The 57,671-nt window shown below is 64.8% G+C and carries 29 protein-coding genes, 1 pseudogene and 1 riboswitch (1 of these 31 running past the window's edge); of the genes and pseudogenes, 18 read left to right on the top strand and 12 right to left on the bottom strand.

Features of this window, described 5'->3' with window-relative positions:
• Positions 1-32, top strand: partial view of a cobalt-precorrin-6A reductase gene (locus CH292_RS22425; RefSeq protein WP_094628192.1) — the end only. It extends 736 nt beyond the left edge of the window; 32 of the gene's 768 nt are visible here — the last part of the coding sequence; its start codon lies beyond the left edge, outside the window; the stop codon is at positions 30-32.
• On the opposite strand, the gene cobJ is transcribed toward CH292_RS22425, so the two are convergent.
• The 4 genes and pseudogenes from cobJ to CH292_RS22405 all read right to left on the bottom strand — a co-directional run bounded on the left by cobJ (position 23) and on the right by CH292_RS22405 (position 4,770).
• The gene (cobJ, locus tag CH292_RS22420) at positions 23-1,537 is read right to left on the bottom strand and encodes a precorrin-3B C(17)-methyltransferase (protein WP_094655787.1); all 1,515 of its coding nucleotides are present in this window, start codon (positions 1,535-1,537) and stop codon (positions 23-25) included. The genes CH292_RS22425 and cobJ overlap by 10 nt on opposite strands.
• Positions 1,534-2,160 carry a precorrin-8X methylmutase gene (locus tag CH292_RS22415; RefSeq protein WP_033189753.1) on the bottom strand — a complete coding sequence of 209 codons (627 nt, stop codon included), beginning with the start codon at positions 2,158-2,160 and terminating at the stop codon, positions 1,534-1,536. Before CH292_RS22415 ends, cobJ begins: the two co-directional genes overlap by 4 nt.
• Before the next feature lie 31 nt (positions 2,161-2,191).
• Complete coding sequence (gene cobG / locus CH292_RS22410; protein WP_256978454.1) at positions 2,192-3,364, bottom strand: precorrin-3B synthase; 1,173 nt, start codon at positions 3,362-3,364, stop codon at positions 2,192-2,194.
• A 9-nt stretch (positions 3,365-3,373) separates the two neighbouring features.
• Positions 3,374-4,770, bottom strand: a pseudogene (locus CH292_RS22405) (alanine--tRNA ligase-related protein).
• Between the two features lie 69 nt (positions 4,771-4,839).
• Positions 4,840-4,961: riboswitch (adenosylcobalamin-variant (AdoCbl-variant) riboswitch) on the top strand.
• 1 nt (position 4,962) lies between these two features.
• On the opposite strand from CH292_RS22405, the gene cobN reads away from it, so the two are divergent.
• From cobN to CH292_RS22385, 4 genes are all read left to right on the top strand, one after another.
• The gene (cobN, locus tag CH292_RS22400) at positions 4,963-8,604 is read left to right on the top strand and encodes a cobaltochelatase subunit CobN (RefSeq protein WP_094655786.1); all 3,642 of its coding nucleotides are present in this window, start codon (positions 4,963-4,965) and stop codon (positions 8,602-8,604) included.
• A gap of 16 nt (positions 8,605-8,620) precedes the next feature.
• A complete protein-coding gene (locus CH292_RS22395) occupies positions 8,621-8,998 on the top strand; it encodes a PPOX class F420-dependent oxidoreductase (protein ID WP_020110055.1) in 378 nt (125 codons plus the stop codon).
• 82 nt (positions 8,999-9,080) lie between these two features.
• Positions 9,081-10,706, top strand: a complete 1,626-nt coding sequence (locus CH292_RS22390; protein ID WP_094655875.1) for an amidohydrolase — start codon at positions 9,081-9,083, stop codon at positions 10,704-10,706.
• Positions 10,707-10,851: 145 nt separating this feature from the next.
• On the top strand, positions 10,852-11,277 hold the full coding sequence (locus CH292_RS22385) for a VOC family protein (RefSeq protein WP_019666244.1): 426 nt from the start codon (positions 10,852-10,854) through the stop codon (positions 11,275-11,277).
• A gap of 10 nt (positions 11,278-11,287) precedes the next feature.
• Here CH292_RS22385 and CH292_RS22380 read toward each other — a convergent pair whose 3' ends face one another.
• Genes CH292_RS22380 through CH292_RS22370 form a run of 3 tightly spaced genes read right to left on the bottom strand, consistent with a single transcriptional unit; the run spans position 11,288 to position 14,957 of the window.
• Positions 11,288-12,646 (bottom strand): metallopeptidase TldD-related protein, encoded by a 1,359-nt coding sequence (locus tag CH292_RS22380; RefSeq protein ID WP_094655785.1) that lies wholly within the window; start codon positions 12,644-12,646, stop codon positions 11,288-11,290.
• A complete protein-coding gene (locus CH292_RS22375) occupies positions 12,643-14,208 on the bottom strand; it encodes a TldD/PmbA family protein (RefSeq protein WP_179278043.1) in 1,566 nt (521 codons plus the stop codon). Before CH292_RS22375 ends, CH292_RS22380 begins: the two co-directional genes overlap by 4 nt.
• The gene (locus CH292_RS22370) at positions 14,190-14,957 is read right to left on the bottom strand and encodes a TSUP family transporter (RefSeq protein WP_020110051.1); all 768 of its coding nucleotides are present in this window, start codon (positions 14,955-14,957) and stop codon (positions 14,190-14,192) included. The genes CH292_RS22375 and CH292_RS22370 overlap by 19 nt, the downstream gene beginning before the upstream one ends.
• A gap of 17 nt (positions 14,958-14,974) precedes the next feature.
• Here CH292_RS22370 and CH292_RS22365 point away from each other — a divergent pair, with 17 nt between their 5' ends.
• The 7 genes from CH292_RS22365 to CH292_RS22335 all read left to right on the top strand — a co-directional run bounded on the left by CH292_RS22365 (position 14,975) and on the right by CH292_RS22335 (position 48,784).
• Positions 14,975-16,135 (top strand): sensor histidine kinase, encoded by a 1,161-nt coding sequence (locus CH292_RS22365; protein ID WP_094628199.1) that lies wholly within the window; start codon positions 14,975-14,977, stop codon positions 16,133-16,135.
• 15 nt (positions 16,136-16,150) lie between these two features.
• Positions 16,151-16,810 (top strand): response regulator transcription factor, encoded by a 660-nt coding sequence (locus CH292_RS22360; RefSeq protein ID WP_027498505.1) that lies wholly within the window; start codon positions 16,151-16,153, stop codon positions 16,808-16,810.
• Positions 16,811-16,909: 99 nt separating this feature from the next.
• Positions 16,910-17,395, top strand: coding sequence for an FxsA family protein (locus tag CH292_RS22355; RefSeq protein WP_179278042.1), 486 nt, complete (start codon positions 16,910-16,912; stop codon positions 17,393-17,395).
• 17 nt (positions 17,396-17,412) lie between these two features.
• Entirely contained in the window at positions 17,413-19,008 is a 1,596-nt protein-coding gene (locus CH292_RS22350) for an amidohydrolase (protein WP_094655782.1), read from the top strand.
• Positions 18,998-20,599 carry an apolipoprotein N-acyltransferase gene (gene lnt / locus CH292_RS22345; protein WP_094655781.1) on the top strand — a complete coding sequence of 534 codons (1,602 nt, stop codon included), beginning with the start codon at positions 18,998-19,000 and terminating at the stop codon, positions 20,597-20,599. Before CH292_RS22350 ends, lnt begins: the two co-directional genes overlap by 11 nt.
• A gap of 569 nt (positions 20,600-21,168) precedes the next feature.
• Positions 21,169-48,090, top strand: a complete 26,922-nt coding sequence (locus tag CH292_RS22340) for a non-ribosomal peptide synthase/polyketide synthase (protein WP_094655780.1) — start codon at positions 21,169-21,171, stop codon at positions 48,088-48,090.
• 85 nt (positions 48,091-48,175) lie between these two features.
• Positions 48,176-48,784 carry a hypothetical protein gene (locus tag CH292_RS22335; protein WP_037142231.1) on the top strand — a complete coding sequence of 203 codons (609 nt, stop codon included), beginning with the start codon at positions 48,176-48,178 and terminating at the stop codon, positions 48,782-48,784.
• A gap of 60 nt (positions 48,785-48,844) precedes the next feature.
• Here CH292_RS22335 and pabB read toward each other — a convergent pair whose 3' ends face one another.
• The 3 genes from pabB to CH292_RS22320 form a co-directional block, all read right to left on the bottom strand.
• Positions 48,845-50,908: an aminodeoxychorismate synthase component I gene (gene pabB / locus CH292_RS22330; RefSeq protein ID WP_094655874.1), complete on the bottom strand. Its 2,064-nt coding sequence runs from the start codon at positions 50,906-50,908 to the stop codon at positions 48,845-48,847.
• Positions 50,909-50,915: 7 nt separating this feature from the next.
• Positions 50,916-51,251 carry a chorismate mutase gene (locus CH292_RS22325; protein WP_020113226.1) on the bottom strand — a complete coding sequence of 112 codons (336 nt, stop codon included), beginning with the start codon at positions 51,249-51,251 and terminating at the stop codon, positions 50,916-50,918.
• Positions 51,252-51,539: 288 nt separating this feature from the next.
• Positions 51,540-51,878, bottom strand: a complete 339-nt coding sequence (locus CH292_RS22320) for an RNA polymerase-binding protein RbpA (protein WP_026348228.1) — start codon at positions 51,876-51,878, stop codon at positions 51,540-51,542.
• Between the two features lie 184 nt (positions 51,879-52,062).
• Between CH292_RS22320 and CH292_RS22310 the strand changes: the two genes are divergently transcribed.
• The 3 genes from CH292_RS22310 to CH292_RS22300 all read left to right on the top strand — a co-directional run bounded on the left by CH292_RS22310 (position 52,063) and on the right by CH292_RS22300 (position 53,329).
• Positions 52,063-52,395: a hypothetical protein gene (locus CH292_RS22310; protein ID WP_027499079.1), complete on the top strand. Its 333-nt coding sequence runs from the start codon at positions 52,063-52,065 to the stop codon at positions 52,393-52,395.
• A gap of 98 nt (positions 52,396-52,493) precedes the next feature.
• The gene (locus tag CH292_RS22305; RefSeq protein WP_094628247.1) at positions 52,494-52,988 is read left to right on the top strand and encodes a carboxymuconolactone decarboxylase family protein; all 495 of its coding nucleotides are present in this window, start codon (positions 52,494-52,496) and stop codon (positions 52,986-52,988) included.
• Positions 52,988-53,329 carry a GNAT family N-acetyltransferase gene (locus CH292_RS22300; protein WP_020113223.1) on the top strand — a complete coding sequence of 114 codons (342 nt, stop codon included), beginning with the start codon at positions 52,988-52,990 and terminating at the stop codon, positions 53,327-53,329. Before CH292_RS22305 ends, CH292_RS22300 begins: the two co-directional genes overlap by 1 nt.
• A 29-nt stretch (positions 53,330-53,358) precedes the next feature.
• On the opposite strand, the gene CH292_RS22295 is transcribed toward CH292_RS22300, so the two are convergent.
• Both CH292_RS22295 and CH292_RS22290 read right to left on the bottom strand, forming a co-directional pair.
• Positions 53,359-53,637, bottom strand: coding sequence for a Rho termination factor N-terminal domain-containing protein (locus tag CH292_RS22295; protein WP_094628206.1), 279 nt, complete (start codon positions 53,635-53,637; stop codon positions 53,359-53,361).
• Between the two features lie 87 nt (positions 53,638-53,724).
• The gene (locus CH292_RS22290; protein ID WP_094628207.1) at positions 53,725-55,215 is read right to left on the bottom strand and encodes an amidase; all 1,491 of its coding nucleotides are present in this window, start codon (positions 55,213-55,215) and stop codon (positions 53,725-53,727) included.
• A 171-nt stretch (positions 55,216-55,386) separates the two neighbouring features.
• Here CH292_RS22290 and CH292_RS22285 point away from each other — a divergent pair, with 171 nt between their 5' ends.
• From CH292_RS22285 to CH292_RS22275, 3 genes are all read left to right on the top strand, one after another.
• Positions 55,387-55,842 (top strand): tellurite resistance TerB family protein, encoded by a 456-nt coding sequence (locus CH292_RS22285; protein ID WP_026348225.1) that lies wholly within the window; start codon positions 55,387-55,389, stop codon positions 55,840-55,842.
• A 26-nt stretch (positions 55,843-55,868) separates the two neighbouring features.
• Positions 55,869-56,363, top strand: coding sequence for a DUF6328 family protein (locus CH292_RS22280; protein ID WP_020113220.1), 495 nt, complete (start codon positions 55,869-55,871; stop codon positions 56,361-56,363).
• 664 nt (positions 56,364-57,027) lie between these two features.
• On the top strand, positions 57,028-57,633 hold the full coding sequence (locus CH292_RS22275; RefSeq protein WP_256978452.1) for an alpha/beta hydrolase: 606 nt from the start codon (positions 57,028-57,030) through the stop codon (positions 57,631-57,633).
• Positions 57,634-57,671 lie beyond the last annotated feature (38 nt).

Genomic DNA, 57,671 nt, shown 5'->3' with positions numbered 1-57,671 from the left:
GGCTTCGAGGCCACCACGTACGTCAGGGGTAACGACGAGAGGTGAACACCTGCCGGCCCGCGCCGGTCTCGACGACGTGCGTCTGCGAGGAGCCGATGATGAGCAGGCATCTCATGTCGACCTCGCTCGGGTCGAGGTCGCCCAGTTCGACGACGCGAACCGACTCTTCGTCGCTGCCTACCGCACGTCCGATGACGACGGGAGTCTGCGGGCTGCGGTGTTCCAACAGCAGGTCTCGCATCTTCTCGACCTGCCACGTCCTGGACTTCGACGCCGGGTTGTAGACGGCGATGACCATGTCGGCGGCGGCGGCAGCAGTGATCCTGTTCGCGACCACGTCCCACGGTTTGAGGCGGTCGGACAGCGAGATGACCGCATAGTCGTGTCCGAGCGGCGCGCCCACCCGGCTCGCGACTGCATTCGCCGCTGTCATGCCGGGGACCACCCGTACCGGAACATCGGCCCACTGCGGTTCGGCCGCTACTTCGATCACCGCCGACGCCATGGCGAACACCCCGGGGTCACCGGACGAGACGACCACCACGCGCTTGCCTCGCTTGGCGAGATCGAGCGCGAACGCGGCACGCTCGGACTCCACTTTGTTGTCACTCGCGTGCCGAATCTGACCGGGTCCGAGCCTTACTCGGTTCAAGTACGTGACGTATCCGACGAGGTCGGTGGCGCGGGCGAGTTCTCGACGCACCTCCTCGGTCGTCCAGCAGTCTGCGCCCGGACCGAGTCCGACCACGGTTACCTCACCGACTGCACCGACCTCGACCTTCCGGTCCGCGGGTGTGGGGAACACGGCGTTGTTGGCCGGGCTCGGCACGACGACCATCGAGAAGTAGGGAACTGCCGACGGGTCGACGTCCGCGGCGTTCGAGACGCGTTGGCCCTCCGTGCTCGCGCGTTCGACGTATCTCGCTTCGTCCAACCTGCCCGCGTCCGTTAGCGCCTGCACGACAGTGGGGAAGGTGCGGCCGAGCTTCATGATCGCTGCGGCGTCGGTGGCCGCCAACCGCCGCGTCAATTCGTCCACGGGCAAGGTTCCGGGTAGAACCGTGAACACCTCGTCACGTTCGACGAGGGGAGTCTTGAGCGCTGCAGATGCCGCACTGACCGACGTCACGCCGGGTATCACCTCGACGTCGAAACGGCCGACGAGTCGTTTGTGCATGTGCATGTAGGAGCTGTAGAACAGCGGATCGCCTTCGGCGAGCAACGCGACGTCGCGACCGGCAGCGAGGTGGGCTGCCAATCGAGCCGCGGCCTCCTCGTAGAACTCGTCGATCGCACCCTGATATCCGCCCGGATGATCGGTGGTCTCCGTCGTGACCGGATACACCAGGTGCTCCTCGATCTGACCGTCACGCATGTAGGGTGCCGCGACGCCTCGTGAAATGCTTCGGCCGTGACGCGCGCTGTGGAACGCGATCACGTCGGCCGCCTCGATGACGCGGGCGGCCTTGACGGTGACGAGTTCCGAGTCGCCCGGGCCGATTCCGACACCCCACAGCTTGCCTGCAGCGACGCTCATTCTTCCTCGCTCGCAATGGCATTGACCGCTGCAGCGGTGATCGCACTTCCTCCACGGCGGCCACGGACGACGAGATACTCCACACCCAGTCCGGATGCGATGAGGTCCTCTTTCGATTCGGCTGCGCCGATGAAACCGACCGGGCCTCCGACGATGGCGGCGGGCGCGGGGGCACCGGCGGCGAGCATCTCCATCAGATGGAACAGTGCGGTCGGGGCGTTGCCGATCGCGACGACGGCGCCGTCGAGTCGGTCTCCCCACAACTCCAGTGCCGCTGCGGTCCTGGTGGTCCCCAGCTTGTCCGCGAGGTCGCGAACCCGCGGGTCGGACAGCGTGCAGAGGACCTCGTTGTCCGCGGGCAACCTCCGACGGGTGACACCCGCGGCGACCATGTTGGCATCGCACAGAATCGGGGCGCCGGACTTCAACGCTGCGCGCGCATCGTGGACGACGTTCGGCGTGGCGCCGATGACCTCGGTCAGATCGACCTCGCCGCTCGCGTGGATCATCCGCACGACGACCTGCGCGATGTCCGCGGAGAACGCCGACAGATCCGCCTCGGCCCTGATGGTTGCAAAGGACTGTCGGTAGATCTCCGCGCCGTCGCGGATGTAGTCGTGCATGGCGTTCACGATAGGTCAGGCCGGTGAGCGGTCAGGACACCCGGTATCCGGTCGGTCCGGCGACGACGTTCAGTACATCTCCCTTCGGCGCCCCGCACCGACGGTCGCATCCGGACCAGTGCTGTCGGCGTCCGCGTAGGACCGTGCCTGCGCCGATCGCGTCGGTGAGATCTGCGCGTACGTCGGCGTTCGACTTCTCGCACCCGGGGGAGCCGGTGCAGGCACTGGCGTCGATCCAGGGTGAGTTCTCGTCGAAGATCAGACCCATGGGTGCGAGAACACGCACCACGGTGTCGGCCATGTCCTCGTCCAGATCGCACACCACCACGCTGCGCCACGGGGTGAGCACCAACGGTCTGTCGATCGCCGCCAGGAACTCGGCGAGCCGGCCGTCCAACGTACCGAGGGCGAGCGCTCCGCCGAGAGCTACCCGGCCGTCGTTCTGCGGTAGCCAGCCGACGGGGGGAGTCGACGACGTCCCCACCTCGAGCCGGGTCTCCGTGGTCGGAGTCGAGCCGAGAGCCGCAAGCACTCGTTCGGGTCCGTCGTCGAGCTCGCTCAGCCGCCATTCGGAGGTTCGCAGGTCCACGAACGCCTGAGCGGACGCCAGCAGTACGTCGACGACATCGCCTTCGGCGATGCGAACACCCGTGTCCCGGCCCGCGAGAACCAGCGCGTACCGGGCCCTCTCGTCCGCTGGATCGCCGGAAAAATGATGTTCGGGGGATACGGCCGCTGCCGCGAAATCCGGGCGCGCCGTGAGAACGTCGCCTCGGCCGTCGTCCAGCGCGAACAGTGTGCGGCCCGGAAGTTCGGCCAGTGCCGGCCGCGCACACAGGGCGGCGTCGAGTCGGCCGATCGAGTCGCGTACGTCTGCGATTCCCCCGACTCGACCGGTCAGTGGCGATGCGAGGATGTTGCGCACTCGTTCATGCGTCGGTGACGGCAACAGACCTGCGTCGGACAGCCGACGTGCAAGCTCGTCTCCGTCGGACACAGCGCGAAATTGAACATTGCCTCTCGACGTCAACTCCATCGAACCGTTGCCCAGCTCGGTCGCAGCGCCGGAGAGAACGAGCATCTGCGCCGGAGTGACCACTCCGCCCGGTAGACGCACGCGAGCCAGCGAGCCGTCGGCAGCCTGGTGCATGGACAGGGCGCCCGGGCACTTGTCCGGGACGGCTCGGGAATCGGTCGAACTCACTTCTTCAGGCTACAAGTGCATCTTGTTGGCGGCGCGGGAGCGTTCGCGCTGCTCGCGCATCTTCGCGTCGAACTCCGTACGCCACCGGGCACTGACGGTGAGCCCACGGGTTCTGGCTTCCTCGACGCTGAGCTCCACCGGAAACCCGTAGGTGTCGTAGAGGACGAACAGTTCGTCCCCGGTGATGGGTCCGTCGGCCATTCTGGCCAGCTCTCGCAGCCCCCGACGCAAAGTCTGCCGAAAGACCTTCTCCTCCTTGACGAGGACGGCGACGACTTCGTCGTGCAGCCGGTCCACCTCGGGATACGCACTGCGGTACAACCCGGCGATCGTCGGGACCACGTCCTGCACGAAGTTCTGCTCCACGCCGAGGTCGAACGCGAATCGAACGGCGCGCCGAATCAACCGGCGCATCACGTACCCCTGCTCCTTGTTGCCGGGTCGCACTCCGTCCACCGCGAGAAACACCGCACCGCGCAGGTGATCGGCCACCACCCGCATGGCCGCGGTGTGCGAGGCGTACGTCGCACCGGTCAGAGCTTCCAACTGTTCGACTATCGGCCACAGCAGCGAGCTGCGGAACACGTCGGGACTGTCGATCGCCGCGGCCGCGATGCGTTCGAGTCCGCCTCCGTAATCGACGTTGCGCCGCGGCGCGTGTCGAATCCGTCTGCGGTGCGCACGTACTGCATGAACACCGAGTTGCCGAGTTCGATGTAGCGCCCGCAATCGCAGTTCTGGTGGCAGAACTCGCCGTACGCCGTGTCGTGAGGAACGTCGGGATAGAGGTAGAACACCTCGGAATCCGGACCGCCGGGTTCCCCGACCGGCATCGCATCGGCCGAGCCCGCGCGGCACCACCAGTTCTTCGCGCCGTAGAACGCGATCCTGGCCCCGTTGCTACCGACTCGGCCGCCGTGTTCCTCGGTACCGAGATCGACACGGTCCGCGTCGATGCCCGCTGCGGCGAACATCGACGCCCACACATCGGCGCTCTCGGTGTCCTTCGGTATCGAATGCCGCTCGTCGCCGGCAAAACACGACACGAAGATTCGGGTGGGATCGAGACCGACGACACCGGTGAGGAACTCCCAGAACCACGGAATCTGCTGATCCTTGAAGTAGTCGCCCAGACTCCAGTCGCCGAGCATCTCGAAGAACGTCGTGTGCCGGTTGTCGCCGACCTCCTCGATGTCCTGCACGCGAACGCACGGCTGACTGTCGGTCAGACGCGTCCCCTCGGGGTGTTGGGCACCCAGTAGATAGGGGAGTAGCTGCTGCATACCGCTGCCGTTGAACAGGGTCGTCGGATCGCCCACGGGCACCAGTGACGCTCGTTCGATCGGCCGATGGCCACGGTCGGCGAAGAACTGCAGGTACGCGCTGCGTATGTCCCGAGCATCCATCCGTCGATGCTACGAGCGAACGGGTGGACACGGCAGCGGATTCACTTGGGTAGCATTCCCCACCAGAAGGCTTCGGCCGAGAGGAAATCCGGTGCAAGTCCGGTGCGGTCGCGCCACTGTCACAGCCAGACCCTCTCCGAAGCTGCCACGTAGAACGACCAGGGGCGCGAAAACCCCAGGAGGGTGTTACCCGTGATCTTGCTGCTGTCCACCTCGGATACCGATCTGCTGTCCGCGCGCGCCAGCGGTGCCGACTATCGGTGGGGCAACCCCTCGCGGCTCCTCGCCGCCGACGTCCCGTCCCTGGCCGACGGCGCCGAACTGATCGTGCTCCGCATCCTCGGATCGAAGAGATCGTGGGAAGAAGGCGTGGACGCAGTCCTCGCGACCGGACTCCCCGTCGTCGTTCTCGGCGGAGAACAAGCACCCGACGCCGAACTCATGGAACTGTCCACCGTTCCCGGCAACGTCGCCGCGCAGGCCCACAACTACCTCGCCGAAGGCGGGCCTGACAACCTCGCCCAGCTCTTCGCATTCCTCTCCGACACCGTGCTGCTGACCGGACACGGATTCGCGGCGCCGATGCACACCCCCACCTGGGGCACCCTCGACCGGCAATCCACCCACGACACAAATTCAGGTCCTGTCTCTACTGGTCACTCCGCAGGCTCCGCTCCTGTCGTTGCGGTTCTGTACTACCGCGCCCAGCATCTCGCCGGGAACACGGCGTACATCGAAGCTCTGAGCGCTGCCGTCGAAGCCAAGGGTGCCCGCGCGCTTCCCATCTTCTGCGCGTCGTTGCGCACCGCCGAACCCGCGCTGCTCGACACTCTCAAGTGCGCCGACGCGATGATCGTGACCGTGTTGGCGGCCGGCGGCACCAAACCCGCAGGTGCGTCGGCAGGCGGAGACGACGAGGCGTGGGACGTCGCCGAACTCGCCGCCCTCGACGTTCCCATTCTGCAAGGACTGTGTCTGACGAGCAGTCGCGCGACGTGGGAGGAGAACGACGACGGCCTTTCGCCGCTCGACGTCGCCACCCAGGTGGCCGTTCCCGAGTTCGACGGCCGACTCATCACGGTTCCGTTCTCGTTCAAGGAGATCGACGACGACGGACTCACCACGTACGTTCCCGATCACGAACGAGCGGCGCGCGTCGCGGGTATCGCCGTACGTCACGCACGGCTTCGGCACATCCCGGCGGCGGACCGGCGGATCGCGCTGATGTTCTCGGCGTACCCGACCAAGCACGCCCGGATCGGCAATGCCGTCGGCCTCGACACTCCGGCCAGTGCGATCGCCTTGATGTCCGAGATGCGCACCGCAGGTTACGATCTGGGTCCACTGGACGGTCCCGACGCCATTCCGGGTCTCGCAGCGCGTGACGGTGACGCTCTGATCCACGCGCTGATCGCGCGCGGCGGTCAGGATCCGGACTGGCTCACCTCCGAGCAGCTCGAGGGCAACCCCATCCGTATCTCGGCCGCGCAGTACCGGAACTGGTTCGAGGAACTACCCGAGGATCTCACGTCGGCAGTCGAGGAACATTGGGGTCCCGCTCCGGGCGATATGTACGTGGACCGGTCGGTCGATCCCGAAGGCGAGATCGTCATCGCCGCAATGCAGTTCGGCAACGTCGTCATCATGGTTCAGCCGCCGCGTGGATTCGGCGAGAAGCCGGTCGCGATCTACCACGACCCGGATCTGCCTCCGAGCCACCACTATCTGGCGGCGTATCGCTGGATTCAGGCGTCCGCGCAGAACGGCGGTTTCGGAGCCGACGCGATGGTGCACCTCGGCAAGCACGGCAACCTCGAATGGCTGCCGGGCAAGACTCTCGGCATGTCCGCCTCGTGTGGAACCGACGCAGCTCTCGGTGACCTGCCGCTCATCTATCCGTTCCTCGTCAACGATCCGGGCGAGGGCACCCAGGCGAAGCGGCGCGCACACGCGACTCTCGTCGACCATCTGATTCCTCCGATGGCGCGCGCGGAGAGCTACGGCGACATCTCACGTCTCGAGCAACTGCTCGACGAGCACGCGAACATCTCGGCGCTCGATCCAGCGAAGCTGCCTGCTATCCGCCAGCAGATCTGGACGCTCATGACGGCTGCTCAGATGCACCACGATCTGGGGCTCGAGGAACGGCCCGACGAAGAAGTGTTCGACGACATGCTTCTGCACGTCGATGGTTGGCTGTGCGAGATCAAGGACGTACAGATCCGTGACGGTCTCCACGTGCTCGGTTCCGAACCCGTCGGCGACGCCGAGGTCGAGCTCGTTCTGGCGATGCTCCGGGCTCGTCAGATGTGGGGCGGCGAGCAGTCGGTTCCCGGCTTGCGCGAGGCTCTCGGGCTCAGTGAGGACGGCGACGAGGAGCGCGTCCGAGTCGACGAGGTCGAGTCGATCGCTCACGGTCTGGTTTCGGCGATGCAGCTCACGCAGTGGGATCCGTCCCGAGCCGAGGAAGTCGCCGGGGACCACGGCCCCACCGTTGCCGAGATTCTGAAGTTCGCCGCGGCCGAGGTGGTCCCGCGTCTGCGCGGTACCTCGCGCGAGATCGAGCAGGTTCTGCACGCCCTCGACGGTGGATTCATCCCTGCGGGCCCCAGCGGTTCGCCGTTGCGCGGCTTGATCAACGTGCTCCCCACCGGGCGCAACTTCTATTCGGTCGACCCCAAGGCCGTGCCGTCGAAGCTGGCCTGGGAAACCGGGCAGGCGATGGCGGAGTCGCTGCTGGCTCGGTACCGGAAGGATCACGGCGAGTGGCCGAAATCGGTCGGGTTGTCGGTGTGGGGCACGTCGGCGATGCGCACGTCGGGAGACGATGTGGCCGAGGTCTTCGCGCTCCTCGGTGTGTCGCCGGTGTGGGACGAAGCGTCGCGGCGTGTCACCACGCTTGCGGTCATCGACCTCGAAGAACTCGGTAGGCCGCGCATCGACGTGACCGTTCGCATCAGTGGGTTCTTCCGTGACGCCTTCCCACACGTTCTGGCGTTGCTCGACGACGCGGTTCGTCTGGTAGCTGCGTTGGACGAGCCGGCGGAGCAGAACTACGTGCGTGCGCACGCGCAGGCGGACCTCGCCGAGCACGGTGACGAACGTCGTTCCACTACGCGCATTTTCGGTTCGAAGCCGGGCACCTACGGTGCGGGTCTGCTTCAGCTGATCGACAGCAAGACGTGGCGGAGCGACGAGGATCTGGCCCAGGTCTACACGACCTGGGGTGGGTTCGCGTACGGACGCGGACTCGACGGCGTTCCTGCGTCGGACGACATGCGCACGGCGTACAAGCGAATTGCCGTGGCTGCCAAGAACACCGACACGCGTGAGCACGACATCGCCGATTCCGACGACTACTTCCAGTACCACGGCGGCATGGTCGCCACCGTCCGCGCTCTGACGGGGAAGTCGCCCGAGGCATACATCGGCGACAGCACGCGACCGGAGTCGGTGCGGACCCGCACGTTGTCGGAGGAGACCGCACGCGTGTTCCGTGCACGCGTCGTCAACCCGCGGTGGCTGGAGGCGATGCGTCGGCACGGATACAAGGGCGCATTCGAAATGGCGGCGACCGTCGATTATCTGTTCGGGTACGACGCCACCACCGACGTCGTCGCGGACTGGATGTACGAGAAGCTGGCCGAGACGTACGTGTTGGACGAGCAGAATCAGAAGTTCATGCAGCAGTCCAACCCGTGGGCGCTGCACGGCATCGCCGAAAGGCTGCTCGAGGCCGTCGAACGCAAGATGTGGGCGGAACCGGACCAGCACATCCTCGATGGGTTGCGCCAGGTCTACCTGGAAACGGAAGGCGACCTCGAGGGCGAATAGCCGTATCCTGGTCGGCATGGCCACGTTCCAGGAGATCGCCGACGGCAAGTACGTTTCGCTCACCACGTTCAAGAAGGACGGCACGCCCGTCGCGACGCCGCTGTGGGGGGCGCGCGACGGCGACCGGCTGCTGGTGTGGACGACGACGGACTCGTGGAAGGTCAAGCGGATCAAGCGAAACGCGAAGGTGACGGTTGCGCCGTGCACTGCGCGTGGCAAGGTCGAAGGCGCGGCGGTGGACGGCGTCGCCGAGATCCTCGATGCGGCAGGTACCGAGCAGGCACGTGCGGCGATCGCGTCGAAGTACGGCATCCTCGGATGGCTGACGGTGAAGGGCAGTTCACTGCGTCGTGGCAAATCGGGGACGGTCGGCATTTCCGTCGTCCCATCATGATCGGGTGAGATCCGGCGGTCACGGCGCGTAGTCGCTTCGAATGTGGCGGTGATTGCCCGCGCCGGGCGCCATACTGGCGCTCATGTCGGACTTCGGTGACGCAGACCTGGTACTTTTCGGCCGCATTCTGACGGTCGATCCATCCTTTCCCACCGCCGAAGCCGTCGGTGTGAGAGGCGGCCGAATCGTGGCCGTCGGCTCTCGGGCCGAAACAGAACCTCTCGTCGGTCCCGCCACCCGGGTGATCGACGTCGGCGACGGATGCGTGCTGCCGGGGCTCGTCGAGGCCCACGGTCATCCGCTCATGGAAGCGTTGGTGCTCTCGGATCGGATGGTCGACATCCGCCCGGTGACGATGACCGATCCGACGCAAATCCTGGACGCGATACGGAGCGAAGTCGCCCGACGCGGTGACGACGGAGCGTTCCTCAGCGGCTGGGATGCACTGTTGCAGAACGGACTTCCCGATCCGACACTGGACTGGCTGGACTCGATCGCGCCGGCAACACCCCTGGTCGTTCTGCACAATTCCGGGCATCTCGCGTTCTTCAATTCGGCAGCAGCACGGAGCCTGGGTCTGGATCGAGACACCCCCGACCCCAAAGGCGCGGCGTACGGCCGAGACGTCGACGGCGAGCTGGACGGGACCGCGCGGGAAACCGGAGCGGTGTTTCCGCTCGTCGCGGGTGCGATGACCGCAGGGGGTTATCCGGCCATGCTTGCCGCTGAATGTGCACGGCTGAACCGTGCCGGCCTGACGACGTGTTCCGAGATGGCGTACGACCCGAAATTCGGGCCGCTGGTGGCCGGGTTCGAGGAGTCCGGAGCGTTGACCGTCCGGCTCCGGACCTACGAGATGTCGAGTCCGGCGATGACGGCGAGCACCGATCCCGGGGCTGGGGACGACATGATCAGGCACACCGGAATCAAGATCTGGGTGGACGGCTCGCCGTGGATCGGCAACATAGATCTGTCGTTCCCGTACCTGGACACCGACGCGACCCGCAGCATCGGCGTCGAACCCGGGTCCTGCGGACACGCCAACTACACCCACGAACAACTGACCGAGATCGTCGACGCCTACTTCCCGCGCGGCTGGCCGATCGCGTGTCACGTGATGGGAGACAACGGGATCGACACGATTCTCGATGTCTACGACAGTGTGCTTCGCCGTCATCCTCGTTCCGATCACCGGCTTCGGCTCGAACACGTCGGCGCGATCCGGCAGGATCAGTTGAGGCGTGCTGTGGCTCTCGGTGTCACGTGCAGTCTGTTCGTCGATCAGATCCACTACTGGGGAGACGTCCTGGTGGACGGACTGTTCGGTCCCGAGCACGGTAGCCGTTGGATGCCTGCCGGGTCTGCCGTCGCAGCAGGCATGAGGATTTCGCTGCACAACGACCCGCCGGTCACACCCGAGGAACCGCTGCGCAACATCGCCGTGGCGGTGACCAGAACGACGCCCAGCGGATCGGTGTCCGCCCCGGAAGAGTGCCTGACGGTCGATCAGGCCATCCGCGCGCAGACCATCGATGCCGCCTGGCAGTTGTTCTCCGACGACGTCATCGGATCGATCGAGGTCGGCAAGTACGCGGACTTCGTCGTTCTGTCCGCCGACCCCCGTGACGTCCCACCGGAGACCATCGCGGACCTGGACGTTCTCGCGACCTATCTGGGCGGAGTTCAGGTGTACGACGGGTCCGCGTGACGCGGTGTCACCTGATCCCGTTCGGTCTGATTCCGATATGCGCAAGTGGGTACTTGTACAACGGCGGCCTGCGGACGACAGGCAGGGCGGTGTCGGATAGAGGACGAACAACGGGTGGCAGAGACCACCAGAGCGGAGAAGCACCGTGCCGATTGCAGCTACGGATTTCCATCATGTCCGGCTCACGGTCAGCGACATCGACGTGTCGCGAAAGTTCTACGACGACGTGTTCGGTTTCGATGTGGCGTTCGAGTACGACCCGAATGCCGATGAGGAGACCAAGAAATCCCTGTGGTTTCTGTTCGGTGGAGTCATCTATCAGTTCCCCGGCGGATTGTTCGGTCTCCGTCCGGTCGCACCGGACGACGACAACTTCGACGCGGACCGTGCGGGGCTCGATCACCTGAGTTTCGGCGTGGACAGTCGGCAGGCGCTGCAGGATGCGGTGGACACTCTCGACCGATTGGGTATCGCGCACGAGGGAATCAAGAGCGGAGGCCCCGGCCTCGCGATCCTCGAGTTCCGCGACCCCGACAACATCGCACTCGAGGTGTCGGGACCGGCCGAGTAGGTGTCGACGACTACTGGGCCGCGCTGACCGAAGACATGTGAAAGTCCGGAATGCGCAACGGCGGCATCGCTGTTCGCGTGAACCAGTCCTTCCATTCCCGAGGTAGTGTCGGCGAACTGATGCCCGCTTGGCTTGCTCGTCGGAGCAGGTCGAGCGGGCTTTCGTTGAAACGGAAGTTGTTCGTCGATCCGACTACCTCGCCGTCCTCGACCAGGTAGACGCCGTCTCGTGTCAAGCCGGTCAGCAGCAGCGTCGCGGGATCGACCTCGCGGATGTACCACATCGTGGTCAGAAGCAGACCACGTTCGGTCCCGGCGATCATGTCCTCGATGGACGTGTCGCCACCGGTGAGGATCAGGTTGTCCCCAGGCACGGTCACGGGAGTCGCGTACTCCTCGGCTGCGAAGCGGGGATAGGAGAGGGCATTGATCACGCCGTCGGCGATCCAGTCGACGCGTGAGGTCGGCAGCCCGTTGTCGAACAGTGACACCGAGTCGTTGGACGATCCCGTCGCCAGAAACGGCGAGTACTCGAGGCCGGGTGCCGCGGGATCGGAGAACAGTGTCAGGTCGAGAGTGCCGAGTTTCTCTCCGATGCGAGTTCCACCGGCGCGCGACAATGCGGTGCGTCCTTCCTGGGCGCCCCGACCCTCCATCGTCCACATGAGATAGATCATCAAATCGGCGACTGCCGACGGAGGCAGTATCGTCTCGTACCGTCCTGCCGGGAGGTCGACGCGTGTGTCGGCCCAGTCCAGGCGCGTGGAGAGATCGGCCAGCAGTGAGTCCACCGCGACGTCGTCGAACCGCGTGGTCCCGGTGCCGACCCACGCGCTGGCGTCACCGCGTTTGCCGTTGATCTCCACCGATCCTGTCGGTTGGGTGTATCGCTTGCGGATCCCGGTCGAACTTCCCAGCCACACCGTCTCCACCTGGTGGTGTGCGAATCCGTAGAGCTGGTCGGTGCCGTCGAACCCCGACGACAGGCCACCGGTGAGCGAACCGAACACGTCGATGTTCGTTCGCTGCGACGGTGCCTCCCAGCCGTCCGGCACGCTGGTGCCCGTCAGAAGCGGCATCGCATCCTCGGCGACACCGGCCGCGCGCGCTGCTCGTTCCGCTGCGGCGACGACGCCCGCGATGTCCGCGGGGTCCACCGACGTGGAGGACACGGTCGCGGCGCGTGCCCCTGCGTCGGTGCGGACGATCGACATCACCGTCCAGCGTCGAAGCGTCGAGATGCCGTTGGTGGTCATCGAGTTGCCGGCCCAGCGCAGCGAGGCCTCGCTGGAATCGGTGACGATCACGATCGTCTCGTCGACCGTCGCCGCGGACAGTGCACGTTCGATCACCTCGTGTCCGGCGATCACTGGCCTGCCTCCGATCGAGTGTTGAGCACGTTGACGCCGCGGAACAGTGCAGCCGGGCATCCGTGGCTGACCGCCGCGACCTGCCCGGGTTGTGCCTTGCCGCAGTTGAACGCACCACCGAGCCGCCTCGTGGACTTGCCGCCGACGAGGTCCATCGAACCCCAGAAATCGGTTGTCGTCGCCTGATACGCGACGTCGCGAACCTGGCCGTCGAGCCGGCCGTTCCTGATCCTGAAGAAGCGTTGGCCGGTGAACTGGAAGTTGTACCGCTGCATGTCGATGGACCAGGACTTGTCGCCGACGATGTAGATGCCGTCCTCGACTTCGGCCACGAGATCGTCGACGGTACGGTCGGTGTCGGGGTCCGGTCGAAGCGACACGTTGGCCATGCGCTGGATCGGTACGTGGTGGGGTGAGTCGGCGTACGAGCAGCCGTTGGAACGAGGCAGGCCGAGTCGAGGGGCGAACACGCGATCGAGCTGGTAGCCGACCAGTACGCCGTCCTTGACCAGGTCCCACTGCTGCGCGGCGACGCCGTCGTCGTCGTATCCGATGCTCGCGAGTCCGTGCTGTTCGGTGCGGTCCGCAGTCACGTGCATGTGGGCACTGCCGTATTTCAGCGTCCCCAACTTGTCCGGCGTGGCGAACGACGTGCCCGCGTAGGCCGCCTCGTACCCGATGGCACGATCGTATTCGGTTGCGTGGCCGATCGATTCGTGGATGGTGAGCCACAGGTTGGTCGGATCGACTACCAGATCCAGAGTGCCGGGGGTGACCGTCGGAGACTTCACTTTCTCCGACAGCCAGTATGGAATCCGCTCCAGTTCGTCGGACCAGTCCCAGGTGCTGCCGGGTCCCAGATATTCCCATCCGCGACTGGTGGGAGGTGCCAACGTGCGCATCGTCTCGAACGCGCCTGCCTCGTGGTCGACGGTGGTGGCCTCGAACTGTGGGTGCAGGCGAACCCGCTGCTGGGTGATCGAGCTGCCGGCGAGGTCGGCGTAGAACGTCTGTTCCTTGACCTGCAGGACGGACGCAGTGACGTGGTCGATGCCCTCGGCGGTGTGAAGGGAATCCGAGTACGCGGCGAGGAGCTCGACCTTCTCCGTCGTCGGAACCGAGAACGGATCGACGGTGTAGGGGGACACCCACGTCGCGTCGCGGTACACGGGTTCGTCGGCCAGTTCGACGGATTCGCGGTTGAGCGATCGCAGTGCCCGTGCGACTGCAACGGCGGACTGCGCTGCCTTCGACGCCGACGCTTCCGACAGTTCCGATTCGGACGCGAACCCCCATGTGCCGTCGACGACGACACGGACCGCGAGACCGATCTCCGAACTGTCCACCGCCGACTGGACGACGCTGTCGCGCATGTTCAGCGACTGGGTGACCAATCGGTGGACTCGGAAGTCCGCGTGGGATGCCCCGGCTCGCTTCGCCGCATCCAGTGCGGCGCCGGCCAGTGCTTTCAGAGGGAGATCGAGAAAATCCGCATCGACGGTGCGTGTGTGCGTGTGCGGAGGCAGGGTCACAGGGATGGAGATTAGCCGAACTGTTGCCATCCCAGGCGGACAACCATGCCGATCACGACCACCAACAGCACGATTCGGACGAACCCCGATCCCCTCGACAGTGCGGTCCTCGACCCGAGCAGCGCGCCGATCACATTGCACACGGCCATCGCAGCACCCAATTGCCACAGCACGTGGCCAGTGATCGCGAAGAAGGCCAAAGCGCCTACGTTGGAACCGAGGTTCAGCACTTTCGCCATCGCCGCACTGCGGACGAACTCGGTACCGAGCAGGGTGGCGAACGCGATGATGAAGAACGTGCCGGTGCCCGGTCCGAGGATTCCGTCGTAGAAGCCGAATGCACCCGCCGCCAGGAAGACCACCACGAGAAACTTGCGTCGACTCGGTGGATTGTGGGCTGCCACAGTGCCGATCGTCGGCCGCGCCGTCACCAGGATGGCGACTCCCACGAGGACGACCATGATGATCGGAATGAACAGGTCGCGGTCGATGAGAGAGACTGCGGCCGCACCGCATGCCGACGTGACGGCTGCGGCAAGGCCTGCAGGCGCCATCACTCGCCATTCGATCTTTATCTTGCGAGCGAAGGTGACGACGGCTGCGCACGTTCCGAACACCGCGGTCATCTTGTTCGTCGCCAAAGCGGCTTGTGCGGACAATCCAGGGGCCACGACGAGCAGTGCCGGAAGCAGGATGAGGCCGCCGCCTCCGACGACGGCATCGACCCACCCGGCGCTGAACGCGGCAACCATGAGCAATCCCCAGTCGGCAGCCGTCATACGGCAAACTCAATCACATGCGCAGATTCAGCCTGTGGCTCAGGGGCAAGCCCTTCGTCGCGGATTCTCTCCTGGCCTGCGCGTTGTTCCTGACCGACGCCATAGTGTTCATCGGCTCGGCCACGGATGTGCTGTGGCCGTTGTTCGTACTGGTCGCCGTGGCTGTGTCGGCTCCGGTCGCGTGGCGCAGGCGACACCCGCGAACAGTGTCCGGAGCGGTACTGATCGTGTCCATCCTGAGTGTTCTCACCGGACATGCGCTGGGGGACACTACCAGTCTGCATCCGTCGCTGCTCGCGCTTCCGATCATGCTGTACACGCTGGTGGCGTACGTCGGTCGGCGCGAGGGTGCGATCTACCTCGTGGCCGTGGCCGTCGACGGGATGGTGTCGTTGGTCTTCCTCGATCAGGATCTGTTCACGTCGATTCTGTTCACGGTGCTGATGTACGCGCTGGCCTGGCTGGCGGCGGAGTTCCTCGGCGCACGTCGTGCCTACGACGAGGCGGTCGAGGCACGGCTCGCCGTCGCGGAGTACGACCGTGATCGGCGGGCGGAGGATGCGGTGGCGATGGAGCGCACCCGCATCGCACGAGAGCTGCACGACGTGATCGCCCACGGAGTGAGCGTGATGGTCGTCCAGGCGGACGGTGCGTCCTACGCGATCCGGAAGGATCCCGAACGTGCCGAGCAGGCTGTGGCGAACATTTCCGCAACGGGACGCGCGGCTCTCGCCGAACTACGGCGCACGGTTGCGCTTCTGCGCACCAACCCGCACGCGGACGACATGCCGATGTACGGCACCGCCGGCCTCGCGAAGGTGGTGGACATGATGTCGAGGGCCGGATTGAACGTGGAGCTGGAGCAGACCGGCAATCTCGACGACATCAGTCCGGCGATCAGCCTGGGTGTCCACCGGCTGGTCCAGGAATCGCTGACGAACGTGCTTCGGCACGGTGGACACGCCCCGAAAGCGTCGGTGTCGGTGATCCGTCGCGACGAGGACGTGCTCGTCGAGATTCTCAACAGCGGTGTCGGTGCCCCGCCCATCGCCGTCGAAGGGACGGGAAACGGCTTGCTGGGTATGCGGGAGCGGGTCGCAGTTCTGCAGGGAACGTTGGACGCGGGCAGGATGTCGGACGGTCGGTGGCGAGTACGAGCAGAGCTACCGCTCGAGTGAAGATAAGTTGTGCAGGTGCCGATCTCCGTTCTCATCGTCGACGACCAGGAACTCATGCGTATGGGACTGACGATGGTGCTCGACGCGCAGGAGGACATCGACGTCGTCGGTGAGGCCGCCGACGGCAAAGCGGCGTTGGAGGCGGTGGCCGACCTGCAGCCCGACGTCGTTCTGATGGACGTACGGATGCCCGGCATCGACGGCGTGGAGGCGACCGAGCAGATCACGTCCTCGGCGTCGCACTCGCGGGTGCTGGTGATGACGACCTTCGATCTGGACGAGCATGTGCTTGGCGCGATCCGCGCCGGTGCGAGCGGGTTCCTCCTCAAGGACACTCCACCGGACGATCTGGTGTCCGCGATCCGCAGCATCGCCGGGGGAGATGCCGTCGTCTCGCCCAAGGTCACCAAGCGATTGCTGACGAGAATGGTCGCGGACGAGGCCACCCCGTTGCGTGATCCAGCGATGCTCGACGCTTTGACCGATCGCGAACGCGAAGTCCTCGAGCTGCTGGCGACGGGATTGTCGAACGCCGAGATCGCGCAACGGCTCGGTTTGTCCGAGGCGACGGTCAAAACCCACGTCGGTCGCATGTTCACGAAGCTCGGTCTACGTGACCGAGTGCAGGCTGTGGTGCTCGCCTACGAGACCGGACTCGTTCGTCCTGGGTCGTAGGGCGCCTCGGTTCCTGATAAAAAACGAAGACCTCTCGGGGGTCGGGAGTATTCCAGACCACTTCGTTCGTTGTCGCTACAGGCAACGAAAGGAACGACGGTGTTTGCTCTCTTTCTTCTTTACGTGATCGTCGAGGTAGCTGCCCTGGTCGCAGTGGGAAGCGCCATCGGTGTGCTGTGGACCGTGCTGCTGTTGCTGGCGGGGTCGGCTGTCGGCTTGATCCTGGTCCGCTCTCAGGGACGCCGGGTGATGGACGGCTTGCGCGCCGCCGGACGTGGTGAGCGTGCGCCCGGTGTCGCAGTCGCGGACGGTGTGCTGTTCGCCATAGGCGCGGTGGCGATGTTCGTGCCCGGCTTGGTGACGTCGCTCTTCGGCATCATGCTCCTGCTGCCGTTCACGAGGTGGGCGTTGCGTCCGTTGGTCCTGCTCGCCGCAGCGCGGTGGATGCCCACTGTCGCCGCGACCACGGCGCGGATGCGGCCGACGGTCATCGACGGCGAGGTCGTCCCGGATTCGACGGGCCCGCGGCTGTCCGGGGCGATCATCGAAGCTCAGCCTCAGGATTTCCAGAAGCCCACTCGCTGAGGGCAGACTGGTCTGTCGTGAGTACCCAACTGCTCCTCGGTGGACGGATCTACAGCCCGACGGCACCCGACGCAACGGCGATGGCCGTCACCGACGGTGTCGTGACATGGACCGGCGAGGATCGCACGGGCAGAGCCCTGCATCCGGGCGCCGAGGAAATCGATCTCGCAGGCGCATTCGTCGCGCCTGCGTTCGTCGATTCGCACGTGCACACGACGGCACTCGGGTTGTCCGTCGTCGGACTGGATCTGACGGGAGCTGCGACTCGGGCCGACTGCCTGGACCGAATCCGGCGGCACGTCGAGCAGACATCCGACGATGTGGTGTGGGGACAAGGTTGGGACGATTCGACGTGGGGCGATGGCGGGGCGCTGACCACTGCCGATCTGGACGCGATTGCGCCCGGCCGAAACGTGTACCTGTCACGGATCGACGCACATTCGGCCGCCTGCTCGACGCCCCTTCGGACTGCCAGCGGAATCACGAGCTCCCAGTTGGGGTTCGACCCGCAGGAGCCGGTCACGGCCGACGCCCATCACGCGGTCCGGTCCACTGCTCGGGCATTGATCGGCCCGCGGCTGCGCACGCGGGCCCGGCTCGCGGCACTGGATCTGTTTGCAGCCCAGGGTATTTGCGCGGTTCACGAGTGCGCGGGCCCGGACATCTCGGGCTCCACCGACTTCGCCGAGTTGTCGGCGACGCAGCACGGTGTCGAGGTCCGCGGCTATTGGGGCGAACTGGCCACCAGCGCTGAGCACGCCCGCGAGCTGCTCTCGTCGACGGGTGCGGCCGCGCTGGGCGGGGACCTGTTCGTCGATGGATCCATCGGCTCCCACACGGCGTGGCTGACCGAGCCGTACGCCGACCATGACGGCACCGGCATCGCCTTCCAGGACGTCGAGTCCATCGCCGCTCATCTGTCCGCGTGTACCGAAGCCGGCATCCAGGCGGGATTTCATGCAATCGGGGACGGTGCCGTCGGCGCTGTCACCGCGGCGCTGCTCCGGACCGCCGAGGTGTTCGGCGGTCCGGCGGTAGCTGCGCTCGGGCACCGGATAGAGCACCTGGAGATGGTGTCGGACGCGCAGGCGGACGTTCTTGCGTCTCTCGGGGTGATCGCCAGCATGCAACCGGCCTTCGACGGGTTGTGGGGTGGTGACGACGCCCTCTACGCATCCAGACTCGGCGTGGAGCGGGCGCGGGAGCTGAACCCGTTCGCCTCGCTCGCATCGAGAGGTGTGTCCCTTGCATTCGGATCGGACGCCCCGGTGACGACGGTCGATCCATGGGGCGTTCTGCGATACGCAGTCGGACACCGCACTCCAGGAAGCGCGGTGTCACCTCGGGCGGCGTTCTCGGCTGCCACCAGAGGTGCGTGGCGAGCGGGCGGTGTGCGCGACGGTCTGGCAGGTACGTTGCTTCCCGGTGCCCCCGCGAGCTACGCAGTCTGGGATGCCGACGAGCTGGTCGTGCGCGCACCCGCCGATTCGGTTGCACGGTGGTCTACCGATCCGAGGGCCGGAGTACCCCCGCTGCCCGCCCTCGATCCGCAGTCTCCGAGCCCTCGTTGCCTGCGCACGGTGCACCGCGGACGAGTGATCCATGAAGCGTGATCCGCGCGCGTTCCTGCGCGTCGGTGGTTCCACCGTCCTCGCTGCTGTCGCCGGTCTCTTGCTGTTCGCGAGCTTCCCGCCTCGGCACCTGTGGTTCCTCGCCCCGGTCGGTGTCGCGATCCTCGTCGGGGTCGTGTCGGGTATCGGGTCTTCGAACCGCCCGTCGAAGAAAGCAGGCTTCGGGTACGGATTCGTGGCGGGCCTCGGCTTCTTCGTCCCGCTGCTTCCCTGGATCGGCGTGTACGTCGGGCCGTTGCCCTGGTTGGCCCTGGCGGCCGCCGAGTCCGTGTTCATCGGTGTCTTCGGCGTCCTTGCAGCCGTCCTCGGGAGGTCTCGGTGGTGGCCACTGTCGATTGCCCTGGCATGGAGTCTCGTCGAGTGGGCGCGGTCGTCGTTTCCGTTCGGGGGCTTTCCGTGGGGCAGACTCGCATTCGGCCAGCCGGACGGGTTTCTACTGCCGTTGGCGAGTGTCGGAGGAGCGCCGCTGCTGAGTTTCGGTGTGGCGTTGACAGGATGCGGAATCGCAGCGCTCGTGGCGTGCATCCTCGGGCCACGTTCGCGTGGCCGATGGGCAACAGCCACCGCTACCACCGTGGTCGCGTCCGTTGCCGCGCTCGCACTGTTGCCGACCCTCGCGCCCGCGCAGGCGTCCGGGGACGAACCATCCATCACCGTGGCGGCCGTGCAGGGGAGTGTTCCTCGGTTGGGCCTCGACTTCAACGCGCAACGACGTGCGGTGTTGGACAACCACGTCCGCGAGACGCTGCGCCTGGCCGACGACGTGGCGGCGGGCCGAGTGGCCGAACCGGACATCGTCGTGTGGCCGGAAAATGCGTCGGACATAGACCCGTTGCGAAACGCGGACGCGGCGGCACTGATCACCGAGGCGTCGGAGGCCGTCGGTGCTCCGATTCTGGTCGGTTCCGTTCTGGTCAACGACGACAGGACCACCACCAATTCGGTGATCGCCTGGAACGGTGCCGACGGTCCGGGTGAACGACACGACAAGAAGATCATTCAACCCTTCGGTGAGTACTTGCCCTACCGAAGTTTTTTCCGGTTGTTCTCCGAGTATGCCGATCGTGCCGGGTATTTCATGCCAGGCACGGGTAACGGTGTCGTCCACGCCGCGGGCGTGGCAGTCGGAATCGCAACCTGTTACGAGGTGGCGTTCGACCGAGCGTTGACCGAGTCCGTTCGATCGGGTGCCCAGTTCATCGCGATCCCCACGAACAACGCGACCTTCGGGGACACCGAGATGACGTACCAGCAGTTGGCCATGTCCCGTGTTCGCGCGGTCGAGCACGGCCGCGACGTCGTTGTCGCCGCAACGAGCGGAATCAGCGCGACGGTGTCGCCGCGGGGCGATGTCGAGCAGGCGAGCGATCTGTTCGTGCCGGAGGTTCTCGTTCAACGTGTCGCTCTTCGGACCGATACGACGATTGCCACCGCAGTGGGTCCGTGGCCGGAGTATCTGCTGTGTGTGCTGGCCGGGGCGTTCGTGATCGGCACCGCAGTGATCGGCAGAAGAACAAACTTGAAGTCCGAAAAAGCGCAGGAAAAGGGTTTCGAATCCGATATTCGAGCGTGAGCGGTTCTCGGGAATGTCGAGCTGTCATTCGGACGGAGGATTCCTGGTCGGCCTGTTCGAGAGCGCGATTCGTGTAACGAATCGTGACGTAGGCTCGATTCTTCAATAGTGATCCGCTACAAAACCGGCGGGTTCTTATTGTATGTTTGTAGACTGCTGTGGTCCCTGGATCGCAACTGATCGTTGGCGCGCAATTTCCCGCAATTGCGCGGTCGGTGACGTGTACGTACGGGAGGGGTCGTCGATGATGTGTGCGCTGCTCGGTTATCGAATTCAACCAATTTCTCCGAATGAATCCCCAAGTCCATCGAATGTATCGAAAACCGGCATCGAGCCTTTTTCGGCATTCTTTTCGAACCCAATCCCGACCGCAGCGCGCAACGAACCAACTGTGAACGGTCGGGTAGGCGGATAGCCGTACCGATAGACCTGTACTCGACCAGGGCCCAGTTGCTGAACCACGCTCGGAACGGAAATGACTGTTGACTGCACGTACCTCGGCAACTGTCCCTGACAATTCTTCGCTGCGTTCGTCGTCTCTTTCGACGTCGACTCGGAAAGGTGTCTGAATGCGCGCCGCGGTCTCAGGCGAGTCCCATGGATCACTTCCTCCGGAGGGAGGTGCATCGGAGCCGTTCCCGTTGTCGTCGGCTCAGCGTGGAATGTGGTTCGCTCAGCAGTTGGCGCCGTCGGTTCCTGTCTGCATCGCGCAGTACGTGGACTTGCGGGGCGACCTCGACCTGGAGTTGTTGAGGAAGTCGACGCGTCAAGCCGGCCATGAGTTCCAGTCCGCCTTCATCCGTCTGTTCGAGGTCGACGGCGAACCGATGCAGGTGATCGATCACAGCATCGACGACTCGGTCGACTACCTCGATCTGCGGTCCGAGGACGACCCCATGGCCGCGGCGAAGACGTGGATCGATCGCAACTACACCGCTCCGGTCGACGTGACCACCGATCGCCTGGTGGACGTCTGGATTCTTCACGTCGAGGACGACCGGTACCTCTGGTACAGCAAGATCCACCACGTTGCGCTCGACGGCTACGGAGCCATGACGATGGTGAATCGGACGGCGGAGCTCTACACCGCGGAGCAGGAAGGCACACAGCCGCCACCGGCCAAAGCCGCCGAACTGCAGAAGCTGTACCAGCTGGACCAGGAGTACCGCTCCTCCGGTCGATTCGAATCGGACCGCGACTACTGGGTCGAACACGTCGGCCACGCGCGTGGTGGTGCTTCCCTCGCGAACACACCCGGCGCGACCGTCGCGGCAAGCACACTGTCGAGCGAAGCGTTGCGCACCGAGATCGTCGATGCGCTCGAAGCATCGGACGCGACCAAGGGCGCGACGTCCGCGGCCGTCGTCATCGCCGCGTTCGCGTGCTACCTCGCCAGGGTCACCGGGCGCGACGAGGTGCTGATCAACATTCCCGTGTCGGCAAGAACCACCGCGTTGCTCCGTCGTTCGGGTGGCATGCTCGTCAACGTCGCTCCGCTGTCGATCCGTGTGGATCCCGACGGCACCGTGGGCGACCTCGTACAGCAGGTGCAGCTGGAACTCATGGGTGCGTTGCGTCACCAGAGGTTCAGCCTCGAAGACATTCGGCGCGAACTCGCGACGCGCGGCCGGGACGCCGACCTCACGGGTCCGATGGTCAACGTGATGCTGTTCCACCAGCAGATCCAACTCGGTTCCATTGCAGGCGAATTCAACATCGTCACTTCCGGTCCGGTCGAGGACCTGCTGGTCAACATCTACCAGAGTGGTAGCCCTGCACGAACGTTCGTGGACTTCCGCGGAAACCCGAATCGCTACGTCGACGAGGACCTCGTCCGTCACCACCGCACGTTCGTCGAGGTCGTCGACGCGTTCGTCGAAGCGAGCCCGCACGACGCGGTCGATACCGTTCATCGCCCGAGTGCGGACGTGGGAAGGATTCGGCGCGCCGAGCGTTCCGAACTCGACTACTGGACGTCGGTGCTCTCCGACGCGCCCAGCCCCGTCGGTTTCGCCGGGTTCGACAGCGCAGCATCCACTGGGGAACGGACGGGCGCTCCGACTCCGAGGACAGCCTCCGCGTCGATCGACGCCGCCACCCACCGCGGACTGTTGTCGGCGGCCAACCACCAGAACGCCAGCGTGCTGGTGTCCGTCCACTCGGCATTGGCCGTGCTGCTGTCACGACTGGCCGACGAAACCGACATCTCGATCGGCGTGCGTACGCGATCGACCGACGGCAACGTCGTCGTCCTCCGGTCGTCGGTCGACGCAGCGGAGTCGTTCTCCGATCTCGGTGCTCGGCTGCGTGACATCGATTCGGCTGCACTGGCTCACGCGGGCGCATCGCTGGAGTCGGTCGGTGCGACGGTCAACTCGGCGGGGTCCACGACAGCGGACTTGATCCGCGTGCTTCTGTCGTTCGGAGTCGAGGACCTGGGCGACGATCTCGATGTGGTCGACGTCGTGGTCACCGTGCACGAGACGTTCGATGCGCTCGGCGTTCCCGCCGGTATGTCGATTCGGTTCGTCCATGACTCGGAAGCGGACGACGGCCGAGCGCAGGCGCATCTCGACAGGCTCGTGACGTTGCTGCGCAGCGCGGCCACCGATCCGGCCCGTCCGGTCGGCGACGTCGATGTTCTGACGTCCGCCGAGCGGGCTGCGCTGGTCCCGGTTCGCGGTGCGTCGTCGGTGGGCGGGCAGTTGTTGCCGGAGATCTTCGCCTCCGCGGTGAAGGCCGCGGGGGCGAGTGCCGAGGCATTGGTGGTTGCGGGTTCGGGTGCACCGGTGACCTACGGAGAGCTGGATTCTCGGTCGACTGCATTGGGCGAGCTGTTGGTCGCACGCGGCGTCGGTGTCGGTTCGTTCGTGGCAGTCGGATTGCGTCGCTCGGTGGAGTACGTGATTGCCGTGTGGGCAGTGGCCAAGGCCGGCGGTGCATTCGTACCGGTCGACCCGTCGTACCCGGCGGATCGCCTTGCGCACATGCTGTCGGATTCCGGTGTCGCGGTAGGGGTGTCGACGTCGGAGTACATCGACGGACTGGCCGAGTCCGGGCCCTCGGTGGATTGGGTCTCGCTCGACGAATCGAACCTCGTCGCTGCCGAGACTGTGTCGAGTCCTGAAACACCGAGGCCTGAAACACCGAGGCCTGAAACACCGAGGCCTGAAACACCGAGTCCGGTGCCGGCGCTGGACGATGCGGCGTATCTGATCTACACCTCGGGATCGACAGGTGTGCCGAAGGGCGTGGTGGTCACGCACCGCGGACTCGGCGACTTCGTGGAGGAGGAGCGGGCTCGCTTCCGGGTCACCACCGACTCGCGTGTGCTCGCGTTCGCGTCGACGAGCTTCGATGCGTCGGTGCTCGAAGTGCTGCTGGCCTTCGGCGGCGCCGGCACACTGGTGATCGCGCCGACGGATGTGTACGGCGGTTCCGAGTTGGCTGCAGTGTTGTCGGGCGAGTCGGTGACCCATGCGTTCGTGACGCCTGCTGCGTTGGCGTCGGTGGATCCGTCGGGTCTGGATGATCTGAAGGTCGTGGTGACCGGTGGTGATGCAGCGAGTGCGGAGCTGGTCGAGCGGTGGGGTGCAGGGCGGTCGCTGTTCAACGCGTACGGTCCGACCGAGGCCACGGTGTTCTCATCGGTCAGCGAGCCACTGACGGTCGATCGTGGTGTCGACATCGGCGCTCCCATCTCGGGTTCGGAACAGCTCGTCCTGGACTCGCGCCTGCAGCCAGTTCCGGTGGGTGTGGTGGGTGAGTTGTATTTGTCGGGTCCTGGTGTGGCTCGTGGTTATCATGATCGTTTTTCGTTGACGGCGGAGCGGTTCGTTGCGGCGCCGTTCGGTGGTGGTGTGCGGATGTATCGCACGGGTGATGTCGTGCGGTGGTCCGGTTCGGGTGTGTTGGAGTATGTGGGTCGTAGTGATTTTCAGGTGAAGGTGCGTGGTTTCCGGATCGAGTTGGGTGAGATCGATTCGGTGGTGGTGGGTCATGGTGATGTGGATTTCGTGACGACGGTGGGTGTGGATGGTCCGTCGGGTGCGACGGTGTTGGTGTCGTATGTGTTGCCGGTGGTGGGTGCGGTTGTGGATGTGGAGGGTTTGCGGGAGTTCGTGGCGGGTGTGTTGCCGTCGCATATGGTTCCGTCGGCGTTCGTTGTGTTGGAGTCGATTCCGTTGACTCCGGCGGGCAAGTTGGACCGACGCGCACTACCGTCTCCGACGCTGGCGTCGCACTCGGTGTTCCGTGCCCCACGGACGGACAACGAACGACGAGTGGCCGCGGTCTTCGCGGACCTGCTGGACTCGCCGAAGGTCGGCATCGACGACAGTTTCTTCGATCTCGGCGGAAACTCCTTGGTCGCAACACGATTGATCGCTCGGGTGAACGCCGATCTCGGTTCGTCTCTGCGGGTTCTCGATCTGTTCGAGGCGCCGACGGTCGTCGGGTTGACCGCTCGTGCCGAGGACACCGCCGGCTCGTCGAATCGTCCCGCGCTGGTTCGTGCGGAGCGGCCGGACGTGGTTCCGTTGTCGCTCGCCCAGCAACGGATGTGGTTCATCAACCAGTTCGACACGCAGTCGGCTGCCTACAACATCCCACTGGCAGTGCGGTTGTCCGGTGCCGTGGACGTCGCGGCGCTCAGCGCAGCGGTGACGGACGTGGTCGAACGCCACGAGAGTCTTCGAACCGTGTTCCCGACGGTGGGCGAGCTGCCTCGGCAGGTAGTGCTCGACGTGGCCGACGTCGATCTGTCGCTGGACATGGTGTCCATCGACGAGAGCGCACTGGCCGGGCACGTGTCGTCCGAGGCTGCACGCGGCTTCGACGTCACGACCGACATGCCGATCAGAGCTACGCTCTACCGGCTCGACGGTCGTGAGGATCGGCATGTGCTGGCCATCGTGGTGCATCACATCGCGGCCGACGGTGCCTCCATGGCGCCGCTCGCCTCCGATGTGATGATCGCGTACTCGTCCCGGGTGGCCGGTGAAGTTCCGGCCTGGGAACCGTTGGCAGTTCAGTACGCGGATTACTCGCTGTGGCAGCGCGGACTGCTGGGGTCGGAGTCCGACTCGGAATCCCTGATGTCCCGCCAGTTGGCGTATTGGTCCCGAGTACTGGTGGATGCGCCAGACGTTCTGCCGTTGCCTCTCGATCGACCGCGCCCCAGCACTCAATCCGTGGCGGGCGCAACGACGAGATTCGAGATTCCCGCGGGACTGCGGTCCGAGCTCGTGCGGCTGGGCGCCGCACACGACGCGACACCGTTCATGGTGTTCCATTCCGCACTGGCGCTCCTGTTGGCCAGGTTGAGTGGTACCGAGGACATCGTGGTGGGTACGCCGATCGCGGGTCGTGGTGAGGCCGGGTTGGATGCGTTGGTCGGTATGTTCGTGGGGACGTTGGTGTTGCGGACGGAGGTGTCGGCGCACCTGTCGTTCGTGGAGTTGTTGGCGGCGACGCGGGCGGCGGATCTGGCTGCGTTCGACAACACCGATGTGCCGTTCGAGCGGTTGGTGGACGAGTTCGCGCCGTCGCGGTCGACGGATCATTCTCCGTTGTTCCAGGTGTTGTTGGAGTTCCAGAACAATCAGCGGGCGCACCTCGAGCTACCCGATCTGACGGTGAACATCGAGGAAATCGACACCGACACCACCAAGTTCGATCTCCAGCTTCGGATCGACGAAGCAGCGGGGGAGAGCGGCACGTCGAGTGCGGCGTTCACGTACTCCACCGCCCTGTTCGACCCAGACACCATCGAGCGTTTCGTCGATCGTTTTCTCCGGTTGCTCGAGTCGATCACCCGTGCGCCGCAGGCGCCGCTTCGGGATCTCGACATCCTGTCGGTGTCCGAGCGTGACACCGTGCTCGCCGTATGGAACTCCACCGAGCACCGGCTCCCTCCCCAGGTCGGATCGGACCCGACGCTCGGCAGCTTGTTCGACCTGCAGGTCGCGCGAAGCCCGTACTCGATCGCGCTGGTGTTCGACGACGAGCACGTGACGTACCGCGAGCTGGACGAGCGTGCCAACCAGCTCGCACGTCACCTGGTGTCGCTGGGAGTCGGACCGGAATCGCATGTAGGACTGGCGATTCGACGGTCCACCGATCTGCTGGTCGGCATGTACGCCATCATGAAAGCCGGCGGCGCCTACGTACCGATCGACCCGGACCATCCCGTGGACCGATCCGCGTACGTCATCGACAGCGCGCAGCCCGTCTGCATCCTGACGACGAGCAGGGACTGGATCGACGTGTCGGTGGCCACTCCGGTCCTCGCCGTCGACCTGATCGATGTCTCGGACAGGGCGACGACTCCGCTGGGCTCGTCGGAGCGTCTCGGCGACATCACTGGCGCGAACACCGCCTACGTCATCTACACCTCCGGTTCGACGGGGCGGCCGAAGGGCGTGGCCGTCTCGCACGAGGCCATCGTCAACCGGCTGCTGTGGATGCAGGACCGGTACCGGCTCGAGCCGTCGGACAACGTCCTGCAGAAGACTCCGGCGAGCTTCGACGTCTCGGTGTGGGAGTTCTTCTGGCCCTTGCAGGTAGGCGCCAAACTGGTCATCGCAGCTCCCGACGGTCACCGTGATCCGGAGTATCTGTCGCGGGTGATTCTGCGTGAGAGGATCACCACCCTTCACTTCGTGCCGTCCATGCTCGCCGTTTTCGTCGACGGTGCGCACGCCGAGGACTGCGAGTCGCTGCGCTTGGTGTTCTGCAGCGGCGAGGCTTTGCCACCTGCGACGGTGGAGGCATTCGCTGCCTTCTCGGATGCGCAGTTGCACAACCTGTACGGTCCCACCGAAGCAGCGGTCGACGTGACGTCGTACCAGTGCGTCTCGTCGGATCCGGTGTCGATTCCGATCGGTGCTCCGGTGTGGAACACGCGCACCTACGTCCTCGACGCGTCGTTGAAGCCTGCGCCGATCGGTGCACCGGGTGAGCTCTACCTGGCAGGTGTCCAACTCGCACGTGGTTACGTCGGTCGCGGTGATCTGACAGCCGATCGCTTCGTCGCCGATCCGTACGGTGAACCGGGCGAACGTCTTTACCGCACAGGCGATCTCGTGCGCTGGCGCGCCGACGGCAACCTCGAGTACATCGGCCGAACCGACTTCCAGGTGAAACTCCGCGGACTGCGAATCGAGTTGCCGGAAGTAGAATCGGCGCTGCTTCGCCACCCATCCGTCGCGCGCGCCGTGGCCGTCGTGCACCGCACCGTCTCCACGGGCGAGGCTCTGGTGGCCTACGTCGTGCCCGTGCGGGGAGCAACCGTCGACGTAGCCGAGTTGGCACGCGCCGTCGGCGAGTCCCTTCCGGCGTACATGGTGCCGTCGCTCGTGGTCGAACTGGCCGAGTTCCCGCTGAACTCCAGCGGAAAGCTCGACCGGAAAGCCTTGCCGGACCCGGTGTTCACGCTGACCGACGACGAGATCGTCGCACCGTCGAATCCGGTCGAGGAGATCATCGTCGGAGAGTTCGTCGCGCTTCTGGGCGGAGAACCCATCGGCGTCACCCAGAACTTCTTCGCCGTCGGTGGCAACTCTCTCGTCGCGATGCGAGCCGTGGCGCGCATCAACTCGGCTCTCGGATCGAGCCTGACCGTTCGCGATCTGTTCGACTCGCCGACCGTGCGTTCGCTGGCCGCGGCCGTCGAATCGCAGGGCTACCGGACCGACCCGAAGCCGGCACTGGTTCCAGTGGAGCGACCGGCGTCCATCCCGGTTTCTCTTGCACAGCAGCGTATGTGGTTCATCAACCAGTACGACACATCGTCCGCTGCGTACAACGTGGCCTTCGCGATGAGGCTGACCGGCCGGCTCGATACCACCGCACTGCGCAGTGCACTGGGTGACGTCGTCGACCGCCACGAGGCCTTGCGGACCGTCTTCCCTCTGACCGACGACGGTCCCGTCCAGTCGATTCTGGAATCGCACCAGGCGCTGCCCGATCTGACTCCGATCCCGGCCGAGTCCGAGGACGATGTCCTTCGCCTCGTCACCGAGGTCGCATCCGAAGGATTCGACGTTGCCAGAAGTGTCCCCGTCCGAGCTCGACTGATCGAGGTCGGACCGGAGGATCACGTGCTCGCGTTCGTCGTGCACCACATCTCCTCCGACGGATTCTCGACCGGTCCGCTCGCTCGGGATCTGATCGTCGCCTACAGCGCGCGTACCCAGGGCGAGGCGCCGACGACGTCGGCTCTGCCTGTGCAGTACGCGGATTACTCGCTGTGGCAGCGCGCCTTCCTGGGTGAGGAATCGGACACCGATTCCGTGATGAACAAGCAACTCGGCTTCTGGGTGGACACCTTGTCCGGAGCCCCGGATGTTCTCCACCTCCCGTCGGACCGTCCGCGTCCGGCCGAATCGTCCTTCCGCGGTGCGGCAGTGGAGTTCTCGATCGACTCCCAGGTCCACGCACGGATGACGGAGTTGGCCACGCTGCGCGATTCCAGCGTGTTCATGATCGTTCACGCGTCGCTCGCGGTGCTTCTGTCCGGCCTGTCCGCGTCGTCGGACATCTCGGTCGGTACACCGATCGCCGGTCGCGGTGACGCCGCACTCGACGATCTCGTCGGAATGTTCGTCAACACACTCGTTCTGCGGACCGAGATCGACGCCGCGCGGTCCTTCCGCGACCTGCTGGCCGATGTCAGGGCCACCGACCTCGCGGCGTTCACTCACTCGGACATTCCGTTCGAGCGCGTCGTCGATGCGCTCGATCCCGTCCGGTCCACCTCGCATACCCCGCTGTTCCAGGTGATGCTGGAATTCCAGCACACGGATCGCCCGAACATCACTTTGCCCGGGTTGAACGTCGAGGCAATGGATCTGGCGAACGACATCGCCAATTTCGATCTGCAACTGACCGTGTCCGAGCGCTTCGACGCGTCCGGACAGGCTGCCGGTATCGAGGCCTCCTTCCGGTACGCCACCGACCTGTTCGACGCTGCCACCGTCGACACGTTCGCGCACCGATTCGTTCGAATCGTGGACGCGGTCACCTCGGACTCCGGCGTTGCCGTCGGCGACATCGACATACTGTCCGCGGACGAACTCGACGCGCTGACGCCCGTTCGCGGCGCCACGCCGATGCCACCTCGGCTGTTGCCCGAACTGCTGGCGGACTCCGTCGCGTCCGCAGGCGAGTCGGCCCATGCGCTCGATGTCGACAACGGGGTCATGACGTACGGGGAGTTGGACGCTCGGTCCTCCCGACTGGCTCGTCTGATCGTCGACCACGGTGTCGGCCCCGGTGACGTGGTTGCGCTCGCACTTCCGCGTGGCGTCGACTCCATCGTCGCCATCTGGGCCACGGCGAAGGCCGGAGCGGCGTTCCTGCCTGTCGACCCGACGTACCCAGCAGACCGAATCACGCACATGATCACCGATTCGGGTGCTGCGCTGGGACTGACGACGCTCGCCGACAACTCCGCACTGGCGGCGTTGTCCGACCGTGTCGTCTGGGTGGTTCTCGACGACCCGCGCTTCCAGCACGTGACGTCCACGTTCTCGACCTCAGCGATCACCGACGCCGAGCGTGTGGAGCCGCTGCGAATCGACGACGCTGCGTATCTGATCTACACCTCAGGGTCGACAGGTGTGCCCAAGGGCGTGGTGGTGACCCACCGCGGTCTGGCCAACCTCGCCGCGGAAGAACGTTCACGGTTCGAGGTGGAGCCGGGATCGCGTACGTTGGCGTTCGCCTCACCCAGTTTCGATGCGTCCGTCCTGGAGTTCGTACTTGCGTTCGGTGCCGGCGCGACAATGGTGATCGCACCGTCCGGGATGTACGGCGGCCCGGACCTGTCGAACTTGATGCGCGACAAGCACGTGACCCATGCCTTCGTCACTCCTGCGGCGCTGGCAACGGTCGACCACACGGAGTTGCCGGAACTGCGCGTCATCGCAACCGGCGGCGACGCATGCCCGCCGGAGTTGGTGTCCAGGTGGGCGCCCGGCCGGAAGATGTTCAACGCGTACGGACCGACCGAGGCCACCATCTTCTCGTCGATCAGCAACGAGCTCGCCCCCGGCGGCGTCGTGGACATCGGTTCTCCGACAATCGGTTTCGCCGAGGTCGTACTCGATTCTCGTTTGCGGCCGGTGCCCGTCGGTGTACCGGGTGAGCTGTATCTTGCCGGTCCGGCTCTCGCCCGCGGTTACCACGGTCGACTTCCGCTGACGGCCGAGCGCTTCGTGGCGGATCCCTACGGTGAACCGGGGAGCCGGATGTATCGGACCGGCGACGTCGTTCGCTGGAACCGGGCCGGTGCACTGGAGTTCGTCGGTCGCAGTGACTCGCAGGTCAAGGTGCGCGGTTTCCGCATCGAACTCGGCGAGATCGACGCGGCAGTCGGTGCGCACGACGGTGTCGACTTCGCGACGACAGCCGGCGTCAAGGGACCGGCCGGCAACACCATCCTGGTGACCTGGTTCGTCGCCGCGGAGTCCGCGTCGCCGACTGTCGATGCGGCGATCCTGCGCGAGCACGTCGCCGCGGTGTTGCCCGCCCACATGGTCCCCACCGCGTTCGTTCGGCTGGAGTCGATTCCGCTGACCCCTGCGGGCAAACTCGACCGCCGTGCGCTTCCCGAGCCCACGTTCGACGGTCCGGCCGACATCGGCCGAGCGGCGGACACCGCGATCGAGAAGCTGCTGGCTGGACTCTTCGCCGAAGTTCTCGGCCTCGAGCAGGTCGGTGTCGACGATTCGTTCTTCGCTCTCGGCGGAGACAGCATCATGTCCATCCAGTTGGTGTCGCGGGCCAAGGCAGCAGGCCTCGTCCTGTCGCCGCGGGATGTGTTCGAACGCAAAACGGTTGCCGCACTCGCCGAGGTCGCGTCGTCCGCGGACGGCGACTCGGTCACGGTGCTGGAAGAACTTCCGGGCGGCGGCGTGGGTGACGTGCCGCTCACGCCCATCACCCAGTGGATGATCGACCGGACGCACGTGTTCGACCGCCACACACAGACAGCGCTGCTGACCTTGCCGGACGACATCGGTCGATCCGCACTGGAAGCGACCGTACAGTCGGTGCTCGATCATCACGACATGCTGCGTGCGCGCCTTCGTCACGAGGACGAGCACTGGAGCATGGACGTGCAGCCCATCGGCTCCGTCGCGGCTGCCGCGGTGGTGCACCATGTCTCGGTCGGCTCGAGCACCGGTGACGAGTTCTCCTCGGTCGCGTCGGCCGAGCTCGAACGCGCAGCAGCACGTCTGGCCCCGGCGAGCGGCTCCATGATCCAGTTCGTCTGGTTCGAAGCCGCCGACAAGTCCGGACGACTGTTGATCGTCGCGCATCACCTCGTCGTCGACGGCGTGTCGTGGCGTGTATTGGTTCCCGACCTCGCCACGGCATGGGCACAGCTCGAGGCCGGTGAGGCGATAAGCCTGCTTCCCGTCGGTACGTCGATGCGGCGTTGGGCTCACGGTCTCGCCGACGCGGCGGAGTCCCGCCGGGGCGAGCTGGCGTTGTGGAAGGACACACTGTCCGGGGACGATCCGCTGGTCGGTTCGCGAGCGCTCGACCCGGAAATCGACGTGTACGCCACGGTCGATCACGTCGAGGTCGAGCTGTCGGCCGACGTGACCGAGGCATTGCTGACATCCGTTCCGGAAGTGTTCCACGGCAGCGTCAACGATGGTTTGATGGCCGGTCTCGCGCTGGCCGTCGGCGCGTGGCGACGTGCACGAGGTATCGAGACCCAGGATTCGCTCGTCTCGCTCGAGGCCCACGGACGCGAGGACCACATCGTCCCCGGCGCGGACCTGTCTCGTACCGTCGGATGGTTCACCACCATCTATCCGGTTCGAATCGATCTGCGCGGCATCGATGTCGACGACGCGATGAGCGGCGGTTCGTCGGCCGGCGCGCTGATCAAATCCGTGAAGGAACGACTTCTCGGAATTCCGGACCACGGCATCGGCTTCGGTATGCTCCGCTACCTGGACGACGAGTCGCGAAACGTACTGGCACCCTTGACGTCGCCGCAGATCAGCTTCAACTATCTCGGACGGTACGGCGCGGGAATTCCCGAGAATCTTCGCGGCGTGGGCTGGCTCCCGGTCGAGGACGACAGAATCGGCGATGTCCAGAACCAGGATCTACCGGTCTCGGCCGCCTTGGACATCAACGCAGTCACCACCAGCGGAGAGCGCGGTGACGCCCTCCGCGCCACGTTCGCGTACCCGTCGGGAGTGCTCGAACGAGACGACGTCGAACAGTTGACGACCCTGTGGGTGAACGCTCTGACGAGCATCGCCCGGCACGCGCGCAGTGCAGGCGCTGGTGGGTTCACCCCGTCGGACCTCGATCTCGTTGCGCTGCCGCAGAGTTCGATCGTCGACATCGAGAAGCGGTATTCGACGTTGACCGACATCTGGTCGATGTCTCCGTTGCAATCGGGCATGCTCTTCCATGCCGAGCTGTCCGATCAGACGGTCGACGCCTACATCGTCCAACTCGTCATCGAACTCGGCGGCTCGGTCGATGCGGACCGGTTGCATCGGTCCGCTCAGGTTCTGCTCGATCGCCATGCCAACCTCAGGTCGGCCTTCGTTCACGACCTCGACGGCAACGCCCTGCAGGTCGTTCAGCGAAGCGTCGACGTTCCGTGGTCGGACATCGACCTGCGGGACGTGCCGGCAGAGGGCAAGGACGCCGAGCTCGATCGCATCCTCGCCGCCGACCGCGCAACCCGATTCAACATGGCCGACGCACCGCTGCTGCGGTTCACGTTCGTCCAGGTCGCCGAAGGACAGTGGCGACTCGTGCTGACCAACCACCACATCCTGATCGACGGTTGGTCGACGCCGCTCGTCATCCGCGAGCTGCTGACTCTGTACGCGACGGACGGCGACGACGCGGTGCTCCCTCGGGTGCCCGCTTACCGCGATTATCTGGCGTGGATGAACAGGCGCGACGGCGAAGCCGGTCGTCAGGCCTGGATCTCGGCGCTCGAGGGACTGTCCGAGCCGACTCTCCTGACCCCGGTCGAGAGCCGGCGACAGGAATCGACCCGAGCCGGTCGTGCGCTGACGTCGTTCGACGCGGCGGACACCACTGCGCTCCGCGTGTTCGCTCGGGACCGTGGTGTCACGATCAACACCCTGGTACAGGCAGCGTGGGGCACAGTGCTCGCGACGCTGACCGGACGCACCGACGTCCTGTTCGGCGCGACCGTGTCCGGGCGGCCGCCGGAGATCAACGACATCGAATCGATGATCGGCCTGTTCATCAACACTCTCCCGGTTCGAGTGTCGCTCGATCCGCGGGAGTCGTTGAGCGAGTTCGTCATCCGCCTGCAGAACGAGCAGGCAGGTCTGCTCGACCACCACTACCTCGGTCTCACCGAGATCCAGCGGGCCGTCGGTCCAGTGGTCGCCTTCGACACACTGACGGTGTTCGAGTCGTACCCCGTCGACCGCGGTGGACTGTCCGACGAGACCGACATCGCAGGGCTGCGTGTGTCGGGAATCGTCGACGGCAGCGACACCGCGCAGTATCCGCTCACGTTGGTCGCGATGGCCGACGATCGACTGCACGTCGAAGCGAAGTACCTGCCCGAGGTGTTCGAGCAGGATGCCGTGGAGACCATTCTCGGCAGGATCGTGGCCGTCCTGGACGCGTTCGCGACCCAGCCGGAACTACCTGTCGGGCAGCTGCAACTGTTGTCCGAGTCCGAGCGTGACCTTTTGATCCCGGTACACGGCGCGCAATCCGTTGCCGGACGACTGTTGTCCGACGTCTTCGCCGACGCCGTGAACACAGCCGTCGTCACCGGCGGTGTCGACGCGATCGCCGTGGTCGCGGGCAACGAATCCGTGACATATCAGGAACTGGACGCGCGATCCTCGCGAGTTGCCGACGTGCTGCGCTCGCGCGGTGTCCGCCCGGGCACCTATGTGGCGGTGGGACTGCAGCGTTCCATCGAGTACGTCGTCTCGGTATGGGCTGTGGCGAAGGCCGGCGGAGCGTTTCTCCCCGTCGATCCGTCGTATCCGCAGGATCGCATCGAACACATGTTGACCGACTCCTCGGCACCGGTGGGTATCTCGGTGGCTCGGTACACCGACGTGCTGACCGAAGCGGGGCGGGAGGTCGACTGGATCGTCCTCGACGAGATCGACTGGTCTGCATCCGAGTCGACTTCTGTGGCAGTCGACGGTCGACGGCCGGACAGCCGGGCAGTTCCGTCGCTGGACGATGCGGCGTATCTGATCTACACCTCGGGATCGACAGGTGTGCCGAAGGGCGTGGTGGTCACGCACCGCGGTATCGCCGATCTCGCCGAGGAGGAGCGGACCCGCTTCCGGGTCACCACCGACTCGCGTGTGCTCGCCTTCGCGTCGACGAGCTTCGATGCGTCGGTGCTCGAGATGGTGTTGGCGTTCTGTGGCGGCGCAACCATGGTCATCGCGCCGACCGACGTCTACGGCGGCGTCGAGCTCGCAGCGGTGCTGGCCGAGAAATCGGTGACCCATGCGTTCGTGACTCCTGCTGCGTTGGCGTCGGTTGATCCATCGGGTCTGGACGATCTGCAGGTCGTGGTGACGGGCGGCGACGCCGCCGGTTCCGAGTTGGTGGAACGGTGGGCCCCGGGCCGCGATCTGTTCAATGCCTACGGACCGACGGAAGCGACCGTGTTCGCGTCGCTCGGTACACCCATGCGTCCAGGTGCACCCATCGATATCGGCTCACCGGTGCGCGGATTCTCGGTTGTCGTTCTCGACTCCATGCTGCGGCCTGTTCCGGTGGGTGTGGTGGGTGAGTTGTATTTGTCGGGTCCTGGTGTGGCTCGTGGTTATCATGATCGTTTTTCGTTGACGGCGGAGCGGTTCGTTGCGGCGCCGTTCGGTGGTGGTGTGCGGATGTATCGCACGGGTGATGTCGTGCGGTGGTCCGGTTCGGGTGTGTTGGAGTATGTGGGTCGTAGTGATTTTCAGGTGAAGGTGCGTGGTTTCCGGATCGAGTTGGGTGAGATCGATTCGGTGGTGGTGGGTCATGGTGATGTGGATTTCGTGACGACGGTGGGTGTGGATGGTCCGTCGGGTGCGACGGTGTTGGTGTCGTATGTGTTGCCGGTGGTGGGTGCGGTTGTGGATGTGGAGGGTTTGCGGGAGTTCGTGGCGGGTGTGTTGCCGTCGCATATGGTTCCGTCGGCGTTCGTTGTGTTGGAGTCGATTCCGTTGACTCCGGCGGGCAAGTTGGACCGACGCGCACTACCCGTCCCCGACCTGTCGCGTGGGGCAGAGCATCGCGATCCGACGACGGATACCGAGCGAGCGATAGCGGACGTGTTCGCCGAGGTTCTCGGGCTGGACTCCGTCGGTGTCGACGACAACTTCTTCGATCTCGGTGGTGACTCGCTCAGTGCCACCAGGGTCACTTCGCGGGTGAACTCTGCCCTGGGCAGTTCGGTGACTGTGCGTGCGCTCTTCGAATCACCCACCGTCGCAACGTTGTCGCTGCGAGCGCAGTCCGACGAATCCGCCGCGGATCGACCCCCGTTGGTGCCTGCGGTGCGCCCGGAGATCGTGCCGTTGTCGCAAGCACAGCAGCGGATGTGGTTCATCAACCAGTTCGACACGAAGTCGGCTGCCTACAACATCCCACTCGCGGTGCGCTTGACCGGACATCTCGATGTCGAAGCGCTCGGGGCAGCGGTCTCGGATGTGGTTGCGCGGCACGAGAGTCTGCGTACGACGTTCCCGATGGCGGGTGAGCGGCCGAGGCAGCACATCCACTCGGTCCCCGACGACCGTTTCGTCCTCGATGTCCTCGATGTCGTCGACGTGGACGCGGGCGATCTGACGGCACGGATCATGGCGGATGCATCCCACGGGTTCGACGTCACGACCGACATGCCGTTCCGTGCCTCGCTGTACCGGCTCGACGGTCGTGAAGACCAGCATGTGTTGGCCATCGTCGTGCATCACATCGCGGCCGACGGTGCCTCCATGGCGCCGCTCGCCTCGGATGTGATGATCGCGTACTCGGCGCGGGTGGCAGGTTCTGCCCCTGTCCGCGAACCTCTCGCGGTGCAGTACGCCGATTACGCACTGTGGCAACAGGCTCTTCTGGGTGACGAGTCCGACTCGGCGTCACTGGCCGCACGCCAACTGGCCTTCTGGGCGCGCACGCTGGCGGACGTACCCGAGGTTCTGCCGCTGCCGATCGACAGGCCACGGCCGAACCAGCAGTCGCTTCGCGGTGCCTCGGTACCGTTCCATCTCTCGTCCGACACCCACGCCGCGCTGACCGAGATCAGCCGGCGCAGTGGGGCAACGATGTTCATGACCGTCCACGCAGTCTGGTCCGCTCTGTTGGCCAGGTTGAGTGGTACCGAGGACATCGTGGTGGGTACGCCGATCGCGGGTCGTGGTGAGGCCGGGTTGGATGCGTTGGTCGGTATGTTCGTGGGGACGTTGGTGTTGCGGACGGAGGTGTCGGCGCACCTGTCGTTCGTGGAGTTGTTGGCGGCGACGCGGGCGGCGGATCTGGCTGCGTTCGACAACACCGATGTGCCGTTCGAGCGGTTGGTGGACGAGCTCGCGCCGTCGCGGTCGACGGATCATTCTCCGTTGTTCCAGGTGTTGTTGGAGTTCCAGAACAATGAGCGCGCGCACCTCGAGCTACCCGATCTCGTCGTCGACGGAGTCGACATCGATGCAGGCATCGCGAAGTTCGATCTGCAGTTGACCGTGTCCGAGAACTTCGACGACGACGGCGTTCCCTCCGGCATCGACATGGCGTTCACGTACGCCACCGATCTGTTCGAGGAGTCGACGGTTCGGGAGTTCGTCCGACGGTTCTCGATGCTCGTCGACGGCGTGACTGCTGCCCCCGACCGCGCCATCGGCGATGTCGACATACTGACGGACGACGAAGTTCACGCGCTCACGGTGGACTGGAATCACGAGGGATCGACTTCGTCGAACGACACTCTGGCGCAGCGTTTCGAAGCGTCGGCTGCACGGTTCCCGGATCACACTGCGGTGGTGTTCGGCAGTCGCCGCTACACCTACGCCGAGCTGGACGGGCGGTCCAATCAGCTTGCCCGTCACCTCGTGTCGCGAGGAGTCGGTCCGGAAACCCTGGTCGCGGTGGCGATGCCGCGCAACGCCGAACTGGTCGTCGTCCTGCTCGCGGTCCTCAAGGCAGGCGGCGGTTACCTGCCGGTGGACGTGACCTATCCGGCCGACCGGTTGGCGTTCATGCTCGAGGACGCTCGGCCGGTCTGTGTGGTGTCCACGATCGCCGATGTCACGGCGGTGCCGACCGACGAACTGACGACCGTTCTGCTCGACGATCCGTCCGTGGTCGAGGTGCTCGACGGTCTCGACTCGGGTCCGCTGACGCCGGACGAAGTCGGTGGACTCGTCGACGCGGAGTCGATCGCCTACGTCATCTACACCTCGGGCAGTACGGGCCGCCCCAAGGGCGTGCAGGTTGCGCACTCCACGGTGGCCACGCTGTTCGAGAACACCGTCGACTTGTTCGAGTTCGACGAGACCGATGTGTGGACGATGTTCCACTCCTACGCCTTCGACTTCTCGGTGTGGGAGTTGTGGGGGCCACTGCTCTACGGCGGCACCCTCGTGGTCGTCGACTACTACACCGCTCGCTCGCCGGAGTTGTTCCGAGAGTTGCTCGTTGCCGAACAGGTCACGGTTCTGAATCAGACCCCGACGGCGTTCTACCAGTTCGCCGAGGCAGACCGTGTCGCGCCTGCAGATTCCGCAGGACTTGCGTTGCGGTACATCGTCTTCGGCGGTGAAGCGCTCGACCTCGGTCAGCTCGGCCGGTGGTACGCACGCCACCCGGAGAACGCTCCGACGTTGGTGAACATGTACGGAATCACCGAGACCACCGTGCACGTGAGCCACCTTGCGCTGACCGAGCAGTTCGCTGCCTCGGCGTCGGCGAGCGTCATCGGCCAGGCGATCCCCGGGCTCTCGGTGTCGGTCCGCGACAACAGGTTGCGGCTCGTTCCGCCTGGAGTGACCGGCGAGATGTACGTCTCGGGTGGCCAGCTGTCCCGGGGATACCTCGGACGCGCCGGACTGTCGGCAACGCGTTTCGTCGCCGATCCGGACGACACCGACGGCGCACGGATGTATCGAACGGGCGACACCGCTCGATGGAACCGCGAAGGTCGGCTCGAATACCTCGGTCGTAGTGACATGCAGGTCCAACTGCACGGGTTCCGTATCGAGCTCGGCGAGATCGAATCGGCTCTGCTCGGAGTCGACGGAGTTGCGCAGTCCGTCGTCTCGGTGCGCGACGACGGGGCCGGTGATCGACTGGTCGGATACGTCGTTCCCGAGGCCGGGCGCACGCTCGACGTCGCAGGTGTTCTCGACGACGTCGCCTCGTCGTTGACGTCGTACATGGTGCCTGCGGCACTCGTCGTGCTGGCGGAACTCCCGCTGACCGCGAACGGAAAGCTCGACCGCAAAGCGCTACCCGCGCCGGACTTCTCGTCTCGGGTCACTCAGAGCCGGGCACCCGCGTCCGAGATCGAACACAGCCTGGCCGCGCTGTTCGCCGAGGTGCTCGGGCTGGACACCGTCGGCGTCGACGACTCGTTCTTCGCTCTCGGTGGAGACAGCATCATGTCGATTCAGCTCGTGTCTCGCGCCAAGGCAGCAGGTCTCGTCATCGCCCCCCGCGACGTGTTCGAGCGCAAGACCGTTGCCGGTCTCGCCGAGGTGGTGGCACTCGTCGGCGACGCCGACGTCGTCGTGCTGGAGGAACTGCCAGGAGGAGGCGTCGGAGATCTACCTCTGACTCCGATCGTGCAGTGGATGCTCGAGCGGAGCGAGGAGTTCGGTCGATACACCCAGACTGCACTTCTGCAGCTGCCGAAGTCCATCGACCGGTCGACTCTCGAGAGCACGGTCCAGGCGATTCTCGATACCCACGACATGCTCAGGGCACAGCTGTATCGCGACGACAACGGCGTGTGGACCGAGACGGTCGCGGCCGTGGGCTCGGTCTCGGCCACCTCGGTGCTCCACCATGTGACGGTCGACGACGTGTCCGGCGACGCCTTCTCGGCACAGGCTGCTGCGGAACTGGATCAGGCAGCGGACCGACTCGATCCGTCGACCGGCCGCATGATCCAGATGGTCTGGTTCGAATCTCCCAGCGGTGCGGGCCGCTTGCTCGTCGTCGCACACCACCTGGTGATCGACGGTGTCTCGTGGAGAATTCTGGTTCCGGATCTCGCGTCGGCGTGGTCTCAGGTAGTAGCGGGGGACCAGCCGGCACTTGCTCCCACCGGCACGTCGATGCGTCGCTGGGCAACCGGACTGGTCGACGTCGCCGCCGAGCGCACCGACGAACTCGCGTTGTGGACGTCGATCCTCGACGGACCCGATCCGCTGATCGGAGCTCGTGCGCTCGACCCCACAGTGGACGTCGACGCTACGGTCGAACGCATCAGGGCGTCGTTGCCGGTCACCGTCACCGAGCGCTTGCTCACCACAGTCCCGGAGAAGTTCCACGGAAGCGTCGGCGACGGTCTGCTCGCGGGCCTCGCACTGGCGTTGATCGCCTGGCGCAACGAACGCGGCGCCGATGGCGACACGCCGCTGAGCGATGCGTTGTTGAGCCTGGAAGGGCACGGACGCGAGGACGGCGTCGTACCCGGTGCCGATCTCGGCCGCACGATGGGATGGTTCACGACCATCTTCCCGGTCCGCCTCGACCTGAACGGAATCGACGTCGCCGACGCCTTTGCCGGAGGGTCGGCTGCGGGCGACGCGATCAAGGCCGTCAAGGAACAGTTGCTGGCCATCCCGGACCACGGCATCGGGTTCGGTATGGCGCGGTACCTCACCGACGAAGGTCGGGCCGCGCTGGCCGGATTCCCGAAGCCTCAGGTCAGCTTCAACTACCTGGGTCGATTCGCCACGGGCAGTTCCGAGGGAATGGACGACGTCGGCTGGATCCCGGTGTCCGACACCACGCTCGGCGATGCACAGAATCCCGACATGCCGGTGCCGGCGCTGCTGGACATCAACGCGGTCACCAACACCACCGACCAAGGTCCGGTACTGGACGCGACGTTCGCGTTCCCGTCCGGCGTCCTCACCGCACCCGAGGTCGATCGCCTGGTGGAACTGTGGGTGGAGGCACTGACAGCACTGACCACTCACGCCGACGCGCCCGAAGCCGGCGGGTACACACCGTCCGACCTCGAGCTCGTCGACATCGATCAGCCGACGATCAGCGCTCTGGAAAATCGATTCCCGGATCTCGATGATGTCTGGTCGATGTCTCCGCTGCAGTCCGGGCTCCTGTTCCACGCGAGACTCGCAGGTGAGGTCGCCGCGGATGTCGCACTGGAGGTCGATACGGGCGTCGACGCCTACATGGTGCAGCTCGGACTCGAGCTTCGCGGCGTCGTGGATGCGGATCGTATGAAAGCCGCGGCACAGACGTTGCTCGACCGGCATGCGAACCTGCGAACAGCGTTCGTGCACAACTCGAACGGTGATTCGGTGCAGGTCGTACAGACGGGGATCGACGTGCCGTGGTCGCACGTGGACCTGTCGGGTACGCCGGATCCCGACGCAGCGCTCGACTCGGTGCTCCGGCAGGACCGCGCACGCAGGTTCGCGCTGGATCACGCTCCGCTGCTTCGGTTCACGCTGATCACGAAATCCGTCGGTGCGGACGGCACGGGGGAGTGGCGCTTGCTGCTCACCAATCACCACATCCTGCTCGACGGCTGGTCCACGCCGCTGCTGATCAAGGAACTGCTGACGTTGTACGCGACGGCCGGCGACGATTCGATGTTGCCCCGCGTTCCCGCGTACCGCGATTACCTGAGCTGGATGCGGCGCCGGGATGCAGCCGCATCCAAGGCGGAGTGGGTTCGGGCATTGTCCGGTGTCGAGGAACCGACCTTGCTGGCCGACGCGGATCGCGGGCGGAAGCTCGAGGCCGTGTCCGTCGAATCGACGCAATCGCTGTCGAAGGAGACCACCGCTGCCCTGCGGGATCTGGCAGCGCACCGCGGCGCGACGCTCAACACCATCGTGCAGAGCGCATGGGGCGTCGTACTGGCGGCACTGACCGGTCGTGACGATGTCGTCTTCGGGGCGACTGTCTCGGGTCGACCACCGGAGATCCCCGGTATCGAATCGATGATCGGTTTGTTCATCAACACACTGCCGGTGCGCATCTCGCTCGATCCGGCCGAAGCCGTCGGAGATCTCGTCGACCGGGTACAGGTGGAACAAGCGAGCCTGCTCGATCACCACTACCTCGGCTTGACCGATATTCAGAGGGCCGCCGGAAACGGTGTCTCGTTCGACACCCTGACGGTCTTCGAGTCGTACCCGGTGGACAAAGCCGGGCTGTCAGAGGACACCGACATCGCCGGGCTGAAGGTTGCCGACGTTCTCGGTACGGATGCAGCGCACTACCCGTTGACACTCGTCGCGTCCGTGGACGACAGGTTGCACCTGAAGGTCAAGTACCTGCCCGAGCTCTTCACTGCCGACGACGTCGAGCGGATCATCGCGCGTATTTCTCGGGTTCTGCACGCCGTCGTCGAGAACGACAGAACGCCGCTGGCCCGTATCGACCTGCTGGCCGAGTCCGAGCGCGCTGCCCTCGCACCGGTCCACGGACCTCGGGGACGTTCCACCGTCCTCCTCGGTCACATCTTCGAGAACGCAGCGAAGAAGTCCACCGGCCGGGTCGCGTTGCGGTTCGGTGCCGAATCGCTCGGCTACGACGAACTGGACAGGAGTTCCACTCGCCTCGCTCGGCTGCTGCTGCAGCGCGGCGTATCCGCCGAGTCGTTCGTCGCGCTCGGTCTTCCACGCTCGATCGAATCGGTCGTCGCTGTTTGGGCCGTCGCCAAGACAGGTGCAGCGTTCGTTCCGGTCGACCCGGGATATCCGCGGGATCGCATCGAACACATGGTGACCGACTCGGGCGCCCAGTTCGGACTGACGATCGCCGACAGGCTCGGGGACCTCCCGAAAACTGTCGCCGACGGCATGCCCTGGATCGTGCTCGACGATCCAGCGACCGACGCCGAGCTGCAGGCCATGCCTGCCGAACCGCTGGCGGAACACGAACGTGTCGCCGGCCTCGGGGTCGACAGCACCGCCTACGCCATCTACACCTCGGGCTCGACGGGTCTGCCCAAGGGCGTCGTGGTGACGCACTCCGGTCTGGAGAACTTCGCGCACGAACAGGCCGAGCGATACTCGGTCACGCCCAAGTCGAGAACTCTGCACGTGTCGTCGCCGAGCTTCGACGCGTCGGTGCTCGAATATCTGCTGGCCTTCGGTGCCGGAGCAACGATGGTCATCGTGCCGCCGACGGTCTACGGCGGCGAGGAACTGCACCGAATCCTGTCCGACGAAGCCGTGACGCACGCGTTCATCACTCCGTCGGCGCTGGCGTCGGTCGATCCCGGTGGCCTGGAGACGTTCGCTCACGTGGTCGTCGGCGGTGAGGCCGTACCGGCAGAACTGGTGTCCAAGTGGGCCCCGGGACGCAAGCTCTACAACGGGTACGGCCCGACCGAAGCCACCATCATGTCCAACATCAGTGATCCACTGGACGCGTCGGCTGCTCTGACGATCGGTGGTCCGATCCGAGGCGTCCACGAGGTCGTGCTCGACAGCAGGCTGCAACCGGTACCCGTGGGCGTGACAGGTGAGCTGTATCTGGCCGGCGTCGGTCTCGCCCGGGGATACCACGACCGTCCGGCTCTGAGTGCGGTGCGTTTCGTGGCCGATCCGTTCGGCGCTCCCGGTGAGCGGATGTACCGCACGGGCGACCTCGTCCGCTGGAGGAGTGGAGCCCGCGGAACGACCATGGACTCGAGTGCAGCCGGCGGGAGTTACACGATCGAGTATGTCGGGCGGAGTGACTTCCAGGTCAAGGTGCGCGGCTTCCGCATCGAGCTCGGTGAGATCGACGCGGTGCTCGCCACGCATCCGGCTGTCGATTTCGTTGCGACGATCGGCGCCGAATCACCCTCCGGTGCCACCGTTCTGGTTGCGTACGTCCGTGCGTCGACGTCGGGTTCGACGCTCGATCACGGTGAGCTGACGGCGCACGCGTCCGAGCGGCTACCGGGCCACATGGTGCCGTCTGCGTTCGTTCAGCTCGACGACATCCCGCTGACTCCGGTCGGCAAGCTGGATCGGCGCGCGCTGCCGGCGCCCGAGTTCGATTCCGACGGTGTGGATTTCGTCGCACCTCGGACGGACGCCGAGGCATCGGTGGCCGAGGTGTTCGCCGAGATCCTCGGAGCAGACCGCGTGGGTGCGCTGGACAACTTCTTCGATCGCGGTGGTGACTCGCTGTCTGCGACTCGGGTGATTGCCCGTGTCAATGCCGAATTCGGGACTCGGATCGGCGTGCGCAGCATTTTCGAGGCTCCGACCGTGGCGGGACTCGCCGGCCTCGTTGCCGGATCGGCGGGAGATTCCGGCGGACGTCCGGTCTTGCGGTCCGTCGAGCGGCCTGAGGCGGTACCGCTGTCGCTGGCCCAGCAGCGCATGTGGTTCATCAACCGGTTCGATCCGGCCTCGCCCGCATACAACGTTCCTCTGGTCGTGAAACTCACCGGGTCGTTGGACGAGTCCGCGCTAGGAGCAGCTGTCGCGGACGTACTCGAGCGGCACGAGTCGCTGCGTACGACGTTCCCGAACGTCGGGCGGTCGCCCGCACAGGTGATTCACTCCGCCGCGGAGGTCATCCCCGAGGTGACGGTCGAATCGGTGCGTGACAACGAACTGGTCGACGCGCTCGGTCGCTTCGCGGGCCGCGGGTTCGACGTCACGACGGAAATCCCGATTCGTCTGGCGCTCTATCGAACCGGCGAGGACTCCCATGTGCTCGCCGTGGTCGTGCACCACATCGCGGCGGACGGAGCTTCGATGGCACCGCTCGCACGCGACGTCATGGTCGCGTACTCGTCGAGGACGGCGGGTTCGGCACCGGCGTGGAGTCCCCTCGAAGTGCAGTACGCCGACTACACGCTGTGGCAGCGAGAACTGCTCGGCTCCGAGGACGACGAGAACAGCGTCGCCGCACAGCAACTCGGATTCTGGCGAACCGCCCTGCGCGGTACACCTGATCTGCTGCCCTTGCCCACCGACCGTCCACGTCCGACCAACCAGGACTTCCGCGGTGGGCGCGTCAAGTTCGACATCGATGCAGATCTGCATCGTCGGGTGGTGGAGTTCTCCCGTGACCGCGGTGCGACGATGTTCATGGTCGTGCACAGTGCGTTCGCGGCGACACTGGCCAGGCTCAGCGGAATCGACGACATCGCGATCACCACACCGGTCGCCGGTCGCGGTGAGGCGGCGCTGGACGACCTCGTCGGCATGTTCGTGAACACTCTGGTCCTGCGCACGGTCGTCGACGGTGCGGAGTCCTTCGAGTCGTTGCTCGGCCGTGTCGTCGAGTCGGACCTCGAAGCGTTCGGCCACACGGAGATTCCGTTCGAGCGTGTCGTGGAAGTCCTCAACCCGACTCGGTCCACGTCGTACGCTCCGCTGTCGCAGGTTGCGCTGTCGTTCCAGAACAACACAGCTGCACGGTTGGACCTACCGGAGCTGACCGTCGAAGGCGTCGATTTCGATGTGCCGGTTGCCAAGCAGGACCTTCAGTTGCTGCTGGCGGAGACGTTCGTCGACGCCGGCGAACCCGCCGGTATCGACGGTGCATTCGACTTCGCGACGTCGCTGTTCGACGCTGCGACAGTTCAGACGTTCGCGGACAGATTCGTTCGTATTCTGCGCGCTGCCGTGTCGGCACCGTCCGCACCGATCGGGGATGCCGACGTGCTCGGCGAACACGAGCATCCGGCCCTCGCGCCGGCCAGGGGCGAGGCGGGCGGTCCGTTCCGGACGTGGCCGATGATTCTCGCCGACGCTGCCGCCGCGAACCCGGACGGTATCGCCGTCGAGTACGGCGACGTCGAATTGTCCTACCGCCAGTTGGACGAGTGGTCGACCCGTATCGCGCGGATGCTCATCGATTTCGGTGTCGGGCCGGAGACGTTCGTTGCGCTGGCTCTGCCGAGGTCGATCGAGTCCATTCTGTCCATCTGGTCCGTCGCGAAGACGGGTGCCGCGTTCCTTCCCGTCGACCCGAACTACCCGTCGGATCGCATCGCGCACATGCTCGACGATTCCCGTGCGCCGATCGGACTGACCGTAGGAGACCACCGAGATTCCCTGCCGGACAGCATCACCTGGCTCGTGGTAGACGACGAGGATTTCGCCGCCGACATCAAGCGGTACCCGACCTCGCCGGTGACCGACGCGGACAGGGTCACTCCGCTTCACCTCGACAACCCTGCATACCTGATCTACACGTCGGGATCGACCGGTCGACCGAAGGGCGTCGCGGTGCGGCACCGAGGCCTGGCGAACCTCGAGGACGAGGTCACGTTGCGTTTCCACCCGACGCAGCACTCCAGGATCTCGCACATCGCGTCCCCGAGTTTCGACGCATCGATCTACGAGTTGACGATGGCGTTCGGCGTGGGCGCCACCATGGTGATCGTTCCTCCCGGTGTCTTCGGCGGCGACGACCTGGCCGATCTGCTGGAGCGCTCGCGGGTGACGCACGCCTTCCTCACGCCGGCTGCGCTCGCGTCGATCGACCCCACGCGCCTCGGCGACGTCGGCGTCCTGGCGGTCGGTGGCGAAGCGTGCACTCCGGAACTGGTGGCACGGTGGGCACCGGGCCGAATGATGTTCAACGGCTACGGACCGACGGAAACGACGATCCAGGCCAGCGTCGGCGGCCCGCTCGTACCGGGACGGACGATCGACGTGGGCAGCCCGGCGATCGGGTTCCGCTTCCTCGTGCTCGACGCCAGACTTCGGCCGGTGCCGGCGGGCGTCGCGGGTGAGTTGTACATCGCCGGACCGGGAACGGCCCGCGGTTACGTGGAGAGGTTCGCCTTGACGGCGGAACGGTTCGTTGCCGACCCGTACGGCGAAGCGGGCGAACGCATGTACCGGACCGGCGATGTCGTGCGGTGGGTGAGCTCGGCGCACGGAGACGAATCGGGTGAACTGAAGATCGAGTTCGTCGGTCGCAGTGACTTCCAGGTCAAGGTCCGTGGCTTCAGGATCGAACTGGGTGAGATCGACTCGGTGCTCACCGACCACCCTGCGCTGAACTTCGCTGCGACGATCGGGCACACCACGCCGTCGGGCGACACGGTGCTCGTGTCGTACGTTCGAACGATCTCCGGGGTCGAGGTCGGGTCCGTCGAGGTCACCGAACACGTGGCGACGGTTCTTCCCCGACACATGGTTCCGACGGCAATCGTCTTCCTCGACGAGATTCCGCTGACGCCCGTCGGCAAGCTCGACCGCCGTGCGTTGCCGGTGCCGGAGCTGACGGCGTCCACCGTGCCGTACCGCGCGCCGTCGACCGCAACCGAACAGGCGGTCGTGGATGTGTTCGCCGACGTCCTCGGTGTCGAGCGCGTCGGAGTCGACGACAACTTCTTCGACCTCGGCGGTACGTCACTCGTCGCAACCCGAGTGGTACCGGCGTTGGAATCTGCGACCGGTGTGAGGGTTCCGCTGCAGGCACTGTTCCTCGATCCGACGCCGGCCGGACTTGCGGCGCGGGTGGACAGCAGCGAGGACACGGCTGGGGCGGGCTTGAACAGCGCATTCGGTGTGGTCGTACCTCTCCGCGCAGAAGGCAGCGGAGACCCGCTGTTCTGCATCCATCCCGGAATCGGGTTGTCGTGGGGGTATTCGGGAATCGTCCGGCACCTCGCCGACGATCGACCGGTGTACGGCCTGCAGCTGCCGAGTATCACCGAGGGAGGGTCGTTCGATTCGATCCAGGCGCTGGCAGCTCGGTACGCGCAGGAGATCCGTCGGGTCCGTCCCGCCGGTCCGTACAACCTGCTCGGTTGGTCTCTCGGCGGTGCTGTCGCCCATGCGGTGGCGGTCGAGCTCCGGCGGGGCGGAGCGGATGTCGATTCGTTGACCATCATGGACAGCTACGTCGAGTCCGGTTACGACACTCCTCAGGGGAAGCTCAGCGTCGAGGAACTACTCGAGGGGCTCGGACTCGACCTGCCGACCGTCGCGTCGGATGGGCCGCTGACCTACGAGGGCGCTGTCGAATTGTTGTCGGCGTCGTTCGGACAGGACATCGGTCTGACCCCGGAGCACCTCGAGCGCATCAACGACGGTTTTGCCAATTCGACGTCGATCATGAGTCGTTTCGTGCCCGACGTCTTCGACGGGAATGTCTTGTTCTTCGCGGCAGGTCGCGGGTCGGGTGACGGGGTCGACCGCGATCCAGCGGTATGGAATGCATTCATCGAAGGAGAACTTGAAATCAGGACGATCGATTGTGCTCACAATCAAATGATCGAACCCGAAGTTCTTTCCGAAGTCGGCAATGTTCTGGAGAATTATCTGGCGAAATAGAGTGCTTTTCTCTTCTGAAATGGACGACCGAGGAATACTATTGGGCGTCCGGTAACAGTGGTTCGACTACGGTCTGGGGATACCTGTGAAACGAAGGAAATCAGTTGCGACGACGGCGGCGACCGTTCTCGCGGTTGCGTCGGTGGCAATCGCTGTCGGCGGTGGCACCGCGAATGCGGACCCCACCGAATCCGTGGGCTACGAAACGTCCGTCACGACGGATGGATCCGTCAGCACAATCCTCGACGCAGGCGCTTTCCGTATCGACAGCAGTGACAATTCGGTGGACGTCGTGGGTAACTCCGGGACGGTTCTCGCGAGTCTGCCGCTGACGTACTCCGTGAACGGCGCGACCTATTCGATCGCCCCAGCAGTGGTGGGGGACAGGCAATTGCTCCTGACCCCGCAGCCGGCGTCGTTGATCAACGACGCAGCAGGACCGGTCAGCAAGCAAGCCGCGTTCGACAACATGATCAATCAGATCGTGATCGGATACACCGGCGGCGGAGCAGTCGGAACCGCAGTCGGCGCCGGCCTCGGCTTTGCAATCGGTTGCGTGTCGATCTTCCCGAACTTCATTGCCGGGTGCATCATCGGTACCGCCATCGGCGTCGTTGCCGGAACCATCATCGGCACCGTCAACGCAAACCCGAATGTGCAGCCCGCGGTGTTCGAGTACTTCACGACACCGTAGTTTCCTTGGGCCGACATGGTCGGCCGGGCATCGGATCTCCGTGGGAGGACCGGGCCGGCGTCACTCGCCGGAACGGTCCTCCTTTTTCGTGCCGTGCGCGAGCGCGCGACGCATCGACACCGCCTTGACCATCGTCTCCTGGAATTCCTCTTCCGGATCCGACAGGGCGACTATTGCGCCGCCGACACCGAACGTCACCTCGTGTTCGGTGGAGACGATCGTCCTGATGACAATCGAGAAGTCGGCCGAACCGGTCAACGAGAAATAGCCGATCGCACCGGAATAAACTCCGCGTGGCCCGTCTTCGAGCTTGTCGATGATCGCCATGGTCCGAATCTTCGGTGCACCCGTCATCGAGCCACCCGGGAAAGCAGCGCTGATGCAGTCCACCGCGGATGCGTCGTCGCGTAGCCGTCCACGCACGGTCGAGACCAGTTGATGTACCGGGGCGTAGGTCTCGACGTCGAACAGCTTGGGCACGTGGACCGAACCCGGCACGCAGACCTGCGCCAGGTCGTTACGAACCAGGTCGACGATCATCAGGTTCTCGGCCTTGTCCTTCTCGTTGCCGACCAGGTCGGTCCGGAGAAGCTCGTCCTGTTCGGGAGTGCTGCCTCGCGGGCGGGTTCCCTTGATGGGCTTGGACTCGACCACGCGGTCGGCGTCGATTCGCAGGAACCGCTCGGGAGAGGCACTCGCGACCGACAGATCGTCGAAACCGAGGAACGCGCTGTACGGAGTCGGATTGATCTCTCGCAGATACGTGTACGTTTCCAGGGCATCGATGGGACCAGGAAGAGTCGCGACGTTCGTCAGGCACACCTCGTAGGTCTCACCGGACGTGATGTCCGCAAGACACTGCTCGATGAGCCCGAGGTACTTCTCCCTGTCGTGCCGAAGGTGAAGTGCCGTCTCGAATTCCGGTGCAAGCAACGGAACAGGCTCGGGTTCGGCGCTCTCGATCTCCTCACCGAGCGAATCCAAGGCGTCGGCGACGGTCTGGAACCAGGCAGACGTCGTCGCGTCGCCGTACTCGGTCACGAGTGCCAGTGCGTGACAGTTGCCGGCCTCGTGGTCGAACACCAGCGCGCGATCTGCGAAGACCATCGATGCATCCGGTGTTGCGGAGGTGTGTACCAGTTGACCGCCGACGTCGGCTTTCAACTCGTACCCGAGATAGCCGATGTACCCCAGACCGAACGCGAAGGGCAGGTCGTGGAGAGCAGGTACGGCACGCTGTTTCAACTGGCCGTTCAGGTAGTCGAAGAAGGTCGACTCGAACGACTCCGTCGACCCATCGGGCCGGTGTACGTCCACCCGACGCTCGGCCACGCGGTACGTGAGGTATTCCGCGAGGGGGCCCGAGCAGTCACCCATGATGGTGAACCGAGAATCCGGCTCGACTGCAGAACTTCCGTCCAGCCAGAACGCGTTGGGGCCGGTCGCGTACAGAAGCTCGAAGACACGCCGTGTGTCGAAAGCTCCTTCGATGCAGCGGCTTTCGATCGAGTATCGAGACCGTGGGGGAGCAGCGGGAGCGTGCATGGTCTCGCGAGTGAGGTCGCGGAAGTTGGACAGTAGTTCGCGTCCGTACTCGGTGCTGATCGACTCCGGATGGAACTGCACGCCCCACATGGGACGGGACGTGTGACGGACGGCCATGACCAGGCCGTCGTCGGTCCACGCGCACGCCTCGAGCTCGTCGGGCAGGGAGGTGGCCGTCAAGGAGTGATAACGCACGACCGAGTACGGCGACGGGATACCGGCGAACAGACCGCTTCCGTCGTGGGTGATGTCGGAGAGCCTGCCGTGCATGGGTGTCGGCGCCAGGTCGACCTCGCCGCCGAGAAGATGACACAACGCCTGGTGACCGAGACACACACCCAGAATAGGTAGATCGAGTTCGGTGATCGCTCGCGCGCTGATGCCGAGGTCGTGGGGTGTACTCGGACGGCCGGGTCCGGGGGAGACGACGACGTTGTCGAAATCGCCGAGCGGCAGGGAATTCCAGTCGACGTCGTTGCGTACGACGACAGGTTCGATCCCGTTGACCTCACACAGCAAGCTGTAGAGGTTGTAGGTGAACGAATCGTAATTGTCGATCAGGAGGGTTCGCACGGGCATGGTGTCATCACCGGCCACGTTCGCCGACGGACACATCCGCATCGATGCTCTCGCGGTCGTCGATGATGAGATCCTCCACCCGGCACGCTTCGCCGATCAGGAGATCGTAGACGGAGGTCAGGAAATCTTCCGACAACCCGTGCTCTCGGGCGAATGCGCGTGCGCGGTCCTGCACTACCCCGACACGACCGGGCTGCATCATCGGAATGTCGAACTCACGCTTGACCAACGCAACCCGCGAGCAGATTTCGATGCGGTGCCGAATGGACTCGAGAATACGAGCGTCGAGAGCATCGAGCTCACCGCGTAGCGATTCGAGTTGACTGCCGGGCTCGTCGGTCACGTGTAGTTGCCCCCTCGTTCAGCAGTCCGGAACTGCGACTGTTTCGTGTATTCGCTCGATTGTTGATCGCATCGTCCCGCGGGTCCGTTACCTGCGAAAGACCGAACGAATCGTGTCAACAATAATGGCATCTTGTCTGCCTGAATTCACTTCCGAGGTGACGAATGTTGCTCTATTGCAGACCCCGGGGGATATAAACAGACTTTCGTTCCGAACAAAAGCAAAAAACCGCACCTGCCGAATGTTTTGCATTCGGCAGGTGCGGTTTGTCGGGACCGTGTGCGTGGATCAGGCGCCGCGCCGCTTGACCTTCAACAGGTCCATGCGCTCCTTCAGCAACTCTTCCAGTTCTTCGACCGACCGACGCTCGAGAAGCATGTCCCAGTGGGTACGGGGCGGCTTGACCTTCTTGGCCTCGGGAGCGGTGCCCTCGATGAGTGAGCCTTCCAAACCGTTACGGCACTGCCACGTTCCGGGGATTTCGGCGTCGTCCGCGAACGGGACATCGAACTCCTCACCGTTGTCGCAGCGGTAACGCGCAACGCGGCGTGGCGCAAGGTCGTGGTCGCGGTCGGTCTCGTAGCTCACGGCGCCGAGTCGGCTACCTCGTAGTACTCGATCTGCCATTGTGGCGTCCTCTCCCTCGATAGTGCGTGCTCGTCCGCAGCGCGCACTGCATTCGACTCACGGATGTACAACGCGCCGGCGCGGCGAATCGTTCCCGGCCACGGGCTCGACGTTCGCACGACACGAGCCGACCCGCAGACACGTTTGCGCCATTCTACCGCCAGACCGTCGTAGGCTCGTCGGCATGTCGGTGAAGTCGCGTCGCGTGCACGCTTGCGCTTGGTGTGGCCGGGACGTCGCCGACGGTGGCATGGGACGGCGCAGGCGGTACTGCAGGCAGTCGTGTCGGCAGCGTGCTTACGAACACAGGTCGGCGGTCAAGGGCACGTCGATTCCCGAGGACGCCGTGGTGCTGAGTGCGGACGAGGCATCCGCACTGATCGACCGCAACTTCGAGGTCCGGTGCGCAGCGGAGGATGTTGCGACGGCTGTGGCCGAGGGTGCGGGTGCGGACGAGCTCGCGCGGTTGTGCGGAGATCTCGTTGCCCTCGCTAGGGATGCCGAACGGCTGCGCTGACCGACGGCACCCGACGGTTCGTGACCATATAGTTGCGACGTCAACTACATGGGTTATCGTTGTTCGCGAACGTCCACCGCATCGTCGAAAGGCCTCCGTTGTCCGAAGTCACTCCGCGCCGGGTCTTGCTGGACAAAGCGAATCCAGACGTGTTCAAAGCTCAGCTGGCAGTGGCCAAAGCTGTTCGCACCGCGACCGGCACCGCGGGGATGGATCGACGGTTCGTCGAGTTGCTGAACGTTCGCGTGTCTCAGATCAACGGGTGCGCCTACTGTCTCGACGTTCATTCGACCGCCGCGCTGGAGGCAGGCGAAAGTGCTCAGCGGCTCGCGGTTCTACCGGCGTGGAGCGAGACATCACTGTTCAGCGACAAGGAGCGCGCAGCGCTCACCTTGGTCGAGTCCGTGACTCGGCTTCCTGGTTCCGTCGACCAGGACCGCGATTACGCTGCAGCGAGCAGTGTCCTGACCGAGGTCGAGATGGCTGCCGTCAGCTGGGTCGCGATAGCCATGAATGCGTTCAATCGAATCTCCATCGTGAGTCGGCATCAGGTTCGTCCGCACTCCGACACGACGTCGCCGAAAGGGAAATGATGAGCAACGAGCAGCACGACATCCGCGATCGTGTAGTCGTCTCGGAGGACACGGACGGGCGGCGTTACACGCTCGTACTCGACGGACACGTCATCGGATTCACCGAGTTTCGTGACCGCGGCGAGCAACGGATTTTCTTTCACACCGAAATCGACGACGCCTACGCCGGCCATGGTCTGAGTTCGGTTCTGGTGACTGCTGCCCTCGACGACGTCCGTGCGCGCGGACGTCGCATCGTTCCGGTGTGCCCGCTGGTGGCCAAGTTCTTGACCAAGCACGACGCGTACCAGGACATCACCGATGCGGTTACCCCGGACATCCTGGCGTATCTCCGGAATTGAGGCCGGTCCGCCGGGCCGATGTCCGGGGGTCAGTGTTCCCTGAGCGTGTCGATCAGCTCTGCTTTCCTCAGGTCGGAGTAACCCTCGATACCCAGTTCCTTGGCGCGTGACTTCAGCTCGTCGACGGTCCAGTCCTCGTACGAGCCCGATTCGCCACCCTTCGCGCCGATCGTGGAACGACCCTCGTTGGCGGCGGCATTGGAGATCCGCGCTGCCTTCTCCTTGGAATTGCCCTCCTCGCGCAGCTCCTCGTAGAGGTCCTCGTCCTTCAGCTGAGGCTGAGAGCTACTGGACTTGTCGGCCGCCATGTCTTCTCCTCGTCTCGTGTCCGGCAGCGTGCATCGCTGTCCGACACGAGATAACCGCTGCCCGCAGCCGTCAAACGGGCGCGTTCCTCAGACAGGGGTGGCAGTTGCAGGAAAGCGGTGAATCCACGGAGCAGCCTCTTCGATTTGCGCGGCAAGCCGAAGAAGAGCGCCGTCGGAGCCGAGGTGTCCGACGAATTGAACGCCGAGTGGTAAACCGTCCGAGGTCCAGTGGACCGGGACACTGATTGCCGGTCGGCCGGTGACGTTCGCGAGCTGGGTGTACGGCACCCACCCGAGGTTGTTCTGGACGACATCGTCGAGAATCCCTGTCAGATCCATGATCCGTCCAGCGCGAAGAACACCTGCCGCTCGCGCCGCGCGCTGCATCATCGGCGGAGTCGAGGCAGCACCGATGCGAAGCGGGGGAGTAGCCAAGGTCGGGGTGAGAAGAAAATCGAACTTTCGATGGAACGCTGCGAGCGACTGCGTGTAGACCTTCGTGTTCTCGAGCGCTGCTACCGGGGCCACGAATCCGGTGTGGCGACCGTACTCGGCCACGGCGAGCGTGTCCGCCTCGAAATCGGAATTCTTGGCACCGGTCCTGGCCTTGATCTCGGCTACCTGCGCGTACACCTGCGCGAACCAGATCGTCAGAAAGTCACGTGACAGTGCCCAGTCGTCGTACGGCTGAGGAACCTCTTCGACATGGTGGCCGAGTTCTTCCAGCAGCGCGGCCGCGTGTTCCACGGCCGCCACAGCCTCCGGATGCGGCGACGGATTCACGGTCGACGACGTGGACCATCCGATTCGAAGTCCGGTCGGGCGGGTTCTTATCGCGTCGACGAATCGCTCCGTAGGAAACTGCGCGAGGTAGCCGGCGCTCGGGTCCGGCCCGACGATGGCGTCGTAGAGGGCCGCACTGTCGCGGACCGTCCGGCTGACGACGCCCTGACTGACCATCCCGAACATGATTTCGCCGGTCTGTGGTCCGTACGGCGACAACCCCCGACTCAACTTCAGTCCGACGAGACCGTTGCATGCGGCCGGTATTCGTATGGAACCGCCGCCGTCGTTCGCGCCGGCCGCTGGAACGATCCCGGCGGCTACGGCGGCACCCGAACCACCCGACGAACCGCCGGGTGTTCGGTGCAGGTTCCACGGATTGCGAGCCGGACCCCAGTAGTCCGATTCCGTGACGCCCTTGGCGCCGAGTTCCGGTGTGTTGGTCTTACCGAAGACGACAAGACCTGCGTCGAGGAATCGCTGAGTGATCAACGAGTTCTCGGTCGCGATGTCGTCGGCAAGTGAACGCGACCCGTAGGACGTCGGGTATCCCTTGTATTCCTGTGCCAGGTCCTTCAGTAGAAACGGAACACCCGCGAACGGTCCGCGGCCGAACGTCTGCGCCGCGTCGTCTGCTGCGGAATCGGTTCGAGCCACGATCGAGTTGAGCTTGCCGTCGACGTCGTAGGCGCGTCGGCGAGCGAGTTCCAGCAATTGCGGTGCGGTGACCTCGCCGCCCGCCACCAAAGATGCGAGTTCGGTTGCGTCCTTGGACACGTACTCCTCGAGGTTCACGCGCCGATCCTACTGCCGACGACCAGCCTGGGGGCCGAAGTCGCCGCCAGAGTTCACTGAGTGCTCGCCCGAGATCGTCGTGACTGATTCCGGCAAACCGGTCGACCGACGGGCACAATGGTGGCGACCGCACGGAGAGTGCGGTCCGGGCAACGCGAGCGAAGGAATGTCATGGCTTTCTGGGACCAGTTGAAGGCGAAGGCCACCGAACTGAACGGGCAGTTGCAGACCAAGACCGTCCAGTTCAAGAACAAGGAGTTCGCGAACGGGAGCATGGCCATGTGTGCCCTGATCGCTGCGGCCGATGGCACCATCGATCCGGCCGAGCGGCAGAAGACAGCGGCACTGATCTCCGGCAACGAAGCGCTCAAAGTTTTTCCCGCCGAGGAGCTTCGCCAGAAGTTCGACTGGTACTGCGACAAGCTTGCCGGAGATTTCGACTTCGGCAAGGTGGAGGCAACTGCCACGATCGGCAAGTTGAAGGGCAAACCGGATCAAGCTCGTGCGGTGATCCAGATCGGCATCATCATCGGCGGTGCCGATGGACACTTCGACGATCACGAGAAAGCCGCTGTCAAGAACGCGTGCTTCGCCGTAGGAATCGACCCAAGCGAATTCGAACTTTGACTAGTCTCCGCAGCTAGTCTGATGCAATGAGCACTGACGAGGATCCGGATCACCTCGAATGGAACGGTAAGGCGCGCAACGAAACTCCCACTCAGCAGCTCGACAGAAACTGGCTCGCACTGTTGCAGGAGCTGCGGGTCGTCCAGACCGGCGTCCAGCTGCTGACGGGATTTCTGCTCACCTTGCCGTTCCAGAGCCGCTTCGACGATCTCTCTTCAGCGGGTCACGTCGTATATCTCGTGACCGTATCGGCGTCGATTCTCGCGACGATACTGCTGGTTGCGCCGGTGGGCATGCATCGATTGCTGTTTCGTCAGCGTGCAATCGGTGTATTGGTGCGAGTGGGCAACACGCTCGCGATCAGCGGCATCGTGATGCTGGGTATCACGTTGATCGGAGCTGTTGCCTTGACATTCGAGATAGTCCTCGGCCTGAGTGCGGCTTTACCGGCGGCCGTCGTGGTCGCGGTGATCATGATCGGATTCTGGTTCGTTCTGCCTCGCGCATACCGGAAGACATGACGCGACGCGTGACGGCGACCGCGACAACCCGTAAGTTTCGTCACTGTGACGAAATAACAGAGAGTGGCACGATTACAGGGAAGCGGCCAAGGTTCCGAGTCGGAGGTCGCGCTACCACGAGGAGACGGTTCCGGCCTGCGAGCCGAATCATGGCGCACGGATCGACCCAAGGGTGCACGCGGACGCTGGAAGGCATCAGCCAGCACACGGCGCAGTTAGGACGATCGTCGATCCGGTTCGAAGGCGGGCACATGTACGCGCAACGGATCGGTCGATCACTGGGTGCTCATCCGGGCGTACACGCTGGTCGCGGTTTTGCCGATAATCTACATTATGTCAATTCAAGTGCTGCATGTTGCATCGGATCAATCTTCCGACTGCCGCCACCGTTCACGTACGACTCACGTCCACATCCGTCCACAGTGCTGCAATCTCGAAGCTTGCGGTTGCAATCGAACCGCAATCGACGAAAGGTACTGAATGAGCCAACACCCGTTCATACTTCCCACACCCAAGGCGCATAGAGAAACGTCACGACACCATCGACGTCTATCGGTCGGCTGAGTCACCCGAACCAGCGCGTGTGAAACAACCGATTGTTGTCTTCGTACACGGCGGGCCACGCCCTCCCGGCGTTCACGACTGGCGGCCACGGGACCACCCCATGTATGTGGGCTACGGATCGATCGTCGCCGAGCGAGGTGCCATCGGCGTCACCGTTCAACATCAGATGGACACCCTGGCGCACTGCAGATCAGCTGCGGAGGAAGTCGCGGCTGGCGTCGAACTCGCCCGGACGCTACCCGGAGTGGACCGCGACCGGGTCGCCCTCTGGTTTTTCTCCGGAGGCGGACTGCTCACTACCGATTGGCTGAGGGACCCGCCATCGTGGCTGACGTGCATCGCGCTCACCTACCCGGTGCTGGACACCGTCCCGGAATGGGGCGTCGATCCGCACGTCGACCCTGTCGGTGCGATCCGAAGCGTCGGCCGGCTCCCGATCTTGCTCACCAAGGTGGGGCGAGAGCGACCGGAATTCATCGCCGGCGTCGACGCTTTCATCACGGCCGCAGCGGAAGCCGAAGCGGAACTCGACATCATCGACGTACCCGAGGGCACTCACGGATTCGACATGTTCGACGATTCGCCGGAATCACGCGATGCAGTGACCACCGCCATCGAATGGGTGCTGACCACAACGACACGCGATGTCAATGGCCAAGATGAAGTCCCCGCTGGTGGCCAAGTAAAAGTCCCCACCCCGTGTTGATGTTTCCGGTTGGTCAGGGGCGGTCCTTTCGGTGTTGT

The sequence above is a fragment of the Rhodococcus sp. 14-2470-1a genome (assembly GCF_002259425.1).
Taxonomy (GTDB): domain Bacteria; phylum Actinomycetota; class Actinomycetes; order Mycobacteriales; family Mycobacteriaceae; genus Rhodococcoides; species Rhodococcoides fascians_E.
The sequence above is the reverse complement of the archived record's forward strand: the minus strand, read 5'-3'. Positions and strand labels throughout refer to the sequence as shown.

Bases quoted from the DNA above. Each gene is read 5' to 3' on its own strand.
- CH292_RS22310 (WP_027499079.1), top strand. From the start codon at position 52,063: ATGTCGGTGAAGTCGCGTCGCGTGCACGCTTGCGCTTGGTGTGGCCGG.
- CH292_RS22375 (WP_179278043.1), bottom strand. From the start codon at position 14,208: ATGGCAACAGTTCGGCTAATCTCCATCCCTGTGACCCTGCCTCCGCAC.
- CH292_RS22285 (WP_026348225.1), top strand. From the start codon at position 55,387: ATGGCTTTCTGGGACCAGTTGAAGGCGAAGGCCACCGAACTGAACGGG.
- cobJ (WP_094655787.1), bottom strand. From the start codon at position 1,537: ATGAGCGTCGCTGCAGGCAAGCTGTGGGGTGTCGGAATCGGCCCGGGC.
- CH292_RS22280 (WP_020113220.1), top strand. From the start codon at position 55,869: ATGAGCACTGACGAGGATCCGGATCACCTCGAATGGAACGGTAAGGCG.
- CH292_RS22415 (WP_033189753.1), bottom strand. From the start codon at position 2,160: ATGCACGACTACATCCGCGACGGCGCGGAGATCTACCGACAGTCCTTT.
- CH292_RS22390 (WP_094655875.1), top strand. From the start codon at position 9,081: ATGTCGGACTTCGGTGACGCAGACCTGGTACTTTTCGGCCGCATTCTG.
- CH292_RS22275 (WP_256978452.1), top strand. From the start codon at position 57,028: ATGTATGTGGGCTACGGATCGATCGTCGCCGAGCGAGGTGCCATCGGC.
- CH292_RS22365 (WP_094628199.1), top strand. From the start codon at position 14,975: ATGCGCAGATTCAGCCTGTGGCTCAGGGGCAAGCCCTTCGTCGCGGAT.
- pabB (WP_094655874.1), bottom strand. From the start codon at position 50,908: ATGCCCGTGCGAACCCTCCTGATCGACAATTACGATTCGTTCACCTAC.
- CH292_RS22370 (WP_020110051.1), bottom strand. From the start codon at position 14,957: ATGACGGCTGCCGACTGGGGATTGCTCATGGTTGCCGCGTTCAGCGCC.
- lnt (WP_094655781.1), top strand. From the start codon at position 18,998: ATGAAGCGTGATCCGCGCGCGTTCCTGCGCGTCGGTGGTTCCACCGTC.
- CH292_RS22320 (WP_026348228.1), bottom strand. From the start codon at position 51,878: ATGGCAGATCGAGTACTACGAGGTAGCCGACTCGGCGCCGTGAGCTAC.
- CH292_RS22340 (WP_094655780.1), top strand. From the start codon at position 21,169: ATGCGCGCCGCGGTCTCAGGCGAGTCCCATGGATCACTTCCTCCGGAG.
- CH292_RS22300 (WP_020113223.1), top strand. From the start codon at position 52,988: ATGAGCAACGAGCAGCACGACATCCGCGATCGTGTAGTCGTCTCGGAG.
- CH292_RS22295 (WP_094628206.1), bottom strand. From the start codon at position 53,637: ATGGCGGCCGACAAGTCCAGTAGCTCTCAGCCTCAGCTGAAGGACGAG.
- CH292_RS22395 (WP_020110055.1), top strand. From the start codon at position 8,621: ATGGCCACGTTCCAGGAGATCGCCGACGGCAAGTACGTTTCGCTCACC.